Source organism: Streptomyces sp. NPDC006174 (assembly GCF_040614075.1).
Taxonomy (GTDB): Bacteria; Actinomycetota; Actinomycetes; order Streptomycetales; family Streptomycetaceae; genus Streptomyces.
The window spans coordinates 389680-440084 of record NZ_JBEXTJ010000004.1 but is presented as its reverse complement, the minus strand read 5'-3'; the positions used below and the strand labels follow the sequence as shown (position 1 = coordinate 440084).

Sequence of the window (50405 nt, the reverse complement as noted above, 5' to 3'; positions counted from 1 at the left end):
TTTTGTGTTTTTCTTGTCTGGTTTCCTGTGTTTTGCTGTTCCGTGCTGCGTGGTCGGCGGAGCTCCGCCGACCAGGCCCGCGACCAGCCCTTCGGGCCCCGTCATCGCCGCGCACGGGGCTCGTAGACTCGCCCGCATGACCCAGCAGCGGATAGCTCCGGCCCTTGTTCCCGCGTTCGCGCCCGACGGCACACTGCGCGCCTCCATCAACCTCGGCAATCCGATCCTGGCCAAGCGGGGGTCGGCAGGCGGCGACCCCACCGGTGTCTCGGTCGATCTCGCGTACGAGTTCGGGCGTCGGCTCGGCGTGGACGCCGAACTTGTGGTCTTCGAGAAGGCGGCGGCTTCCGTGGACGCGGTGAAGGCGGAGAAGGCGGACCTCGGGTTCTTCGCCGTGGATCCGGCGCGGAGTGAAGGGCTGCTGTTCACCGCGCCGTACGTACTGATCGAGGGCAGCTACCTCGTGCCCGAGGCGTCCGCGCTGACCGAGAACGGCCAGGTGGACCGGGAAGGGACCCGTATCTCGGTGGGTTCGGGCAGCGCCTACGACCTCTTTCTGACCCGTGCGATCGAGCGCGCGGAGATCGTACGGCTGCGGGGTGCGCCTGCCGCGCTCGCCGCACTGCGGGAGGGAGAGGCCGAAGTGGCGGCCGGGATCCGCCAGTTGCTGGAGGGCGAGGCCCGGCGTGCGCCGGGTGTACGGCTGCTGCCGGGGCGCTTCATGGTGATCCAGCAGGCGATGGGCATCCCGGCCGCGCGAGGTACGGCGGCGCAGGACGTGCTGGCGTCGTTCGTGGAGGAGATGAAGGCGAGCGGGTTCGTCGCCGACGCGCTGGAGCGGCACGGGATCGAGGGAGCGCTCGTGGCATCGGCGGCTCAGCTGCCGTCCTGAGCTGTGCCGCTCCCGGCTCCCCAGCTCTGCCGCTCGCCGCTCAGTTGCCTTCCGGGCCCTCCAGCTCCTCGCCGAGCAGGCGCCGGGCCTTCTCGCGCAGGCGCTGCCGGTGCTCGGGATCGGTCGCGCGGTCGGCGGCGCGGCCCAGTTCCTCAGCGCGTTCGCGGGTGCGGCGGGCTCTTTCCAGCGGGGTGTCGGGCAGGTTCATCGGGGTGTCCTCCGTCGTGGTTCCTCCGTCGGCAACCTGGTGTTGCGTGCGCGGTCGGAGCCCCAGCGTCACCGGAGTCGGTCCGGACCGCATCTCGTGCGGTCACGTACGGTGACACCGGCCGTGCGACGGACGCCGTCAGTCCAGCGGGACCCGCAGCGCCGAGGAGTCGCTCCGCCAGGCGGCGAGGAGGCGTGCGGCGAGGCGGTCCTCCAGCAGGCCGGTGGCCTCGATGCCGAAGGCGATGTCGGCCGCCAGCTGCGGCTCGTCGGCGAGCAGTCCGCCGATGACGTCGCGGCGTACCACCTGTTCGTGCATCGCGTCGGCCTCAACGTGTTCGTCGTAGAAGCGCTGCGCCGCCGGCCCCGCGCCGACCCGCTTCAACGCGGCGGCCAGCCGGCGCGAACCGGGTGAGGAGGTGATCTCGACGGCGGCGAAGTGGCCGACCAGGGCGCCTCGGAGAGAGCGGTGGAGGCCGAAGAGGGACATCAGGTTGACGGTGGCGAGTACGTCGGCGGGTACGGCGTCGAGGTAGTGGCCGTACGCCGTCTCCAGGGACAGGTCGCTCATCAGCTCGGCGTACAGGCGGGCATGGACGTCCGCCTCCCGTCCGCCGCCGAACTCGTCGAACTCGACCGCCACCATCGCCGCCTTGGCCCGTCCGTACAGCCTCGGGATCACCCAGGCGTGCGGATCGGCCTCCTTGAGGTGGTAGAGCGAGCGCAGAGCGGCGTACTCGCGCAGCTGCCACAGCTCGCCGTCGTTCTGGAGGAAGTGGCTGACGCTGTGGCCGTCGTCGCCGATCGGCTCGACCAGCAGTCCGGCCAGTGCCGTGTCCACGTCGCCGTCCGTGTGCGCTCCCGCGCGGAGCGCGGCGAGGAAGGGCCGCTCCAGCGAGCGGCGCAGCCCGAGCAGGGCCGGGTCCCATTCGCGGTCCTCGTCCACGCTTTCGAAGCCCTGGTAGTGCAGCTCGTACAGGACGTAGAGGGCGAGTTGGAGATCGTCGCCGAAGGGGTCCGCGTCGGCGGCCCGGCGGTCCTGCGGTGCCTCGCCGGTGCGCAGGGCGGTGATGACCTCGCCCGACAGCGGTCCGCGCGGGGCGGGCAGCGGAGGATTCCGTCGCCTCGGTTCACGGAAGGCGGTCATCAGGCGGCTCCATCGGTACGTTCGGTCGCGTCGCTCTTCTCGCGGTCCTCGGGCTTCACCCGGCGGCGGTGGCTGGTGTCGCACCACGGGTACGTACGGGTCTTGCGGCAGGTGCAGATCGCGGCGGTGAAGCGGCGGGAGGTGTACACGGTGCCGTCGTCGCCGACCACCTCGACCGGCCCCTCCACCAGCAGCGGCCCCTCCGCTCCCAAGGTGACACGGGCGGGGCGGTCAGGACGGTCAGGGCTGCTCGGCACGGATGACCACCAGCTTCTCCTCGTCGGTGTGCTCGTCCAGCAGGCCCCGGCGGCGCAGCCAGGAGAGCCGCGAGAGCAGGACAGGCCCGAAGGGCACGCTCGCCGTGTCGCTCACCACGGCCTTCAGCCCGCCGCTCGACAGGCGCCGCAGGGTCTCCTCCGTACCGGTCAGGTCGGAGTGGACCATGAGCAGGACCCCTCCCCTGCGCAGCAGGTACGGGGCCGCGTCACAGATGCGGTCCACCACCGCGCGCCCGTCGTGCCCGGCGTCCCAGGCGCGTGCGCTGCCGCGCCGGGGCGGCGGGCCCAGCGGCGAGGGGACGTAGGGCGGGTTGCTGAGCACCAGGTCGTACGTCCGGCCGGGGACCGGGTCCGCCAGGTCGCCCCGGTGGACGGTGACCCGCTGCCGGGCGAGCCGGGCGTTGAGACGGGCGGTGAGGACGGCCCGGCGGCCGACGTCGACGGCGGTGACGTGCGCGCCCCGGCGTGCGGCGGCCACGGCGAGGAGGCCGCTGCCGGTGCCGAGGTCGATCACGTCGGTGCCGGGGCGAACGGTCTCGCGGGCCAGGGCCCTCAGCAGCAGATGCGTGTCGTGCTGGGGCGCGTAGACGCCGGGCAGGGTGCGGACACCCCGCCTCCGGGAAGCGGTCAGCGTGGGCACGGCAGCGGTCACGGATACCTCCTGCACGCGTCGGACGCGTGAATCGTGGGTCATGCCACCTGTCAAGGCTCCGCTCCTTCCGTCCGGGGCGCCAATCGTGCGATCGCGCAGCGTGACCGGTTCTCTCCGGTCTCGGCCGACGAACCGAGTTCCCCTCCCTTACCTGTTCACACCTGCGAAACCCGATCGGCGGCAGGACGGCCGCAGAGGTCCCGGACAGCGTGGAACGCCTGGCAGGGCGGGTCCCGTACGTCGATGTACGGGACCCGCCCTGCCAGGCGTTCCGTGGGCTCAGCGGCGGCGCGACGAGCCGGTGCGCAGGCCGGAACCGATGCCTGCCACCTGCAGGGCCAGCAGCGTCAGACCGATGAGCATGATGTTCGTCGATGCGAACACCTCGTTCGTCGAGATGTCCGCCGCGTTGATCAGGAAGGCGATGAAGAACAGAACTGCCGCGGCTATACCGAGCATGATGGATTTCCTTCCGAAGTGTGGTGAGAGCCATGTGCCCATGAATCGCGGGTTCAGACAGCCGAGGGCGCACCAAGGGGGCGTGAGCACGTCACGGCAGTGACCCGTTCGCCATCCCGCGCGCCCTGCCGGAGATCACGGGCCGCGGCCAGGATGAGCCGACCGCACACGATCCCGGCGAATCCGCGCACCCGTCCCGGCGGCGGGTGGTCACGCGGTGGAAGGAATCCACGTTGCTGCTTCTCATCTCCCCCGACGGTGTCGAAGAGGCTCTCGAGTGCGCGAAGGCGGCGGAACACCTCGACATCGTCGACGTCAAGAAGCCCGACGAGGGCTCGCTCGGCGCGAACTTCCCGTGGGTCATCAAGGAGATCCGTACGGCGGTCCCGGCGGACAAGCCGGTCTCGGCCACCGTGGGCGACGTGCCGTACAAGCCCGGCACGGTGGCACAGGCGGCGCTCGGCGCGGCCGTCTCCGGAGCGACGTACATCAAGGTCGGCCTCTACGGATGCACCACGCCCGACCAGGCCATCGAGGTGATGCGCGGGGTCGTGCGGGCCGTGAAGGACTACCGGCCGGACGCATTGGTCGTCGCCTCGGGCTACGCCGACGCGCATCGGATCGGCTGCGTCAACCCGCTCGCGCTACCCGACATCGCCCGCCGCTCCGGTGCCGACGCGGCGATGCTCGACACCGCGATCAAGGACGGGACGCGGCTGTTCGACCACGTGCCGCCGGCCGCGTGCGAGGAGTTCGTCCGGCTGGCGCACGAGGCCGGTCTGCTGGCGGCCCTGGCGGGCAGCGTGAAGGCGGAGGATCTCGCGACGCTGACCCGGATCGGGACGGACATCGTGGGTGTGCGCGGTGCGGTGTGCGAGGGAGGTGACCGCAACGCCGGCAGGATCCAGCCGCGGCTGGTGGCCGCCTTCCGGGCGGAGATGGACCGGCACGCCCAGGAGCACGCGGCCACCGTGGCCGCGCGCTGACCGCCGGCATGGACCCCCGTGAACCCGGCGGTGAGCGCTTCGCCGTCCTCGACCCGGCGACCGGCGAAGCCTTCGGCGAGGCGCCCGACCAGCGGCCGGAGGAGCTGGACGAGAGCGTCGCCCGGGCCCACGAGGCCTGGCCGAGCTGGCGGTCCGACCCCACCGTCCGCGCCACGGCTCTGCTCGCGTCGGCCGACGCCGTGGAGGCGGCCGGGCCGGACCTCGCTGCCCTGCTCACCCGTGAACAGGGCAAGCCGCTGGCCGAGTCGTACGCGGAGGTCGCCCGTACGGCGGCCCGCCTGCGCCACTTCGCCGGGATGGCTCCCGAGGTGCGGACGATCGACGACGGGCGGCCGGTGCACAGCGAGATCCGGTGGCGGTCGCTCGGGCCGGTCGCCGCCATCGTCCCGTGGAACTTTCCGCTCCAGCTCGCCTCGGCGAAGTTCGCGCCCGCGCTCGCCGCCGGCAACACGGTGGTGCTCAAGCCCTCTCCCTTCACTCCGCTCGCGACCCGGCTGCTGGGATCCGTCCTCTCCGAAGCCCTTCCCGACGGTGTGCTGACGGTCGTCACCGGCCGCGAGCCGCTCGGCTCGCTCCTGGCGTCCCATCCGGGCATCCGCCATGTGACGTTCACCGGTTCGGTGGAGACCGGCCGGGCCGTCGCGGCGGCCGCGGCGCCGGGCCTCGCCCGGGTCACGTTGGAGCTGGGCGGCAACGACGCCGCCGTCCTGCTGGACGACGTCGATGTGGAGCGGATCGCGGACCGGCTGTTCTGGGCGGCGTTCCGCAACTGCGGGCAGGTGTGCATGGCCGTCAAGCGCGTGTACGTCCCGGCCCGGCTCCACTCCCAGGTGGTGGAGGCGCTGGCGGAACGGGCGAAGACCGTCGTGGTCGGCGCCGGTCTCGACCCTCGTACGGAGCTGGGTCCGCTCAACAACGCGGCGCAGCTGGCCCGGGTGGAGCGGTGCACGGCCCGGGCGCTGGCGGAAGGGGCACGGGCCGTGGCCGGTGGGCACCGGCTGGACCGGCCGGGTTACTTCTACGCTCCGACCGTCCTGGCCGATGTACCGCCGGAGAGCCCGGTGGTGACGGAGGAGCAGTTCGGTCCGGTGCTGCCGGTGCTGCCGTACGGGGATCTCGACGAGGCCGTCGAGGCGGCCAACGCCACGCGCTACGGGCTGGGCGGCTCGGTGTGGGGGACCGATCTGGACCGGGCGGAGGAGGTGGCCGGCCGGCTGGAGTGCGGGACGGCGTGGATCAACCACCACGCCGAACTGTCGCTCGCCCAGCCCTTCGCGGGCATCAAGGAGAGCGGTGTCGGCGTGGCGGGCGGGCCGTGGGGCCTGTACGGGAACCTCCGGCCGTTCGTCGTGCACCGGCCACGGGAGGAGGGCCGATGAGGTTCGGTGCGGCGGTACTGCGCTCGTACGAGGACCCGTTCGCCGTCGAGGAGGTGACGCTGAACGCGGGACCGGCCGAAGGTGAGGTCCTGGTGCGGATCGCGGGGTGCGGGATGTGCCGGACCGATCTGGCCGTCCGGCGTTCGGCGGGCCGCTCGCCGCTGCCTGCGGTGCTCGGCCATGAGGGGTCCGGCGTGGTGGTGGAGACGGGAGGGCCGGACACCGGTCTCGTCACCGGCGACCATGTCGTGCTGAGCTTCGACTCCTGCGGGCGCTGCCGGAGCTGCCTGGGCGGAGCGCCTGCCTACTGCGACCGGTTCGCCGCGCTCAACCTCTTCGGCGGGCGCCCGGAGAACGCGGCGCGGTTCACCGACGCCGCCGGGCGCCCGCTGGCCCCGCGCTGGTTCGGCCAGTCCTCGTTCGCGGCGTACGCGATGGTCCCGGCCCGTAACGCCGTACGCGTCGATCCCTCGCTCCCGCTGGCACTGCTCGGTCCGCTCGGCTGCGGCTTCCTCACCGGCGCCGGGGCCGTTCTCAACACCTTCGGCGCCGGTCCCGGCGACACGGTCGTGGTGCTCGGGGCGGGAGCGGTGGGCCTGGCCGCGGTGATGGCGGCGGCCGCCGCCGGAGCGGTGGCCGTGGCGGTCGACCGGCATCCCGAACGGCTGGCCCTGGCCGAGAAGTTGTCCGCCGTCCCGGTGCGCTCCGACTCCGCCGATCTGCCGGGCCACATCCGGCGGCTGACGGACGGCGGCGCGCGGTACGCGCTGGACACCACCGGTTCCGCGCGGTTGATCAACGACGCGTTACGGGCCCTGCGTCCGACCGGTCACCTCGGCCTGGTGGCCAGGCTGCACACCGCGCTCCCGCTCGAACCGGGGACGCTGGACCGGGGCCGGAAGCTCTCGCACATCTGCGAGGGCGACGCGGTGCCGGGGCTGCTGATCCCTCGGCTGACCGGACTGTGGCAGGCCGGCCGGTTCCCGTTCGACCAGTTGATCCGTACGTATCCGCTCGCCGACATCAACGAGGCCGAACGCGACTGCGAGGCGGGCCGGGTGGTCAAGCCGGTGCTGATTCCGTGAGGCCCGCGAATTCCACGTACCAAGGGAGTGCACACATGGTCGACACAGCGCGCCGGAACACCGGTGTGGAAGGCGTGGCCGGAGGGGTCGGCGTGACGGCTCTGCTGGTCGCCGCGGCGCGGGCGATCGAGACCCACCGCCCCGACAGCCTGGCCCAGGACGTCTACGCGGAGCACTTCGTGCTGGCCGCTACGGCGTCCAAGGGCTGGCCGGTCCATCCGAAGGAGGTCGCGGACGGGGACCGGGACCCGTTGTGGGGCCGGTTCGCCCGGTACTTCGGGCTGCGGACGCGCGTCCTCGACGACTTCCTGCTCCGGTCGGTGCACGCGGAAGGCGTACGCCAGGTGGTCCTGCTCGGAGCGGGTCTGGACGCGCGGGCCTACCGGCTCGACTGGCCTGCCGACTGTGTGATCTTCGAGATCGACCGCCAGGAGGTGCTGGCGTTCAAGCACCAGGTGCTCGACGGTCTTTCGGCCGTCCCGAAGGCGGCTCGCGTGCCGGTCCCGATGGATCTGCGCGACGACTGGGCGGGCGCCCTGCCCGGCGCGGGCTTCGACCCGTCCGCGCCGAGCGTGTGGCTGGTCGAGGGGCTGCTGTTCTATCTGCCTCCGGCCGCCGAGACGTATCTCATCGACACGGTCGACCGACTCAGCGCCGGGGGCAGTGCGCTGGCCTTCGAGGTCAAGTTGGAGAAGGACCTGCTGGCGTACCGCGACAGCCCGCTCTACACGTCCACGAGGGAACAGATCGGCATCGACCTGCTCAACCTCTTCGACCTGGCACCCCGCCCCGACTCCGCGGGCCGTCTGGCGGACAAGCGCTGGTCCACCGCCGTCCACACTCCGTTCGACTTCACGCACCGGCACGGACGCGGCCCGCTGCCGGAGGAGAACGACGCGCTGGCGGGCAACCGGTGGGTGTTCGCGGACAAACCGCGGCCCTAGGCGGTATCCCTGGGCCATCCGTCAGCGTGCGTGGCGCAGTTGAAGGAGGTACGTGGCGGTCACCGCCACGGCCCGGTCCGCGTCGTGGGACAGCTCCGCGAGGGCACGTGACGCCCGTGTGCCCGGGATGCCTGCCAGCGCCTGGGTCAGGCGTCCGCGTGCGGGCGCTCGGGTGGTGCTGTGGGCAAGGCGCTCGACGAGCAGGTGCGCGATCCGGTCCGCCGTGGCGGTGTCGCTCGCCAGCACGCTCAGCGTGTCGGCCGCGTCGGTGTCGTTCCGGCCCTCGACCACCATGTCGACGAGGGTCGGGACGGCGTCGGCCTCGCCCCTGGCCCCGATCGCCACAGCAGCCTGGCCCCGGACCACCGGATCGTCGTGCCTCAAGGCGTCGCGGAGATGGCCGACGGCCTCACCGCCGTCCATCTCGGCGAGGGACCGGACGGCGCGTTCCCGGACGGCGGCCACCGGTGAGCCGAGCCCCTGAGCCAGCAGGGCCGGTGCGCCGTCGCCCGAGCGTGCCAGCGCCCAGCGAAGCGCGCCCGCGACGTGCGGATCGCTCTCGTCGAGCGCCGCCTCGACCAGGGCCTCCACCGGAACCGCGTCGGCGGAGGAGAGGGCCGCGCGCTGGCGCGCGTCGGCGCTCTTGGATCCCAGCGCCTGGAGCAGCGTGACGACCTGGAGGGCGTCCTCCCAGTCGGCCGGGTCCGCCGCGTGGAGCCGGTCCAGCCGTCCGAGCAGCTCGGTCTCCGCCGCGATACGGGCCCGTGTGCGCCGGATGAGGTCCTCGACGAGCGACGAGGGCGTGAAGTCCGCGTCGTCGAGCGCGCGTTTGACCTCGCGCAGCGACAGCCCGAGCGCCCGCAGGCTCTCGATGTGGAAGATCCGCCGGATGTCCTCCGCGCCGTACTCCCGGTAGCCGGAGCCGGTACGGCCCGAAGGCGACACCAGGCCGACCGACTCGTAGTGCCGGAGCATGCGGGCACTGACCCCGGACCGTCTCGCCACCTCACCGATCAACACGTCTCATCGTCCCTCCTGGCCGGTCCCGCCGAGGGCCACGACGCGCTTCGCCTCCTCGATGGCGAAGGTGAAACCGATGTCCGGGTCGCGCAGCAGCTGTTGCGTGGCGAGGGCGTGGGCGCGGACGTGCGGGTCGGGTGCGGTCGTCGCGGCGAGCAGGGCCGGCTCGATCACCTCGCCCAGTGCGACCAGGGCCCGGCTGAGGCTCAGCTGGGTCTCGCGTCCACCGCGCCCGAACTGCGTGGCCAGCACCTCGGCCAGAGCGGGCTCCTCGCCTTCCGGGACGAGTACGGCCGCCGCCCGCCAGGCGCTCCGCGCCACCTCGTCGTCGGCGTCGGTCAGGAACGCCCGGGCGATGGCGGGCCAGGCCCGCCGGTCGCCGATCTTGGACAGCGTGTGCAGCGCCTGACTCCGTGCCTGCGTACGCTCCGAGCGGAGTTCGACGAGCAGCACGGGAAGCGTCAGGGTGACCGGGTGCCGGGTCAGCGCCCAGGTGAGCATGTCGCGGACGAAGAACTCGGGCTCGACCGCGCACCGCTCGACGAGCGGGTCGACGTAGTGCGCATCGGGTGCCGTGCCGGTCGCCAGAGCCGCCCGCAGCCGTACGGACGCGTCGTCGTCCGCCAGCCCTCGGAGCGCTCGTCCTTCATTCGTGTCCTGTCCCGTGACCGTCATCGAGACCACCTCCTCGGACTGCAGTGAAGACCCTGTCACGGTGTCAAGGTCAAGCGGGAGCGGGCATCGACGACCCGACGATGACATTTAGGTAAGCCTCACCTAATATGACGACTGTCGTCTTCGGGCCCCCACGCGAGAAGCCGGTATCCCCCCTTCTTTCCTGTTCACCCCGGGCACAGCTCCGCCCCACAGCTGTCCGTGCCTCTCCCCGAAGGAGACATGCAGCGCATGTCCATGCCCCGCCGCGGCCGCCTGGCCGCTCTCGCCGCCCTGACCGTCGTCTCCCTGGGCACCGGTGTCCTCGCCGTCCCGGCCGCGGCGGCCCCGATCGCCGCCGCCGCGGACCAGGCCCCGGCCCAGCAGCCCGGCTCCACCTCGGCAGCCGCCCCGATCCTGGTCTCCGGCGGCTCCTCCTGGGGCTTCAAGAAGTCCTGGGTCGGCTATGTCGCGGGCAACGGCGGCACGGTGACGGTGGCCGGCGGCGCCACCAAGGACGCCGCCGGGCTGATCGGTTACCCGGTCAAGCACGGTTCGGTGGACCCCGCCAAGCGCGAGGCCGATGTCCGCTTCGGCGGCTCGGTCACCTACGCGGTGCCCGCCCACAACATCACCGCCATCACCCTCGCCAACCTCCGGGTCGTCCTCAAGAACGGCAGGGGCACACTCCACGCCGACGTGACGACCGACCTGACCGCCGGTCAGGCCCCCGTCTTCAAGGCCGGAGTGCCGGTCGCCACCCTGGAGGCCGCTGCCGGCTCGCTGAGCGGCTCCACCCTCGACTGGACCGGCATCGCCACCTCCCTCACCGAGGAGGGCGCGCGGATATTCGCCTACCAGGGCCATCCCATGTACCCGGCCGGCACGGCGCTGGACCCGGTCGCCATCGCCGGCACCACCAGCGTCCCCACCCTGACCGTCAGCCAGGTCACCGGACTCGGCGCGGAGACCGAGGTCACGGTCGTCGGCACCGGCTACCGGCCCGGCCGCGGTGTGTACCTGGCGCAGTCGGTCGCGCTGTCCGGCACCACGTACCCCAGCGTCTACGGCAACGCGGCCTGGATCCGCCAGGTCGGCACCGACGGCTCCTTCACCCTGACGGCGAAGCTCACGGAGACGTTCACCTCCGGCACCACCACCGTCGACTGCCGTACCACCGCCTGCTTCCTGACCACCTTCAACTCGCACGACGGCGGCGACTCCACCTGGATGCCCTCGCGCGCCCAGGACGTCGCCCAGCCGCTCCTCTTCGGCACCGCCGTCCCGGCCGCCGTCGTGACTCAGCACCCCACCGCTCGTACCGCCCGCTCGGGCGCCGACGCCGTCTTCACCGCCGCCGCGACCGGCTACGACTCGGTCCGCTGGGAGCGCAGCACCGACGCCGGCAAGACCTGGAGCACCGTCTCCGGCGCCACCTCCACCACGCTGACGGTGAAGGCGAGCGCCGCGCTCAGCACGCACCGCTACCGCGCGGTGTTCGTCAACGCCTCCGGTGAGACGGCCACCTCGGCCGCCACGCTCACCGTCTCCGCGGTGCCGGCCCGGATCATCTCCTTCAACGCCTCGCCCGAGCCGATCGGCAAGGGAAGCAAGCTGAAGATCGCCGCGACCCTCCAGACCGCCGGTGCCACGAGCAACATCTGGGGCCCGCTGGCCAAGGCGTCCGTCGTCATCGAGTTCCAGACGAAGGGCGCCAAGACCTGGAGCAAGGCCGCGACCGTCACCACCAGCGCCAAGGGCGCCGTCGCGACCTCGGTCACCGCCAAGACGGACGGCACCTGGCGCGCCCGCTACGCCGGGACCGCCGACCGCGCCGCGGCCGTCAGCGGCGCCGACTTCGTGGACGTCAAGCTGCGGACCTCCATCGCCGGCTTCAACGCCTCCCCGGAGCCGGTCCGCAAGGGCCGCACCATCACGGCGAAGGGCACGCTGCGCAGCCTGGACGGCACCTGGAAGAACACCTCCGGCCAGTCCGTGAACATCCTGTTCCAGGCCAAGGGCTCCAAGACGTGGAGCAAGCTGGCCACCGTGCGGACGAACAGCAAGGGTGTCTTCACCAAGGGCTTCACCGCCAAGAAGGACGGCACCTGGAAGGCCGAGTTCAAGGCCACCACCGTCCGCCTGGGCTCCACGAGCGTCGGCGACCACGTCGACGTCCGCTGATCCGCGCCGGCCCGTACACCCTCACCGGACGGCCGGTCACCGCAGGCAACGCGCCCGCAGGTGACCGGCCGTCCGGCCGTTCACCGCGCCGCGCCCGCGCCGCCGGGCCACGTGCCGTAGGCCGAACGGGCGGGCCGATGCTGCCCGGCACGCCTCTGTGGGTGTTTCTCCGCCGGGAGCGTGCCGCTGTCGTGATCGTCTCTGACCACCGCCTCCTTCCTCGCGCGGCCCGCGCGCCCGATCAGTCCTGCCTCACCGCATCCGAACGGGGTACGTGTGCGGAAGGAGTGGCGAATGGTTCGCCGCCCGTCTGACCGGAAGGACGTGAGATGGCTCGCATCCCGGCCGTGGAACACTCCTTCGCCGCCTATCCGCTCACGGCGGGCCCCGGGCCGTCGGCCACGGAGGCCGGGGCCGTCGACGCGGACGTGGTCGGTGCCGTTCTGCGTACCGCGCGGGCCGTCCTCGCGGAACGGGTCGCCGAGGCGTCCGAGACCGACGCCTCGTTCTGCGGTGACCTGGCCGAACGGGTCGCCGACTTCACGCTGGACGGCGGCAAGCGGATGCGCCCGCGGCTCCTGTGGTGGGCGATGCGGGCCTGCGGCGCGGCGGACGCCGGGTCCACCGCGGCCGCGCTGCGGCTGGGGGTCGCGCTGGAGCTCATCCAGAGCTGCGCGCTGATCCACGACGACGTGATGGACCGGTCGCGGCTGCGCCGAGGCAGACCCGCCGTGCACATCGACCTCGCCGACCGGGCGGGCCTGGCCCCGGACTCGGAGCGGGGCTCCGCGTTCGGCACCTCCGCCGCCGTGCTGGCCGGCGACCTCGCGCTGGTCTGGGCCGACGACACCGTCGCGGAAACACCGCTGCCGACGCCCGTACGACGGCGGATCCGGGCCATCTGGCGCTCCATGCGGACCGAGATGGTGGCGGGCCAGTACCTGGACCTGCACGGCCAGGCCATCGGAGGCTCCTCGGCGGCGCGGGCGATACGGACCGCCTGCCTCAAGAGCGCGCTGTACTCCGTCGAGCGGCCCCTGGCGATCGGGGCCGCGCTGGCCGATGCCGATGAGCGCACCACGGCCGCGCTGCGTTCGGCGGGCCGTGGCGCGGGGATCGCCTTCCAGCTCCGGGACGACCTGCTCGGCGTCTTCGGGGACCCGGCGCGGACCGGGAAGCCGTCCGGCGACGACATCCGCGAGGGCAAGCCGACCTACCTCCTCGCCGTCGCCCGGGAACGGGCCGAGGCGGCGGACGACCAAGAGGCGCTGGCCGTCCTCGGCCGTGCCGTGGGCAACGCCGACGTCACCGAGGCCGAGCTCGCGGACGTCACCGAGGTCTTCGAGGCGACCGGAGCGCGCGCCCATGTGGAGCGGAAGGCGGAGCGCCTCGGCGACCATGCCGTACGCCGTCTGGGCGAGGCCGTCGACGTGGACGCGCACGGCGGCAGGCAGCTGCTCGACCTGCTGCACACGGTCTCCGGAGGCCGCTCCGAAAGCGCCGCACCCGGCGAACCGCGCGGGCACGACGACAGCCCGGCGGCGGCCCGGGTCCTGACCACGGCCGAAGGAGGACATGCCCGGTGATCACGGTCAAGGGGCCCACCGACCATGTGGTGGTGGTCGGTGCCGGTCTGGCGGGGCTGGCCGCGACGCTCCATCTGCTCGGCGCGGGCCGCCGGGTCACGGTGGTCGAGCGGGATGACGGGCCAGGCGGCCGGGCCGGACTGCTGGAGTCGGGCGGATACCGCATCGACACCGGTCCGACCGTGCTGACCATGCCGGACCTCGTGGAGGAGGCCTTCGGCGCGGTCGGTGACCGGCTGGCCGACCGGCTGGAGCTGATCCGGCTGGACCCCGCCTACCGGGCCCGGTTCGCCGACGGGTCGCAGCTCGACGTGCACACCGACGGGGCCGCGATGGAGGCGGCGGTCGAGCGGTTCGCCGGGGCGCGGCAGGCGGTCGGCTACCGGCGGCTGCGGAAATGGCTGGAGCGGCTCTACCAGGTGCAGATGCGCCGGTTCATCGACGCCAACTTCGACTCACCGTTCCAGCTCGCCCACCCCGACCTGGCCCGCCTCGCCGCTCTCGGCGGGTTCGGCCGGCTCGACGCGCGGATCGGCAGCTTCGTCTCGGACGAGCGGCTGCGCAGGGTCTTCTCCTTCCAGGCGCTGTACGCGGGCGTCCCGCCGGCCCGCGCGCTCGCCGCGTACGCCGTGATCGCCTACATGGACACGATCGCCGGCGTGTACTTCCCGAAGGGCGGCATGCACGCGCTGCCGCGGGCGATGGCGGACTCGGCCGCCGAGGCGGGCGCCGACCTCCGCTACGGGCGGACCGTGACCCGGCTGGAGCGTTCCGGCGACCGGATCACCGCCGTCGTCACCGACCAGGAGCGCATCCCGTGCGACGCCGTGGTCCTCACTCCCGACCTCCCGATCGCCTACCGGCTCCTCGGCCGCAGCCCACGTCGGCCGCTGCGCCTGCGCCACTCGCCGTCCGCCGTGATCCTGCACGCGGGCACGGACCGGACCTGGCCGGATCTCGCGCACCACACCATCTCGTTCGGCGCCGCCTGGAAGAGCACGTTCCACGAACTCACCCGCACCGGCCGCCTGATGTCGGACCCTTCGCTCCTGATCACCCGCCCCACCGCGACCGACCCCACGCTCGCGCCGCCCGGCAAGCACCTCCACTACGTGCTGGCGCCCTGCCCGAACACCGAGGTCGGGCCGGACGTACGGGAGTGGAAGGAGCTGGGGCCGCGCTACCGGGACGCGTTGCTCACCGAGCTGGAGCGGCGCGAGATGCCCGGCCTCGGCGCGGCGATCGAGGAGGAGGGGCTGGTCACGCCGGTCGACTGGACCGCTCAAGGCCATGCGGCGGGCACGCCGTTCGCCGTGGCCCACACCTTTCCGCAGACCGGCCCGTTCCGCCCGCGCAACCTGGTCCGTGGCACGGCCAACGCCGTCCTGGCGGGATGCGGCACCACGCCCGGCGTCGGTGTGCCGACCGTCCTGATCTCCGGAAAGCTGGCCGCTCAGAGGATCACCGGCCCCCGTACCGACTGGAGAGGCACCTCCGCATGACCGTCCGTGAACTCGACGCCGCCGCCATCCACGACCCCGCACTCCGCGCCGCGTACGTCCGCTGCCGGGCGCTCAACGCGCGCCACGGCAAGACGTACTTCCTCGCCACGCGGCTGCTCCCCGTCGACCGCCGCCCGGCCGTGCACGCTCTGTACGGCTTCGCCCGCTGGGCCGACGACATCGTGGACGACCTCAACTCACCGGCCACACCAGCCGAGCGGGGCCGGGCCCTGCTGGCCCTGGAGGCGCAGCTGGAGACGGGCCTGCGGCAGGGCCGGGCCACCGAGCCGGTGATCCGCGCGCTCGCCGACACGGCACGGCGGTACGGCATCGACCACCTGCACTTCACCGACTTCCTGGTCTCCATGCGCAGCGACCTGACGGTCGGCGGCTACGCCTCGTACGACGAGCTCGGCCGGTACATGCACGGCTCGGCGGCGGTGATCGGCCTCCAGATGCTGCCGGTGCTCGGGACGGTGGTGCCGCGCGAGGAGGCCGCTCCGCACGCGGCCGCGCTCGGCGTCGCCTTCCAGCTGACCAACTTCCTGCGGGACGTGGGCGAGGACCTGGACCGGGGCAGGCTCTATCTGCCGGCCGAGTTGCTGGCCGCGCACGGCGTGGACCGGGAGCGCTTCGAGTGGAGTCGGCGGACGGGGACGCGGGACGCGCGGATCACCGACGTCCTGCGGGCCGCCGCCGCGCACAACCGGGCCGTCTACCGGGACGCGCTGCCCGGGATCGCGATGCTCGACCCGGTGTCGCGGCCCTGCATCCGTACGGCGTTCGTGCTGTACAGCGGCATCCTCGACGCCATCGAGGCCGACGGCTACGCGGTGCTGCACCGCCGGGCGGTCGTCCCGCGCCGGCGGCGGGCCGTGGTGGCGCTGGACGGGCTGGTACGGGCGGTCGCGGCACGCGCGGTGAACCGGCGGAGCGTGGAACCGGTCGCCGGCGCCTGCGCCTCCCGGCCCCGGGTGGCCGCTCCCGTACGGAAGGAGACGGTATGAGCCCCGCGGCAGGACGCCCCGGCCGTATCCCGTTGCGGCTGCGGCGGACGCCGGTGCCGTGGGAGCGGCAGGAACCGACGTGGCGGGCGGCGAAACCGGCGCTGATCGCGGAGGCCCTCAAGCGGGCGCAGAGCCGGCCGTCCGGTAACTGGTACGTCATCGGCGCCTCGCGCGAACTGCCTCCCGGCCGCACTCTCGGCGTCACGGTCGCCTCCACCGAGGTGGCCGCGTGGCGGGACGGCGACGGGAGGCTCCGCGCCGGTCCGGGAGCGTGCCCTCACCTCGGAGCGCCGCTGCGCGACAGCCCGGTCCGCTGCGGCACGCTGGTCTGCCATTGGCACGGACTGGCTCTGGACGGTGGGCCGTTCGCCGGATGGGAGCCTTTCCCGGCCTTCGACGACGGGGTGCTGCTCTGGGTGCGGCTGGACCGGGTGGGCGGTGAGACGCCCTCGGAGCGGCCGTACGTTCCGCTCCGGCCGAGGGTCCGGGACGCGGTGGAAGCGGTCTACACGGGCGTCGGCCGCTGCGAGCCGGAGGACGTGGTGGCCAACCGGCTCGACCCGTGGCACGGCGCGTGGTTCCACCCGTACTCGTTCGTGGATCTGACGGTCACCGGAACGCCCGCCGGCAGCGAGGCGGACGACGACGGGTTCCTGGTCGACGTCTCCTTCAAGGTGGCCGGACGGCTGGTGGTGCCGGTCCGGGCGCGGTTCACGGCGCCCGAGCCCCGTACGGTCGTCATGCACATCATCGAGGGCGAGGGCGCGGGATCCGTGGTGGAGACCCATGCCACTCCCCTGGCCCCGGACGAGCGCGGCAGGGCCCGCACCGCCGTGACCGAGGCGCTGATCGCCGCGTCGGACCGCCGCGGCTTCGCGGTGGCCCGGGCGGCCGCGCCGCTGCTGCGGCCGCTGATGCGCGCCTCGGCCGGCCGGTTGTGGCGGGACGACCTGGCGTACGCGGAGCGGCGCTGGGAGCTGCGCGACAGCGGGCGGTTCCCGGGCTGACGGCTGCGCGCTCACTCCGACCCGAGCGCCGCGAACCGGCGCAGCACGGCCGAGCGGCCGGTGCGCGGGACGGTCCAGAGCGTCTGCCCGCGTACGCCCCACCGTTCCAACAAGGCGTTCGCGGCGAGGAATCCGCTGGTGGCGGCGCGTTCCATCAGCGCCACCGGCAGTTCGGTACGGACCATGTCGCCGGCCACCATGACGGCCGGGTCGGGGCTGCGTACGCCGGGCCGGTCCCGGTAGCCGCCGACCGGGAACATCGGGCAGTCCGCGCGCCATTCGTGCCGCTCGTCGACGATGCGGGCGCTGACCGTCTCCGGGTAGATCCGGTGCAGCTGGCGCAACGCCTCGGCCTGTACGGCTCCTCGGTCGGCGTCCGGTGCGACGGCGTACGCGTGCAGCTCGACGACCGACCCTTTGGTACGCCGCGCCCAGCGCGCGGCCTCGCCCTCCCAGCGGTCCAGGACGCTCACGTTGTCCAGCGGCCCGTAGCCGCTGGTACCGAGGAAGCCCGGCCGGTCGTACGCCACCGGCCGGTCGAGCCAGAGCCGGGAGACCAGGAACGGCGGGGCGGTGCGCAGCCGGTCGATCCTTGCCCGCCACTCGGCGTCGCCGAGTTCCGGGGAGTCGGCGACGACGCGGCGGAGGCCGCCGCTGTCCAGGGCGAGGACGAGGGCGTCGTACCGCGTGGTGGCGTCGTCGGTGGTGAGGTCCAGCCCGCCGTCGGGCAGCGGCCGCACCTGGCGGACCGGCATCCGCGTCCGTACGTCGACGCCGTGGCCCGTGAGGTAGTGGTGGAGCGGATCCCAGAGAGCGGTGGGGAACGGCTCGTCGGGGACGTCGAAGAGCAGGCCCTCGCTGGAGCCGAGGAAGTAGATGTGGAACATCAGGACCAGCTCCGCCGCGGACAGTTCGCGCGGGTCGGCGAAGAAGCTGCGGGAGAACACCTCGAAGGCCAGGTGATGGGCGGCTTCGGGGAAGCGGATGCGGGTGAGGAAGTCGTGGGCGCTGATGGAGTCGAGGCGCTCGTAGGCCTCGGGCACGCGGACGTCGAGCAGCGGCAGAGCGGCTCTCGGGTTCATCCGGGCCAGGTCGCGGACGCTGAAGGTGGGGCTGAGCGCGACGAAGCCGAGTGCGCTGAGCGGAGGTGTGCGCGGGACGCGGGCGAAGCTGTCGTGGAGGCCGGAGCTGTGGCGCAGCGGGTAGTCGGGCAGCCGGGTCAGCGAGTCGAGGCCCGGGTCGACCCGGCGCAGCAGCCCGCGCAGGTTGTAGTACTGCCGGAAGAAGGCGTGGAAGCCGCGGCTCATGGTGACGGTGGTGCCGTCGGCCAGTACGGTGGGCCAGCCCGACAGCCGTCCGCCGAGGCTCGCTTCGCGCTCATGGAGGGTGACGCGTACGCCGCGCTCCGCGAGCAGGGTGGCCGCCGCGAGGCCGGCGATCCCGCCGCCGACGACCGCGACGGCGGGAGCGTCCTGTCCGGTGAAGCGGGCGCGGCCGTCCGGGGCCGGGATGACGGCTGCCCGGCGGTCGCGGCCGCGCCGGTGACCCGTACCTCTGCCGCTGTCGCGCGGGAACATCACGCCTCCTCCCCCGCGCGGCCGACGAAGGTGTGCGTGATCCCGGTCTGCCAGCCGGGCAGCGGGAGGGCCCGTACGTCGGAGAAACCGGCCCGGCGCAGCCGCGCCGCGAAGGCGGGTGCCGTGTCGAACTCGACGACGGAGCGACGGAGATGGCGGTAGAGCTCGGCGTCTCCGGCGAGCCGTCCGGCGGGCTGGACGATCGCGGTGCAGACGGCGTTCCACACGGCCCGGTGGACGGGCGATCCGCCGAGCGTGTACTCGTGAACGGCGAGGCGGCCGCCCGGGGCGAGCAGACCGCGTACCAGGTCGAGGGCCTTGTCGGCGTCGGAGAGGTTGCGGAAGAGGTAGCCGGCGAACACCGCGTCGAAGGAGCCGGGTTGCCATCGGCCCGCCAGTTCCTCGACCGGCGCGTGCACGAAGTCGACGCCCGCCGGCCAGCTCTTCGCCGCCGCCCGGTCCAGCATGCCGGCGGAGGCGTCGACGCCGGTGATCCGGGCGTACGGGGCGGCGGCGAGGAGCGCGGCCGTCGAGGCGCCCGTACCGCATCCCAGGTCGAGCACGCGCAGCCCGCGCCCGCCGTCCGGCAGCCTCAACCGGCGGGCGGAGCGGCGCAGATGGGCGTGGTAGCCGGGGCTGGCCGCGACGAGGCGGTCGTAGGCGGCGGAGCCGTGGTCGAAGGCCGCGGACAGTGCGTCGCCGCACAACAGGGTCATGGGGTGCTCTTCTCGTGGGTGGTCGGTGGAGGTGGTTCGGTCCGTGCCCGGAAAGGGAGTTCGAGGACGGTCCGCAGCATCGGGACGACCGGTGTCCGCAGGCCGATCAGCAGGTCCTCGTGGAGGTGCGAGCTGCCGTCCAGGAAGCGGAGCAGGCGGTCGGCCGGGACACCGCGGAAGAGGCGGGTGAAGAAGTCGGTGCCGTCCACCCGGCCGCTGTCCAGAGCCCGCAGCATGACGGCGTCCATCGCGCGGGGCCATGGCCCGTACGGCGCCGGCATCCGCAGCTCACGCCCGACTCGGAGTTGGTCGGCGACGGCCCGGCTCTGCCGCTGCACGGCCGCGAAGGTGTATCCGGTGGAGGGCCGGGTCGCGCCGCCGGCGGTGCCGATGCGGTACACCGAGCGCCCGGCGCGGCGCGGGAAGCGGCCGTCGGTCATGGGGATGACACCGCGTTCCTGTGCCGTCACGTGGAACTCCCCGAGTTTCAGGACCTCTTGGGTGTAGTGGTCCAAGGCGCGTCGGTACTCCTCGGTGGCCAGGGGCGCGGGTGAGAACTCGGTGTACTCGACCAGCGCGGTCTGCGGGTCGAGCGGCAGGACGTAGCCGAAGGAGAGTCCGCGCGAGGGCTGCGGTGTGCGGAAGTCCATCAGGTCCGCGGTCGTCGGGTCGAAGGCGGGCCGCTCGGTGCGGACGAACCAGCCCATGAAGTGCTGGAGGAGCGTGGTGCGGGCGGGTGGCAGTCGGCGGGGCGGGCGCGAGTCGAAGACCCGGCGGCCGCGTACGAGAACCTGCCCGCGCGAGCCGATGACTTCGGCTCCGCCGCCCGGTGTGTCGCGTACGGCGGTCACCGCCGCCTCGGTCCGGCGGAAGTCCGGAGCACCGGAGAGCCGCCGGCCGGCCAGAGCCTCGAAGGCGTCCGAGCGCAGCATCTTGTAGCGGTAGGGCGACGGGTCGGTCACCGTCGCGGCCCCGTCGGCCGCCCGCACCCGCAGCCGTGGCCAGGAGGCGGCGAGCGCCGAGTCGTAGGCGCCGCCCGGCGGTTCCCAGTAGCACCAGGTGCGCGGCGGCGGCCGCAGAGGTCCCGGCGGCGCGTCGACGAGGACGACCGACAGCGGTACGGCGCCGCCCGGCGCGCACAGGTGGTACGCCAGGCTCAGCCCGGCCGCTCCGGCGCCCACGATGACGACGTCGGGGTCTGGCACGGCTTCCCTCTCGGTTGGACGGGTACGGATCCTTCCGGCCGGACAGGTACGGAACGCTTCCGCGCCGAGGAACGCTTCCGCACCGAGGAATCCTTCCGCACCGAAGGGCCGGACGGATGCGTGCGACGCGCCCGTGTGCCGTCGGAAACAGGATCAGTTCGCGGTGTGGTCCGGGTGGCCGCGCGTGCGGCGGGCTTCCTTCATCTCGGCCTCGTACAGGTGGTCGCGGCCCTCGGCGAGTTCGCCCCGGATCTCCTGCTCGACCGTGCGGAACACGTCGTAGTAGGTGGCGTTGTACTCCTCGACGATCTGGAAGGTCCAGTGGCCGGGGATGACGTTGCGGCCGAGGACCTCCCGCTCGACCCGGTCGGCCTGGGCGCCGTGGCCCGCCTCGCGGAGCAGCCGTACCGCGTCGTCGAGGCTGAGGTCGGCGCCGCCGGTGAGCTGGTGGAACGTGTAGAGCGCGCCGCGGGCCCGTTCGGTGGTCTCCAGCGCCTTCGAGAGGGCGCCGAGCGCCTCGACGGTCGTGTCGGTGACCCCTTCGGGGCGCTGGTGGGGTGGGTCGGGAGGCCGGGGTACGGCGTTCATGGATCTCCTCGTCGACGTCGACGTCCGAGCGGCGGTTCCCTCCCCACCTTCCTCGTCAGCGGCTCACCACACCTGCCGAGGACTCCACCCGGACCAACAGCCCTCGGCCGGCGGAGCCGCCGCGCCCGGTCGACGACTGCCCGCGGCCCCGCGCAAGGCCGGTTCGGCCGCACGGGGCCGCACGCCAAATCACTCCTCCTCGTCGCCCTCTCCGCCGTCGTCGCTTTCGAAGGCGTCGCCGATCTCGTCGATCACCTCGGCGGCGACCATCCCGCCGACCACGCCGACGGCCGCGCCTGCCGCGACTCCCGCCACCACCGCCCCGGTGCCGGGACCCGAGCGGTGGTGGTCGTCGTGGTGATGACCGCCCTGTGCGTACGCGTACGGCGCGGCGTGGGCCGTGTGGGCGCCGATCACCTGGTGCAGCCAGGCGTCGACCTCGGCGTTGCGGTCGGCCTGCGGCAGAGCGTGGTGCGAGGTGGTGAAGCGGTGCACGGTGTCGTGGCTCTCCGAGAAGAGTCCGGCCCGCTTGTCCGCCTCGATCACGACCTCCAGGCCGCCGGGTGAGGCCAGGAAGGTGACTTCGATCTCGTTGACCGCGTGCGCGTGTTCGGCGGGCGGCACGATCTCGATCTCCTGGTAGCAGGGCAGCTGCTGACCGGTCCCCCGGATGTGGCCGAGCTCCAGATCAGCCGACTTGAAGCCGTATCCGAGCTGCCCGAACGCCTCCAGGATCGCCTCCTGGGCCGGCAGCGGGGCCACCGCGAGCACGTCCAGGTCGCCCTTGTCCCGTGCTCCGGCGACCTCCAGCTCGGTACGGATCCCGAGGACGGGTCCGAGCGGCTGCCCGTGGAGCTCCGTGACCGGGGTCTCCCACGGCAGGGTGACGGTGAACGGCACCGTGTGCTCGGCCTCCTCGGCGAGGCGGAACCCGCCGCCGACGGTGAACCGCTCGAGGACGACCGTGGACTCGTGCTCCTGGTCCTGGCCCTCCGCCTCGACCCGGGCGACCAGGAGGATGGTGATCTGTTCGACCGTCACCTCGCTGCCGCCGCCGCGCAGGCGCACCTCGCCGGAGAGTGATCCGCCGGGAAGGGCGGGAGCGGGCTGCAGAACGGTGTCGACCGAGGGGCCGCCGACACCGAGAGCTCCGAGCAACTTCTTGAACACCATGTCCGGCGTCCACTCCTTCTTCGTGGGGCACTTCGTGGGGTAGGTCGTGTGCTGAGAACACTCTCTACCCATTCGGACCCTCCTGTGATGCGCACCACTCCCGATTGCTTTGCGGTCCCTTTACTATCTACAAGGCGGGTTTCCACCCGCTGTCACCGTCGAACCGACGACCCGGACAGAGAAGGAGCTGCGGTACCGCAATGGGTGAGCCTCCCAGTACGAACCGTGTCATCCCCACCCCTGCTCACCAGGGGACGGAGGTGACACGGTGAGCGAAGTACTCCTGCTCCTTCTCGCCCTCGGTCTGACTCTGGCGTGCGCGGTCTTCGTCGCGGCCGAGTTCTCGTTGACCACCATCGAGCGCGGCGAGCTCGAACGGGCCGCGCAGGCCGGTGAGCGCGGCGCCGAAAGCGCGCTCAAGGCCGCCAAGCGGCTGACATTCCAGCTGTCCGGCGCCCAGCTCGGCATCACCGTGACCTCCCTGGTCATCGGCATGCTGGCCGAGCCGTCCCTGGCCGTCCTCCTGCGCCCCACGCTGGAGTCCACCGGTCTCCCGGCGGGTGCCGTCTCCACCGTCGCGACCCTGCTCGGTGTGGCGCTGTCCACCGTCGTCCTGATGGTCATCGGTGAGCTCGTCCCGAAGAACTGGGCGATCTCCAGCCCGCTGGCCGTCGCCAAGGTCGTCTCCGGCCCGCAGCGCGCGTTCACGGCCTGTTTCGCTCCGCTGATCCGCCACCTCAACAACACCGCGAACCGTGCCGTACGCCGGTTCGGCCTGGAGCCGGCCGAGGAGCTGGCCTCGGCCCGTACGCCGCAGGAGCTCATCGCCCTTGCCCAGCACTCGGCCCGTGCAGGCGCCATCGAGCAGGACTCGGCCGAGCTCTTCGTCCGCACCCTGCACCTGGCGGAGCTGTCCGCCGAGAACGTGATGACGCCCCGGGTGGACGTCCGGGCCCTGGAGGCCCACGCCACCGCGGCCGACGCCGCCAACCTCACGCTCGCCACCGGCCTGTCCCGCTTCCCGGTCTACCGCGACAGCCTGGACCACGTCATCGGGACGATCCACATCCGCGACGTGCTGGCCCTGGACGAGTCCGAGCGCGCCCGGACCCCGGTCACCGCTCTGGCCACCGAGCCCCTCCTTGTACCGGACTCACTGCCCGTGGACCGGCTGCTGGCGCAGATGCGGCGGCACCGGACGATGGCGGTCGTCATCGACGAGTACGGCGGTACGGCGGGCGTCGCCACGGTGGAGGACATCGTGGAGGAGGTCGTCGGCGAGGTCCGCGACGAGCACGACCCGCACGAGCGTCCCGGCCTGGCACCGGCCGAGCCGCTCGGCGACGGCCGCCAGGTCTGGGAGGCCGAAGGCAGCATCCGGCTGGACCAGCTCGACCGGATCGGCTTCTCCGCGCCGGAAGGCCCGTACGAGACGCTCGCCGGTCTCCTCGCCAACCAGCTGGCCCGCATCCCCGTCCGCACGGACCGGGTGGAGGCCGGCGGCTGGCAGTTCGACGTGCTCGACATCGAGCACCACCGGGCCGACCGGGTGCGGATCACCGCGCCGCTCCCGGCCCTGACCCTCGTGGAGGAGGACGCCCGATGACCACCGTTCAGCTTCTCATCGGCGCGCTCACGCTCCTCACGAACGCGTTCTTCGTCGGCGCCGAGTTCGCGCTGATCTCCGTGCGCCGCAGCCAGATCGAACCGGATGCGCTGCGCGGCAGCCGGCGGGCGAAGAGCACCTTGTGGGGCATCGAGCACCTGTCGGCCGCCATGGCCACGGCCCAGCTCGGCATCACGATCTCCTCGCTGGTGCTGGGCGCCGTCGCCGAACCGGCCATAGCCCATCTGCTGGAGCCGCCGTTCGACGCGATCGGCGTGCCGGACGCGCTGGTCCACCCGATCGCCTTCGTCATCGCGCTGACCCTGGCGACCTACCTCCACATGCTCATCGGCGAGATGATCCCGAAGAACATCGCGCTCGCCGCGCCCGTCGCCACGGCCCTGGCGCTCGGCCCGTCCCTGGTGGCGCTGACCCGGGCGCTGCGCCCGGTCATCTTCGGTATCAACGCGTTCGCCAACATGCTGCTGCGGCTGCTGAAGGTCGAGCCCAAGGACGAGATCGCCTCGGTCTTCACCGACGACGAGCTGGTCCGGCTGGTGAAGGACTCCAGCGACGCCGGGCTCCTCGCGCCGGCCGACGGCGAGCGGCTGCGGGACGCGCTGGAGCTGGGCACCCGGCCGGTCGGCGAGGTGATGGTCCCGCTGAACCGGACCGTCACCGTCGACCTCGGCATCACCCCGCAGCAACTGGAGCGGGCCGCGGTCGCCTCGGGCTTCTCCCGGCTACCGGTGACCGGGCCGGACGACGGGGTGCTGGGCTATCTCCACATCAAGGACGCCCTCGGCGTCGCGGAGCGCTCCAAGCCGCTGCCCACCAGCGCGATCCACCCGGTCATCCGGGTAGAGATCGACACCCCGCTCGACGACACCCTGACGGCGATGCGTGCCGCCGGTACGCACCTCGCCGCCGTCGCCGGCGACAAGGGGACGGTCATCGGCTTCGTGACGATGGAGGACGTCCTGGAGGAGCTGGTCGGCCCGGCCACGGTCTGACCGTACGGACGTGTGAGCACGGGAGGCGGTCCGCTGCGGCGGACCGCCTCCTTCGCTGTCCGAACGGGCCGCCCGGTGAACACGTAAGCTCGGCGGATGGCCAAGTACTTCGACGTGCACCCCGAAAACCCCCAGCCGCGCACCATCAGCACGGTGGTCGACAGCATCCGTTCCGGTGCGCTCGTCGCGTATCCGACCGATTCCTGCTACGCGCTGGGCTGTCAGCTGGGCAACCGCGACGGCATCGCCCGGATCCGCTCCATCCGCAACCTCGACGACCGCCACCACTTCACGCTGGTGTGCCGCGACTTCGCGCAGCTCGCGCAGTTCGTCCGCGTCGACAACGACGTGTTCCGCGCGGTCAAGGCGGCCACGCCCGGGAGCTACACCTTCATCCTCCCGGCGACGAAGGAGGTGCCGCGCCAGCTGCTGCACCCGAAGAAGAAGACGGTCGGCGTCCGCATCCCCGACCATGTGGTGACCCAGGCGCTGGTCGCCGAGCTGGGCGAGCCGTTGCTCTCCAGCACGCTCCTGCTGCCGGACGAGGAGGAGCCGCTGACGCAGGGCTGGGAGATCAAGGAGCGGCTCGACCACGGGGTGGACGCCGTCATCGACTCGGGTGACTGCGGCACCGAGCCGACCACGGTGATCGACTTCTCCGGTGACGAGCCGGAGATCGTGCGCAGGGGCGCCGGCGACGTCTCGCGGTTCGAGTAGGCGGCCGTGGCAGGCGAGCGGCTGCGGTTCGACGGCTGGATCGCGGGTGTGGGCACGGCTTCGGGGACCCGGCTGGTGGTCGGCCACTGGCCGCGTTCGCCGTTCGGGCCGTTCAGCGACGTGATGGTCGAGCATCCCGACGGTGAACGGGTCCTGCTGGCGCCGTCCCGGCAGGTCGCGGACTTCGTGGCCGCCACCTACCGCTTCGACCGGATCGAGGTGGTGCCGGTGGCCGTCACGGGCTCCCTCTCCGCCTCCGGGGCCGTGTGGCTGGTCGCGGCGGGCGCGCTGCGCCTGGAGCTGCGGGCCGGACGCCGGTCCGCTCTGGGCCGGCTGCTCTGCTCCGTACCGGCGCCGCTCGTCCGCAGTCCGCTCTGGGCCGCGCTGTGCGACGTTCCGGCCCGGCTGCTGATGCCCGGTGTACGGACCCTGGGCCGCGCGGGTCCGGGACGGCGGGAGTGGTACGGGGCGCGGGACCTGCGGCCGGTGCTGGCCGCCGAGGCCGTGCTGGCCGGGGTGGACCTGGGACCGCTCGGCCCGCTCGATCCGCCCGTCGCCTTCGGATTCGGTTCCGCGCCGCGCACCCCGTCGCTGGTGCGCGTCACCACAACGGTGGAAATCGGTGCCGCCGGGCCGTGAGGGCCTTCCCCCGCGCCCGTAAAGGCGTGGTCCGCCGGCGGACCGGCCCGTTCGGGGATGCGCGGGTGCGGAGCGCGTCGCAGGCTGGACCCATGGCTAATCCTCCGATCGTCATCCACCGGCCGACCCCTTCGGGCGGCCGCCGGGTGACCGTGCACTACGAAGGCCGGGACGAGATACTCGGGCTGGCCCACAGCGACCACGACGTGATCGTGTTCCTGAGCGAGGCCGGCCTCGAAGAAGCGGACCGGATCCTCGACAACCCGGTCTGGGTGGAGTGGCGGGGCGGACGGGCCCACCGCTACGAAGCGGCCTGAGCGAGGGCCGCCCCGCGCCTCATGACCGGTCCGCCGCAGTGGACTCCGTGGCGCCGAAGAGCTCACGCACCTCCTCGGCGTCGGTCTCCCGCAGCTCGTCGTCCATCAGGATCCAGCGGGTGATCCCCACGGATTCCAGGAACGCCAGGTCGTGGCAGGCGATGACGAGGGCGCCTTCGAAGGCATCCAGAGCGCTCGTGAGCTGCCGCACGCTGGCCACGTCCAGGTTGTTGGTCGGCTCGTCCAGCAGGAGCAGCTGCGGGGCTGGAGCGGCGAGCATCGTCGCCGCGAGCGCGGCCCGGAAGCGTTCGCCGCCCGAGAGTGTTCCCGCCGGCTGTTCGGCCCGGGCGCCCTTGAAGAGGAACCGGGCGAGCTGGGAGCGGATCTGGTTGTCGGTCGTGCCCGGAGCCGTACGGGCGACGTTGTCGGCCACGCTCAGCGCGTCGTCGAGGACGTCCAGCCGCTGCGGAAGGAACTTCAGCGGCACCGAGGCGGTGGCCTCGCCCTCGCTCGGCGCGAGTTCACCGGTGATGGTGCGCAGGAACGTCGTCTTGCCCGCCCCGTTCCGGCCGACCAGAGCGATGCGTTCGGGGCCCTTCACCTGGAGACAGGCCGCGCGCAGCCGTCCGTAGGGCAGGGTCAGGTCCCGTACGGTCAGGACGGTGCGGCCGGCCGGTACGGCGGTGTGCGGCAGGCTCACCTTGATCTCGGCGTCGCGGCGGACGGCTTCGGCGGCCTCCTCCCGGCGCTCGCGGGCCTCGTCGAGCCGGTCCTCGTGCAGCCCGCGCAGCCGGTCGCCGGACTCCTGGGCCGAGCGCTTGCGCTCTCCCGCGACGATGCGCGGGGCCTTCCGCTGACCGTCCAGCTTCTTGTCGTGGCGCCGGCGGCGGGCCACCTTGGTCCGGGTCTCCTCCAGCTCGCGCTGCTGGCGCCGTACGTCGGCCTCGGCGGAGCGCAGCATCCGGCCCGCGGCCTCCTGCTGGGTGGCCAGGGCCTCCTGGTAGGCGGACCAGCCTCCTCCGTACCAGCTCACGGAGCCCGACCGCAGTTCCGCGATGCGGTCGACGCGCTCCAGCAGCTCCCGGTCGTGGCTGACGACGATCAGGATGCCGGTGCGCCAGGAGTCGACGGCGTCGTAGAGCCTGCGGCGGGCGAACAGGTCCAGGTTGTTGGTCGGCTCGTCGAGGAGCAGGACGTCGGCGCGCTCCAGGAGGAGCGCGGCAAGGCGCAGCAGGACGGTCTCGCCGCCGGAGAGCTGTCCGACGGTGCGGTCCAGTTCGACGGCGCCGAGTCCGAGGGAGCCGAGGGTGGCCAGGGCGCGTTCCTCGACGTCCCAGTCGTCGCCGACCGTCTCGAAGTGCTCCTCCCGTACGTCTCCGGACTCGATGGCGCGCAGGGCGGCCCGCCGCTCGGCGATGCCGAGGGCCGCGTCGACGCGCAGGTCGGTGTCCAAGGTGATGTTCTGCGGCAGGTAGGCGAGGTTTCCGCCCACGGTGACGGACCCTTCCGTGGGACGCAGATGTCCGGCGAGCAGACGCAGCAGGGTCGATTTGCCGGTGCCGTTGGTGCCGACGAGGCCGGTGCGGCCGCGCGGGACGGTGAGGGAGAGGCCGTCGAAGGGGCCGGTGCCGTCGGGCCACCGGAAGGTGACGTCGGAGAGGGCGACGGAGGCGCTGGGCGCGGTGGGATGGCTCATGGTGTGTTCTCGCAGTCGGAAGCGTGAGGGTCATGGGGGCTTCGTATGCGAACAGCACGCGGCGACCCGGCTCGTGGGCCGGAGAGTGGTGGGAGAACGGTCCTGCGCAGGTGAGGGACGGCTCAGCACCGAGGTCGCATCCACGCGGAGGTCACGGGCGGCAGACAAGCCGACAGCGTCGTGACCGGTGTACGGGCCAGGCCGTACCGCGTGATGATCGCGGACCTCAGATGCGCAACGTCCACCTCTATCGGCGACAACAGGACGTGATGAGCGTACCGGAGGCTCGCGCGAGGCGTCGAGGGACTATCTACACGGTGCCCTGCGGGGCCTCGGTGGTCAGCGGGGCCTCCACCGGGCCGCTGCGGGGTGCGGGCACGGGTGCGGTCTCCGGGAGGAACGGGGCCCGGCGTACGGCGACGGTGGCGAGGAGGGCGGCGATCGCGGCGAGAGCGAACCCGAAGGGCGGAGTGGCGCCCGTGGGATGGGTCTCGTAGACGAGCGCCGCCGACAGCACGATCAGGACCGTGGGAATCCGGCCGTACTGCTGGGTGGCGGCCACGACCACCAGCCCCCACAGGAGGTACCAGGGCTGCACCATCGGCGAGAGCGCGACCAGCACGAGCAGTCCCAGGCCCAGGGCGTGCACCGGTGGCAGGCGGCCGTTCATCGACCTCCATGCCAGGACGAAGATCAGGATGACCGCGGCGGCCAGGCCGAGGTTCTGCACGAGGGACTTCACCGGTTCCGGGTCGGTGCCCAGCAGCAGGCGGCCCAGCTCGCCCAGACCGAGGCCGACATCGCTGACGATGGAGAGCGCCGTGTGGATGTTGCCCGCGACGCCCTGGGTCCTGAGCCAGCCGAAGCCGGTGCCGCTGAACACCGTCGCCGATCCGGCGACGGCACTCGCGACGAGGCCGGGCGCGAGGAGCCCCTTCGCCCATCGCCGTAGCTGCGGTCCGGTCGCCGACGCGTGCACCATCACACCGATGAACAGCAGCGACACGGCGGCCGGGGACTTGACCATCATCGCGAGGCCGACCAGCGCGCTGCCGGCCACCCAGCGGCCGCGCAGCGCGAGCGCGAGACCGGCCAGCATGAGGCCGATCATCAGTCCGTCGTTGTGCATGCCCGCGACGACGTGCATCAGCAGCAGCGGGTTGAGCGCACCCAGCCACAGGGCGCGGCTCTCGCTCCTGCCGTGGTCCCGGGCCAGTCGGCGCAGCGCCCAGACGATGAGGACGAGTGAGGCGAGCGCGATGAGCCGCATCGCCAGGACGGCGGGGACGATCGTGCCGCCGGTCGTCTTGGCGACGGCGGCGGAGAGCAGGAGGAAGAGCGGTCCGTACGGTGCCGGAGTGTCGCGCCAGTGGTTGCCGACGCTCGCCGCCGCGTCGCCGCCGATTCCGGCCGGATCGAGGCTGGAGGGGCCGAGTGTGTAGACGTCGAGGCCCTCGACGACCATGGCGCCCTGCGCGATGTAGCTGTAGACGTCGGCACTGTAGAGCGGAGGCGTGAGCAGGAACGGCGCGGTCCACCAGGCGAGGGTGGTGAGCGTCTCGCGGACGGAGGAGGCCGTTCTGCCGTACTGCCACCAGGCGACGACGAGCACGGTGAGTCCGGCGTAGGCGAGGACCGCCGCGGCCGTGGTCACGGCGGAAGCGTGGCCGACCCAGAGACCCCAGGGGTCGTGGGCCGGCAGCTTTCCGGAGATCCAGCCGCCGACAGCGGTCGCCGAAGCGGCCGCCGCACCCAGCCGACGGTATCCGACAGCACTCAAAGCCCACATGACCGCAGAACCTATCGGACGATGGGCAGCTCCCTCTCCCCTGGTCCGCCGCAGTTCTCAGCGCACGTCGCCGCGCCAGTCCCACTGGTGGCCGTCGAGTGAACGGGGCGCGTACTCCGCGCGGCCGCCCGGTCCGTAGGCGCCTATCTCGGTGACCAGTCCGACGCCTTCGCGCAGGGCCGTGTCGCTCCAGCCGGTGACGTCCAGGAGCAGCCCGTCGAGCGGGCCGCCGACCAGCTCCCGGTAGTCGTGGCCCGGCCTCGGGCCGGGGTGCGGATCGTCGTGGTCGGTGCCGTACACCCGTCGCTGCCTCATCAGCTCGTCCATGCAGGCAGCATCCCACCGGCCACTGACAACGGCCCGGCGTGCGGGGCCATCCGGCCACCGTCGTACGCCGGTCGTCGGCGAAGTCGCCGCCGCGAGGAGGGCACCATATGATTCAGGGACTCACGCACCGCGGAGCAGCCAATGAACCGGCGTCGGACTCCCCGCTCGGTAAGCGCCGAGGATCTGCTCACCTCGTTGCAGAGCCTCACCGCCCGCGCTCGGCGGGAGGTGGAATTCCACCAGGCCAGAGTGGAACTCGCGCAGGCCCTTCAGCGCGACATGCTTCCGGCGACCCTTCCCGAGCTCCCCGGCCTCCAGTCCGCCGCGCGGTACGCGCCCGCACGTGACGGGCTGGACATCGGCGGTGACTGGTACGACGGGTTCGCGCTGGCGGACGGTGCTCTGGGGTTCGCGATCGGCGACGTCCAGGGGCACGACGTGGAGGCGGCCGCCTTCATGGGCCAGGTGCGGATCGCGATGCGGGCGATCGCGGGGACGGTCTCCGACCCGGGTGAGGTCATGGGCCGGACCAACGACCTGCTGCTGTCGGTGGACTCCGGTCTCTTCGCGACCTGTACGTTCCTGCGGCTGGACCCGCACACCTGGGAGCTGCACAGCGCGCGGGCCGGGCATGTGGCGAGCGTGTGGGCGACGGCGGACGGGCGGTCGGGCGTCACGGAGGATCCGGGAGGCCTGCCGCTGGGCATCCAGACGGGCGAGAGGTATCCCGTCACCCGGCGGACCCTGGACGCGGACGGCACGATCGTGCTGCTCACCGACGGGGTCGTCGAGGGCCCGTCGCTGGTGATCGAGGAGGGTCTCGACCGGGTACGGCGGCTGGTCGCCGCGCATGCCGGGGCGAGTGCGGACGCGCTGGCCGACGGGGTCCTCGGGGCGGCGGAGCTGACGGGTCACGAGGACGACGCGGCGGTGCTCGTCCTGCGGCACGCTCCGGCCCGGGCGCGCTGACGCCGAGGCTGCGGGGCGCGTGTCACCGGCTGCCTCCTCCGCGCGGTCGGTGTCTGATGAGTGCTGTGATCCGCAGCAAGGAAGCCAGACGTCGGGCCGTGTACGTGGCGCAGATCCTGGGCGTGACCGGTGCCTACTACCTGTCGGGCCGGCTCGGGCTGACGCGGCAGGTCGTGGTGGACGGGGCCGTGGTCACGCCGCTGTGGCCGCCCACCGGGATCTCGCTGGCCGCGCTGCTGTACCTCGGCGCCCGGATCTGGCCGGGCATCGCTCTGGGCGCGCTCTTCACGGTCACCGCCATCGGTGACGCGTTCACCGTGTCCCGTCTCGGCATCGTCCTCGGCAACACGCTCGCGCCGCTGGCCGCCTACGCGCTGCTGCGCAGGGTGGGCTTCCGCAGCGAACTGGCCCGGCTGCGGGACGGGGTCTGCCTGGTCTTCCTCGGCGCGTTCGCCGGAATGCTGATCAGCGCCACCGTCGGCAGTGTGACGCTGATGCTCGACGACAAGGTGCCGCCGGGGCGGTTCTGGCTGGTCTGGTCGTCCTGGTGGGCCGGGGACGCGATGGGGGTCCTCGTGGTCACTCCCGTGCTGCTGGTGCTGAGCCGGGCGCGGTGGCCCCGGCTCTCCGACCGGTGGCCGGAGGCGTGTCTGCTCGCGGTCGTGGTGGTCGTGGCGGGGCTCGTCTCCACGCGGAGCTCGCTCTCCATGATCTACCTGGTCTTTCCGGTGATCATCTGGGCGGCGCTCCGCTTCCAGCTGCCCGGCAGCGCGCCGTGCGCCCTGGTGGTGTCGGTGCTGGCGATCACCGCAGGTACGGATGGTCTGGGCCCGTTCGCGGGCCATTCGCTCATGGAGATCATGGCCAACCTCACCGTGCTCAACGGATGCGTGGCGCTCACGGCGCTGCTGCTCGGGGCGATCGTGGCCGAGCACCAGAACATCCGCCGTGAGACGGAGCACGCGGTCGTGGAGCTGGAGGCGCTGGTGGAACAGCTCGCGCCACTACCGGGACCGCCTGCGGCACGGTACGGCGACGAGCCGCCGCACTCCGGCCGGTGACGGGCCGAGGCGACACGCGCCGCTGACGGGCCGACGCGACGGCGGGCGGTGGCTTCGCGAACCCGCCACGCGGACCCGTCAGTAGGGCAGCGGGCGCCCTGAAGGAGTTCGCAGGTCGAGCGGGGGCGGCCCGGACGGGGGCGGGGGTCGACGGACAACGATGCGGATGCGGCCCATGGCCACCACCTCCTCCAGGTGACCGGTATCTGCCCAGTCGGCTCGGGTTCACACTTCGCGTCCACCGTGCGGACGCCTCGCCGACCGCGCTGGGATGCGAGCCGGGCCGGGTGCGGTGACCCTTGACGGGTGGGGGGCGCCGAGCTAGGAGGATCAGGCATGTCCGCACTGGACAAGATCAAGAAGATGCTCAAGGGCCATGAGGACCAGGCCGGCAAGGGCATCGACAAGGCCGGAGACACGGTCGACGACCGGACCAAGGGCAAGTACAGCGGCCAGGTCGACGGCGCGCAGGACAGGCTCAGGCAGCGGTTCGGTACGGAGCGCGACCAGGACGGACCGCCGCGCACCTGAACCGTCACCGGTGACCGGCCGGCCCTGTCCGCGCACACCCGGTCCGTGCCACGGGACGCGACCCGTGGCACGGACCGGGTGTGCGCCTGTCGGGCGTTCCGGGGTGCGGGAGGGGCCGCAGGGGCCGCCGCAAGAATTCCGGGATGCTTATCCGATTCTTGTTATCGTCCGGCCCGCACCGCATCTCCCGAGTGTGGGAAGTGACAGCACCGGACCCCGGAAGAGTGAGCACAGCATGGGCAAGGATCACGGGACGGCCTTGATCGCGGCGGCGCGGAACGGCGACCAGGAGGCCAAGGACCGGCTCGTCGCGTCGTACCTGCCGTTGCTGTACAACGTCGTCGGCCGGGCGTTGAACGGGCACGCGGACGTGGACGACGTGGTCCAGGAGACGGTGCTGCGCATGCTGCGCAGCCTGCCCGAGCTACGCGATCCGGAGAGATTCCGTTCCTGGCTGGTGGCGATCGCCATGAACGAGATACGCCGGCACTGGCGCGAAGGCCAGTCGGGTGCGATCTCCGCCGGCCGGCTGGACGACACGTTCGACCTGGCCGATCCGCGCGCCGACTTCGTCGAGCTGACCATTCTCCGGCTCGGGCTGACCGGCCAGCGGCGCCAGGTGGCCGAGGCGACGCGGTGGCTGGACGAGGACGACCGCGCGCTGCTGTCGCTCTGGTGGCTGGAGACGGCGGGCCAGCTGTCCCGGGCCGAGGTCGCCGCCGCCATGGAGCTCACCCCGCAGCACACCGCCGTACGGGTGCAGCGGATGAAGGCGCAGCTGGAGGCGGCCCGGGTCGTGGTGGGCGCGCTGGCCGCCGACCCGCCGTGCGTGCTGCTGGAGGACATCCTCGCCGGCTGGGACGGCATCCCGTCGGCCCTGTGGCGCAAGCGGCTGGCCCGCCACGCCCGCGACTGCACCGTCTGCTCGGGCCACGGCTCGGGGCTCGTACCGGCGGAGGGGCTGCTGGTCGGTCTCGCGCTGGTCCCGGTGGCCGGGGCGGCGGGAGGGGCGGTGGCGCCGGAGCTGCTGACGACGGCCGCACACCTCTCGGTGCCTTCCACGGTCGGCGCCGGACGCGCCGAGCGCAGGCGCGGTCAGGTACGGCGGCGGCGCCGCAACTCGGCCATCGCCGCCGTCATCGCCGTCGCCGCGCTCGGGACCGGTGGCGCGGCCGTGCACCTGTACACCGACGAGGAGGACCGGGACGCGACGACGCTGAGCACCGGGGTCCCGTCCGAGAGCGCGACCTTCCCCACCTCCACCGCCGTCCCGTTCTCCACCTCGACGACGGCGTCGCCGTCCGCCAGGGCCTCGTCCGCCACTCCCTCGGCCAGCGCCTCGCCGTCGGCGAGCCGGTCGGCCAAGCCGAAGCCCAAGCCCTCACCGACGAGGAGCACCCGGCCGCCCGCGCCGAGCACGGCCGCCCCGGCCCCCAAGCCCCCGCCGCCGCCCGCGCCCGCTCCTCCGGCCTCGGAGGACGGCGAGGTCCTCCAGATCGTCAACGCCGAGCGAGCGAAGGAGGGTTGCGGGCCGGTGACCTCCAACGATCTGCTGGCGACGGCGGCGCATCGGCACTCCGCCGACATGGCGGCCCAGGACTACTTCTCCCACACCTCGCTGGACGGCCGCGACCCGGGCGACCGGATCACCGCGGCCGGATACCGGTGGAGCACCTACGGCGAGAACATCGCCAAGGGCCAGCGGACTCCGGCCGATGTGATGGAGTCGTGGATGAACAGCCCGGGCCACCGCGCGAACATTCTGAACTGCTCGTTCAAGGAGATGGGCGTCGGAAAGGTGGACTCCGGCGGAGGTCCTGTGTGGACACAGAAGTTCGGGACGCAGTGAGGACCACCGAGTGGTGCGGATCACGGTGAGGATGACGCGGTGCCCTTTTACGAGCCAACGGTGGCCTTTACGGTCACGCGGTGGCCTCAGGGTCACGCGGTGATCTTTCACTTGGTGGAAACGCGGATGAAGTACCGCCTCCACCTCGGTGATCCACACTGGTAGCAGCGCCCAGGCCGATGGTGTCCCCCGGCGGATCCCCCTCCCCCTGTGGACTGGAGCCCGGTGGTGTCACCCGTTATCCCTTTCGCGCAGCGGCCGCTGCCGCTCTGGCTCGGCCATGTGCTGCGGACCCAGCGCGGACCTGTCCACGGTGGTGCGGTGGTGCGCGGGGCGCTCGCCATGCTGCCGCTGCTCGTCGCGGTGCTCGCCGACCGGCCGACTGCGGGTGTTCCGGCGGCGCTGGGGGCGATGTTCGCCGGGATCAACGACCGTCCTGGCGGTCGCCGCTCGTCCGTCTCGCGAGTGGGGGTCCCGGCGCTCGCGGGTGCCGCCGGGCTGCTGATCGGCTCGCTGCTGCCGGCGGTGGGGCCGGCGGTGGGGCCGGCGGAGGCCGCGATGTTCGTGCTGCCGGTGCTGCTCGGTGTGCTGGGAGTGGTCGCGGGGGCGCTCAGCTCGACGGGGCCCGTCGCCTCGGCGTGCGGTACGCAGCTGCTGGTCGCGGCGGTGGTCGGGGCGGGCATGCCGCTGCCGGAGTCCGGTGGGGAGCGGGCGCTGCTGTTCCTGGCGGGTGCGGGGTGGGCGCTGTTCCTGCGGCTGGTGCTGCCGTCGCGGCGGCGGACCGCCGGAGGCCCTTACCGGTACGACGGTGAGCGCGAGGCGGTGGCGTCGGTGTACGCGGCGGTGGCCGAGCTGCTGCGCGCGGCGGGCGGTACGCGGGCTCCGGCCCGGCGGGCAGCGCTGACAGCCGCACTCGACCAGGCGCAGGACGCGCTCTCCGGGCCCCGGCTGCGGCGGTACGCGAGCTCGGCGGCCGAGCGCCGGTTGCACGCGCAGTACACGGCGGCGCTGCCGCTGGCCGAGGCGGCAACGGCGCTGGCCTGGTCCGGTGAGCCGCTGCCCGGCCGGGTCGCGGAGGGGCCGCCGCGGCTGGCGCGCGCGGTGCGTACGGGGAGTTCCTGCGGGCCGCTGCCCGCGCCGGTACGGTCCGGTGCGGGGCTCCGCGCGCTGGACGACGCCTTGCTCGCGGCCGCGGAGGCGTTCGACCGCCGCGCCGGCCAGTCGCTGCGGACCGCGCGCCGGCGGCCGGGACTCGTTCCGCTGCTGCGCCGGGCCTTCGGGCCGGCGGGGCGGGAGTACGGGTTCCGGGTGGCGTTGTGCTGCGGGGTCAGTGCGGCGGTGGCGCTCGACCTGGACCACGAGCACTGGTACTGGATGCCCGCCACGGCGGTGTTCCTGGTGAAGCCGGATCTCGGGCCGCTCGTCTCCCGCGTGCTGAGCCGGGCCGCCGGGACGGTGGTGGGAGCCGCCGTCTTCGCCGGGTTCTTCGCGCTGGTGGCGGGGGTGTCGGCGGCGGGAGTGTCGGTGGCCGGTCCGCTGGTGGCCGTCGCGGCCGTCGCCGTGTGCGGGACGCTGATCCCCGTCGCCACCCGGCACTTCGCCGCCCAGACGGCGGTCGTCACGGTGCTGGTCCTCTCTCTCGTCCTGCTGGCGGGTGAGCCGCAGGCCGCGTGGGGCCGGGTCGTGGAGTCGCTGACGGCCTGCGCGATCGTGCTGCTGGCGGGACATCTGCCGCTGCCCGGGCAGCGCGGCCACCGGGTGCGGGACGCGGTGGACACGGCGGTGGCGGCGGCGCACCGGTATCTCCGCCACGTACTGGTCCATCCTCAGGACGGCCCGGAGCGCGGGGCGCTGCGCCGCGACGCCTACCGCTCGCTCGCTGTCGCGCGGGCCGCGCTGGACCTCTCGGCGGCCGAACTCCCGCCGGTCGCGGGGCGCACGGCCGCGTTCGAGGAGGTGGCCGGCGCCCTGGAGCGTCTCGTGGACACGACGACGGCCTGCGCGGTCCACCTCCACGACCCGGACGCCGCGCTGCCCCCGTCGCACGCCGAACGGATCGCGGCGCAGCTGGCCGATCTGGACGCGGCGCACCGCGCGTCCGCGCGTTCCGGCGTGCTGGTCTGACGGGCCGTCCGGTGGTGCGCTGCGGAGGACGCCTGGACCACCGGGCAGCGGGCGGCAACCGGCGCGTCCGGGATCCGGGCGGCCGCTGCCGGGCCGCACCGGATCCCGGACGACTCAGCGCAGCAGCAGGGTCAACGACGTCCCGACGCAGGTGACCGCGCCCACCGCCACGACCGAGAAGGCGACGCAGCGGGCCCGGAGCCGCTCGTAGCGTGCGGTGTACTCGCCGCGCAGTTCGGTCGCGCGGTCGCGGACGCGGGTGAGCGATTCACGGGAAACGGCGACCCGGTCGGTGAGGTAGACGCGTTCCACGTCTTCACGCTGGGCGGTGGTGAGCCAGGGCAGTTCGTCGGTGAAGCGGCGTGCCTGCGCTCGCGCCCTGTCGAGTTCGGCGTTCCACAGCAGGTAGCCCTCCAGCTGGGCCAGGCCGCGGGCACTGTCCTTGTCGGGGTTCACACGTCCTCCTCTCGTCGGGCTCTCCGGTTCGGGGCGGGCCACGGTCACTCCTGCTTGTCCCCCGGTGCGACGGTGGCGGAGGTGTCGGGCCGGTTGGCGGTCTCTTCGATCGCCCGCAACGACGGGTGGTGCAGGTCGAACGCCGGGGATTCGGAGCGGATCCGCGGCAGGGTGACGAAGTTGTGGCGCGGCGGCGGGCAGGAGGTCGCCCACTCCAGCGAACGGCCGTAGCCCCACGGGTCGTCCTCGTAAATCTTCCTGCCGTACTTGGCGGTCTTCCAGATGTTGTAGAAGAACGGCAGGATGGAGAGGCCGAGCACGAAGGAGGAAATGGTGGACACGGTGTTGAGCGCGGTGAATCCGTCCGCCGCGAGATAGTCCGCGTAACGGCGTGGCATTCCTTCGGCACCGAGCCAGTGCTGCACGAGGAACGTTCCGTGGAAACCGATGAAGAGCGTCCAGAACGTGACCTTGCCGAGCCGCTCGTCCAGCATTTTGCCGGTGAACTTCGGCCACCAGAAGTGGAATCCGGCGAACATCGCGAAGACCACGGTGCCGAAGACCACGTAATGGAAGTGCGCGACGACGAAGTACGAGTCCGAGACGTGGAAGTCCATCGGCGGCGAGGCGAGAACGATTCCGGTCAGACCGCCGAACAGGAAGGTGACCAGGAATCCGACCGCCCAGAGCATCGGGGTCTCCATGGAGATCGACCCCTTCCACATCGTGCCGATCCAGTTGAAGAACTTCACACCGGTCGGCACCGCGATGAGGAAGGTCATGAAGGAGAAGAACGGCAACAGCACGCCGCCCGTCACATACATATGGTGCGCCCAGACCGTCGCGGAGAGTCCGGCGATGGCGATGGTGGCGGCGACCAGACCGATGTAGCCGAAGACCGGTTTGCGGCTGAAGACCGGGAAGATCTCGGTGACGATTCCGAAGAACGGCAGGGCGATGATGTACACCTCCGGGTGGCCGAAGAACCAGAAGAGGTGTTGCCACAGGAGCGCACCGCCGTTGGCCGGATCGAAGATGTGGGCACCGAACTTGCGGTCCGCCTCCAGGGCCAGCAGGGCGGCGGCCAGGACCGGGAAGGCGAGCAGGACCAGGACACCGGTCAGCAGGACGTTCCAGGTGAAGATCGGCATGCGGAACATGGTCATGCCGGGAGCGCGCATGCAGATGATCGTGGTGATGAAGTTGACCGAGCCGAGGATCGTGCCGAAGCCGGAGAAGGCCAGACCCATGATCCACATGTCGGCGCCGGCACCCGGCGAGCGGACGGCGTCGTTCAGCGGCGCGTAGGCGAACCAGCCGAAGTCGGCGGCTCCTTGCGGCGTGAGGAAGCCGGCCACCGCGATGAGCGAGCCGAAGAGGTACAGCCAGTACGAGAACATGTTCAGCCGCGGGAACGCCACATCGGGTGCGCCGATCTGCAGCGGCATGATCCAGTTGGCGAATCCGACGAAGAGCGGCGTCGCGAACATCAGCAGCATGATCGTGCCGTGCATCGTGAACGCTTGATTAAATTGCTCGTTCGAGATCAGCTGGGTTCCGGGCCGCGCCAGTTCGGCGCGCATCACCAGGGCCAGCAGTCCTCCGACGCAGAAGAAGGCGAAGGAGGTGGTGAGATAGAGCGTGCCGATCGTCTTGTGGTCCGTGGTGGTCATCCACTTGATGACGACGTTGCCCGGCTCCTTGCGCCGTACCGGTAGTTCGTCCTCTTCCGCGGCACCGGTCTCCACCGGTTGCGAGATGCCCCTCGTCGTCACTGCGACGCTCCTTCGGTCAACGGCCCGTATGGACTCGGCGACCAGGATGGACCCGCGGTGATCGGTCCGGTGGGACATCCTTCCCCGTCCCGTGCGAGCGCCCGGCAAGGACACTCAAATGGCCCACAACGAACTGCACCGGCCCGGAATAGCTCACCGGACAGCGGAGTTGGTGAAGCGGCAGAACCACTTCTGTCCACTCAGCAGGTACCGGAAGGTCGGATCCATGAAGATCGGCATCATCGGCGCGGGCAACATCGGCGGAAATCTCACCAGGCGGCTGACCGCGCTCGGACATGACGTGTCGGTCGCCAACTCCCGCGGCCCCGAGACCCTGGCCGCCTTGGCCGAGGAGACCGGAGCCACGCCCGTGGCCGCGTCCGACGCGGCGCGGGACGCCCGTATCGTCGTCGTGACCGTCCCGCTCAAGGCCGTACCCGATCTGCCCGCCGGGTTCCTGGACGGAGCGGCGGAGGGCGTCACGGTGATCGACACCGGCAACTACTACCCGCAGCAGCGCGACGGGCGGATCGCCGCCATCGAGGACGGGCTGCCGGAGAGCCGGTGGACCGAGCAGCAGATCGGCCACCCCGTGATCAAGGCGTTCAACGGGACGTACGCGCAGGACATCCTGGACCGCGGCCGTCCGCAGGGCAGCCCCGGCCGACAGGCGCTGCCGGTGGCCGGCGACGACCCGGCGGCCAAGCAGGCCGTACGCGACCTCATCGACGAGCTCGGCTTCGACACGGTCGACGCCGGCGGCCTGGACGAGTCGTGGCGTCAGCAGCCGGGGACGCCGGTGTACGGCAACCAGGGCGACGCGGACGCCATCGTGAAGGCGCTGGCGGAGGCGTCGCCGGAGCGCACGGCGGAGTGGCGCGCCTGACTTGTGAGGGGGCGTGGCTGCCCGGGAAACGCAATCGGGCAGCCACGCCAGGGCCCGCCGCTCAGACCACCCCCGTCACCGTCACCGTCACGGTCACCGGGGCGGCCGCAGGCTCGGCGCGGACCGCCGCCAGCGTCGCGGCGTGCACGGCCCGGGTGACGTCGAGGGCGCGGTGGCCGCGGTGCAGGACGAGGCGGATGTCGATGTGCCAGGAACCGGCGGCCTCGTCCCGGCTCACCCGCACTCCTTGCGTCCGCGCACCGGTCGGCGTGGCGAGGCGCGGGGCCCGGTCGGCCACCCGCGTCCGCAGCAGATCGACGACGCCGGGGCGCAGGAAGGCGACGCCGGTGACCTCCTGAGCGGCCCCGGCCGCCGCTTCGGCGAGCCGGTCCCGGAGTGTGTCGGCGGTCATCACGCTGCTCCTCCGCTGCCGTAGCCCTGATCGTCGTCACCGATGCTGTCGTCATCCTCGTCGTCCAGGATGTCCACGACCAGGACGTCCGCCGCACCGAGGCGGATGCCGATGTCCTGGTCGGCGACCGTGCCGATCCGTGCGCGTACGACGTCGGCCACGTCCGGCAGTGACCGGTCCAGGCTCGCCGCTACCTCGACACGTACACGGACCGGGCCCGTCGGGTCGGCCGGGTCGAGCGGAACGATCCGGCAGCTCCCGGCACGTACGCCCGGCAGCGCGTCGACCGCCGCCCGCAGCAGACGTGCGGCCGCCGCCTCGACGATCCAGTGGTCCTCCTCCGGTTCTCCGAGCGGAAGCGGACGGCCGGGACGCAGTTCGAGCCGTACGAGGTCCATCACACGGGCGGTGATCGCTGCGCCGGCCGCCTCGGACACGCCTGGCTCCTCGGCGCAGGTACGGCGTACGGCATCGCCCAGGCCGGTGAGTTCGGCCAGGGCCGTCGAGCAGTGCGGGCACGTGAGGAGGTGCGGGTCGTCGGCTGTCCGGCCGGCGTCCCAGGCGTCCCAGACACCGCTCAGCAGGCGCCCGCAGGCGAGCCGCTCCTGCTCGTCGTACCGAGTCTCTTCCGGCCGGGTCTCTTCCGGCCGGTCGGGGTTGGCGCTCATCGCCATGCGCTCATCGCCTCCGTCAGGTAGCGGCGGGCCCGGAAGACCCGGCCGCGGACCGCCTGCAGACTGATTCCGACCGTGTCCGCGATGCTCTCGTACGGCAGCCCCTGCATCTCGCGGAGCACCCAGCAGACACGTTGTTCGGGCGACAGGCCCGCCATCGCCGCGGCCAGCGCGTCGGCCGCGGCCCGTGACTCGACGGCGCGGGCCGGAGACGCCTGGTGCTCCGGTGCGGCCTGTTCGGGGACCGAGTCGAGGTCCGCCGCCGGTCTGCGGGACCGGAGCCGGTTGAGGCAGCGGTTGGTGACGATGCGGTGCATCCAGGTGGGGAAGGAGGCGTCCCGGCGGAACTCGGGAAGTTTGCGCCAGGCGCTGACGAAGGCGTCCTGGACGGCGTCCTCCGCATCCGCCCGGTCTCCCAGGAGCCGCAGTGCGAGTCGCAACATGGCGGGACTATGCCGCCGCACCAGCGCCTCGAACGCCTCCTCGTCGCCTTCTCCGGCCCGGACGACCAGCAGCGCCTCGTCGGCCCGGACGCCTTCCGGCGCCCGTTCCGTCATCTGATTCCCGTTGCCGGGCACGGACCAGCCCCTCCCTCAGTCGGTTCCACGACACCCTCTCGGTCTGCTCGCTTCTTCCCGTTGGACACCTGGAACGGCAGAACGACACGCACCGGTGTGCTTCGGACCGCGCCGCCCGGTCGGGATCGGCGGAAAGATTCCGGGAACTCGCGTGACGAATCGGCGGACCGCGTGTCCAACGAGATGTCAGGCGTTACGAGTCGAGCGATACGCGAGGAGTTTCCATGACCACCACCGAGACAGCCGCAGCCGTTCCCGCCGCAGGTACCGGACCGGGCTCGGGCGGACCGAAGCAGAGCGCCGGAGTCGGCGGTACGACGACCGTGGGACGCGGAGCCACCGGCGCTTCCGAGCCCGCGGCGACGCGAGGCCGTACCTCGATCGCGGACACCGTCGTCGTGAAGATCGCGGGGATGGCGGCCCGGGAGATCCCGGGCGTGTACGACATGGGCGGCGGGCTCTCGCGCACGCTCGGCGCGGTGCGCGACCGGGTGCCGGGCGGCCGGCCGAACGTCGGACGGGGCGTCAAGGTCGAGGTGGGCGAGCGTCAGACGGCCATCGATCTGGACCTCGTCGTCGAGTACGGCGTCCCGATCACCGATGTGGCCCGTGACGTGCGCGAGAACGTCATCGCGGCGGTCGAGCGGACGACGGGCCTGGAGGTCGTCGAGGTCAACGTGACCGTCAACGACGTGCACCTGCCCGAGGACGACGACGAGGCCGCCGTCACCGAGACCCGCGTGGCGTGATCGCGTGACACGGAGGGTGGACGGATCCGGTCCGGTGGACGGTGTGCCGGGCCGGGGCACGGTCGGAGCGGCGGCGGGCATGGCGTTGGGGTTCGCGGGCTGGTTCGGCGGGTTCGGTGCGTTCCTCGTGGTCGCCGCGCTCGGCGCGCTGGGCTGGCTGGCCGGTCACCTCGTGGACCGGGGTACCGGGCTGCGGGAGTTCCTCGACTCGCTGGTCGGGAGGCGGCCGTGACGGTTCCCGCCGCTGGGCGCGGTACGACGACGGTGGCCCCGCGGGCGGTCCGGCGGATCGCCGAACGGGCCGCCGCCGAGGCGCTGCCCGACGGCGGGTCGGTGGTCCGGGGCTCGGCCGACGTGCGCGGGACCTCGGCGCGGATCGCGGTCGGTGTGCGGCTGCCGTATCCGGTGCGGGCCGACGAGGCCGCGCGGCGGGTCCGGGAGCGGGCGGAGTCCCGGACGGCGGCCTTGACGGGTCTGGCGGTGCCGCGCGCCGAGGTCCGCGTCGACGCGCTGTCGGTCGGTGCCGCTCCGGCGGCTGCGGAGGCCGGTGGCGCGGAGCCTGGATCGGATATCGCTGCTGGCCGCCGCGGTGGCCGGATCCGGGCGCAACGGCGTGTTCCGGCGGCGGTTCTGGCGACCGTGGGAGCGGTGGCGTGCGGACTGCTGCTGGTCGACGTGGTCGCGGTCCGCTTCGGCGAAGCTCCTGCCGCTTGGCGTACGGCGCTGCTGGGCTGGGCGGCGACCCATGGCCCGGCGGACTCCGCGGTACGGATCGGCGGAACGGTCGCGGCGGCCACGGGCGCCTGGCTCCTGGCGTGCGCGCTCCTGCCGGGGCTGCGGCGACGGCTGCGGATGGCGACGCCCGCCCCGGAGGTACGGGCCGCGCTCGATCGTACGGCGGCGGCCCGGACTCTCCGGGAGCGGGCTCTCGGTGTCCCTGGGGTCGTCAGCGCGCGGGTGCGCGTGGGTCGTCGGCGGGCGAGGGTGCGGGCGACGGTGGGGTACGGCGACCTGAAGGAGGTACGCGCGGAGGCCGTACGGGTGCTGGGCGCGGGCCTGCTGGAGTTGGGCCTGGCCCGTCCGCCGGCCTTGCGGGTAGGTGTGCGGCGCGAGGCGGGCTGGCAGGCGCCGGAGCCGGAGGGGCCGGAGGCGGGTGCGTCCGGGGATCGGGACGGTGCGCCGGACGGCGTTGGGGACGAGCCTCGGAACAAGCACCGGGACAGGCCTCGGGGCGAGCTTCCGGCCGGCGGAGAGGCGTGAGCGGCATGGACGGCGTGACGGATGACGGTCTGAGGATGTGGCGAGCGTGTCGGTGATCGGGCGTGGCGCGGTGAACCGGGTGCTGCTCGGGACGGTCGGCCTCGTCCTGCTGGGCGGCGGGGCTCTGCTGGCCGTCGGGGACGGTTCGGGGCTGGGCCAGGTGGGGCGTGAGGTACCGGGCTGGTGGTCCGAACGTGCGGCCGAAGGCGTGCTGCTGGACCGCGACGGCCTGGCCCGGATGCGGGAGAACGGCTGGTGGACTCCTGCCGTGATCGTGGCGCTCGTCCTCGTACTGGCGCTGTCCGTCCGATGGTTGGCGGCGCAGGTGTCGGCGTCCGGGCCCCGGTGGGTGAGCCTGCGGAGCACCGGGCTGACGCTGCGGCGGCGGGCGTGGGAGCGGGCGATGACCTCGCAGGCGGCTGCGGTCGACGGTGTGGCGCGAGCCCGCGTACGCCTGGCGGGCCGACCGCTGCGGGCTGCGGTGACGCTGGTGGTCGAGCCGGAGGCACGGCCGGCGGAGGTGGTGCGCCGGGTCGCCGCCGGCGTGGTGGCGGACGCGCGTCGCTGCGCGGGCGTACGCGCTCTGCCGACCGACGTACGGGTGAGAGTCGCGAACCGTCGGGAGCGACGCACACGCTGACCAGCGGTACGGGCGACCGTACCGCCCGGTACTTAATGCCACCAGCGGCCGTACCGCCCGTTCTGCGGGGCCACAGGTCGGCATCACGCCCAGCACACAGGACCACACGCCGCCGTGGCCCCCGATACGCCGGACCGCTCGCCCACTCCCCCACCCAACCCACCACCTACTCGCGAGTAAGGTATGGCCCCGGGACGCGGCGCCACGGTCCGTCCGCATCCCGCGTACGGCCCGACGACGACCGTGGACAAGGAGCCGCTCCATGCCCCGCACCATGTCCGTGGCGGACAGCATCGTCATCGACGCCCCTCCGGCACACGTGTACGAGCAGCTCAGCGACCCCACCGCGATGGGCCGTTGGAGCCCCGAGAACCGCGGGGCGACCGTACGCGGAGAGCGGCGGAGCGCGTACGTCGGGATGGTCTTCGAGGGCCGGAACAAGCGCGGCGGCGTGAGCTGGACGACCCGGTGCACCGTGACGGCGGCCGATCCGGGCGAGCGCTTCGCCTTCCGGGTCCACGCCATCGGCGTCCGGCGGCCGCGCCTGCCCGGGCCCATCGCGACCTGGGAGTACCGCTTCGAAGCGGTGGACGGCGGGACCCGGGTGACCGAGACCTGGACCGACGACCGGCGCTCCTGGCCGGACTTCCTGGCCAACGGCTTCGATCGGATCGCGACGAGGGGTAGGACCTTCGCGCAGTTCCAGCGCGGCAACATCCGCACCACCCTCGAACGCCTCAAGGCCGCCGTGGAGGAGGACCTCCGAGGAGCCGCCTGAGCCTGCCGTGCCGCCCGGCACCGCCCGGTCCGCGCGACGGGCGGTGTCAGTGCCCCGGTGCACACTGGATCACATACGCGGGGTCCGGACTCGGGGCACGTAGGGGGAGACGTATGGGCAGCGCGGAGGACGCCGGGTTCGAGCCCGCGACCGGGGACGGGCCGCCGCTCACCGTCAGCGCGGAGGCGCGCGCCGCTTCGGTGCGGACCGCCTTCGACGGTCTGCTGCAGATCCGCCGTCTGACCGGTGGCGGGCATGCCGATCATCCGGAGGCCGTGCCGGCGCCGTGGGAGCTTCACCGGCCGGTGCGAGCCGTCGCGTTGGCCCTGGAGAGTTCCGGAGCCACTCCGTCCGCCGTCGACGCGGCGGGGCAGCGGGTGTCGGCCGGATACCGGGTGCGTACGGGCGAGTCGGCCGGGTCGGTACGGGTCGACTGGGCCGGACCGCCGGGCAGCGGTGCCGCGCACCACGAGGAGGAGGCGCTGGCCGAGTGCGCCGAAGTGCTGCGCAGGCTCGGCTGGACCGTGCTGCTCTACCGGGGCCCTCGCAGGCGGCGGTATCTGGAGGTTGAGCCACCGGCAGGAGTTCCCGGAGTGCGGTAGCGGGCGCGGAGAGGCGTTGTCAGACCCATGGGAGATGCTTGACGGTCCGACACCTTCGACCAGGAGAAGCTGAGATGGACAAAGACGAGCTCGCCGCGGCGCAGGCGTATGTCCGCCTGCTGGAGGCCACCCGGGCCGCGCTCTCGGACCCGGAAGAGGCACCCCTGTACCTGCCGTTGCTCACCTCGCCGATGCGCGAGGCCGACCGCGCCCTGCGCGGGGCCGGGCTGGCGGGGAACGAGGACCGGCTGTTCGCGCTGGTACGGGAGTTGCAGCCGAGCCTCTCCGGCAGCGACAGGTAAGCGAGAGGGAGCCAGGAGGCAGGCCGGAGGAGAGCGCCGACCGGGAGTTCGGTCTCAGGGCGTCCCGTCAGGGGTGGCGCCCGGGGGCGAGACCGAGCTCCCGCTCGTCCGGTCCGAAGGCGGCGAAGAAGCGGGCCACCGCGGCGTCATCCACCTCGGCGAGGGTGGCCGGTTTCCACTGCGGGCTGCCGTCCTTGTCGATGATCCGGGCGCGGACGCCCTCCACGAAGTCGGGCTCTTCTCGGATCCGGGCGGAGACACGGAACTCCTGGTCGAGGACGGCTTCCAGGCTGTCGAGCCGGGCGGCCCGGCGGACGGCGGCGAGGGTGACCTTGAGCGCCAAGGGCGACCTACCGGCGAGTTCTTCCGCCGCCGCCAGCTCCTCGTCCGCCGTCGCGCCGGTTGTAGCCGGAGCAGAGCCGGCCCGGAGCCGTCGGACGATCTCCTCGACGGTGTCCGCCGCGTAGCAGGCGTCGATCCAGTCGCGCTGCGCGGCGAGCTCACCGGCGGGCGGCTCCTCGGCGAACGCCTGCACCGTCCGTGCCACCTCGTCGGCGCTCGCCGCCGTGGCCAGGGCCTCGGTGAGCTCCGGCAGGCGCCGCGACGGTACGTAGTGGTCGGCGAGCCCGCCCAGCAGGGCGTCGGCCGGTCCGACGGGGCGGCCGGTGAGCGCCAGGTGGGTGCCCAGCTCGCCGGGGGCGGCGGCCAGCAGGTGGGTACCGCCGACATCGGGGACGAAGCCGATGCCGGTCTCGGGCATGGCCACACGCGAGCGCTCCGTGACGAGCCGGAGTGAGCCATGGGCCGAGACACCGACTCCGCCGCCCATCACGATGCCGTCCATCAGAGCCACGTACGGCTTGGACAACCGCGCGATGCGGGCGTTCAGGCGGTACTCGTCGCGCCAGAAGTCCAGCGACTCACGGCCTCCGGCGCGGGTGTCGTCGTGGAGGGCCCGGATGTCGCCGCCCGCGCACAGGCCGCGGTCGCCCGCTCCGGCGAGGACGACCGAGGTGACCGTCTCGTCCCGTTCGGCGTCGGCGAGCGCCTCGTCCAGGAGCCGCACCATGGTGTGGGTGAGGGCGTTGATGGCGCGGGGCCGGTTCAGGGTGATGTGCAGGGAGCGCCCTCGGGTCTCCAGCAGGACGGGCCGGTCGTCGATCATGTGTGCACTCCGCTCACTGGGCACGGTGGAGACCTGGGGCCGTCCATCACCGCCGGACGGTCCGTTCCTGCCATTCTGCGACCCTTGGGCAGCTCTCCGGACAGCGGGTCGGCCGGGAGATCCGGCACGTGGTCCGGGCGGGAACTCCGGTGGTGCTCCGCTGTGGCACTCCGGTGGAAGCGGCTCGACAATTGAGGCCTACGGGGCGCGTCGCCGCGCGCCCCGCCGGACGACCTCCGGAGCATGCATTGACCGACCACGAACGGCGGCAGGACACCGAAGCCGCTCCGCTCCGCCGGATCGACCGGAGAGCCAACGGTGAGATCGGGCCGACGGAGCGCCTCGCCATGAACCGGACCGGCAGCTTCGACTGGGACCTCGATGCCCGGACCCTGGACATCGACGACGCGGGGCTCGCGGTCTTCGGCGTGGATCCGGCGACCTTCGACTCCCGTCCCGGTGCGCTGGTGGAGCGGCTGGAGCCGGCGGAACGGGCCCGCCTGGACGTCACGATCGACGAGGCCATCACCGGCGGCAGCAACTCCTACAACGTCCACTTCCGGGTTCCGCTGGACGACGGGACGACCCAGTGGACCCATGTGCAGGCCCGCATCCTCCGGTCGAAGGACGGGAAGGCCCACCGGATCGTAGGGGTCGTCCGCGATGCGACGGCGGAGGTCACCCATTCGGCCTTCGTCCTCGATCTGGAAAAGCGCCGGCAGCGGCAGACCGACATCGTCGAGCGCACCACCAGCGCGATGTCACGCGCGGTGACCGTGGACGATGTGACGGCCGCGCTCACCGGTCCGGGCGGTCTTGCGCGACTCGGGGCGGACGGGCTGGCCCTGGGGCTGGTGGAGAACTCCGCGCTGAACATCGTGGCACTGAGCGGCGAGTCGCTGGAGGCGCTCGACGGGTTCGGCTCCGGGGACCTGGAACGCAACCTTCCGCTGGCCGACGCGATCCGCAGCGGGCGGCCGCGGTTCATCACGTCGCTTGCGGCGCTGGCGCGGCGGTACCCGGTGCTGGAGCCCCACCTGGGCAAGCTCAGGTTCCGGGCCGCGGCCTATCTGCCACTCGTCGCCCAGGCCAGGTCGCTCGGCGGGCTCGCCCTGTTCTACCGGGAGCGCACGGTCTTCAACGCCGACGAGCGGATCCTGTGCCTCGGTCTCGCGGCCATCGTGGCACAGTCGCTCCAGCGGGCGATGCTCTTCGACGAGGAACGGGAGTTCGCCACTCAGCTCCAGTCCGCGATGCTCCCGCCTCGCATACAGGACATCGAGGGCGGCGAGATCGCGGTGCGCTACCACGCCGCCTGGAGCGGACGGCAGGTCGGTGGCGACTGGTACGACGTGATCGCCCTGCCCAAGAACCGTTACGGGCTCGTCGTCGGAGACGTCCAGGGCCACGACACCCACGCCGCCGCGATCATGGGCCAGCTGCGCATCGCCTTGCGCGCGTACGCCGCCGAGGGGCATCCGCCGGCGACCGTGCTGGCGCGGGCCTCGCGCTTCCTCTCCGAACTGGACACCGACCGCTTCGCGACCTGCACCTACGCCCAGGTCGACCTGGCGACGGGAGCGGCGCGGGTGGTCCGGGCCGGGCACCTCGGGCCGCTGATCCGCCATACCGACGGCCGGGTCGGCACACCGCAGGTGCGCGGCGGTCTGCCGCTGGGCATCTCCACGGAGTTCCAGGACGAGGAGTACCCGGAGACCCGGCTCGACCTGGTGCCCGGAGAGACGTTCGTGCTGTACACGGACGGTCTGGTGGAGGAGCCGGGCGCCGACCTGGACACAGGCGTGGACGCACTGCGCAACGAGGTGAGCGCGGGGCCCGCAGGGGCCGAGGCACTGGCCGACCATCTCTCGGACCGGCTCTGGGAGCGCTGGGGGTCGGGGGACGACGTTGCGCTCCTGGTCCTGCGGCGCAGCCCCGATGTCGGGTCCTCGCACGCGCCGCGGCTGCACCAGTACATCCATCAGGCGGACCCGGAAGGGCTGTCGGACGCCCGGGCCATCGTGCGCCAGGCGCTCGCCGACTGGGACATGGCCGAGTTCGCCGATGACGCCGAACTGGTCACCGGTGAGCTGCTGGTGAACGTCCTGTTGCACACGGAGGGCGGGGCCGTCCTGACCCTGGAGGTCCTGCCCGATCCGGTGCGGCGGATCCGGCTCTCGGTGCAGGACCGGTCGAGTGCCTGGCCCCGGCGGCGTACGCCTGGAGAGACCTCGACGTCGGGCCGGGGGCTGCTCCTTCTCGACGCGGTCGCCACCCGCTGGGGCATCGAACCCCGTGGCGAGGGCAAGGCCGTCTGGTGCGAGATCGGTCCCGCTCCCCCGCCCGCCACCGCGCCGCTACCGGCCGCCACCGTCGAGCAGGTTCCACCCGCCGGACAGCGATGAGGGGCGTGCCGCATCGCTGAAGATGATGCGGCACGCCCCTCGACCGGCGGCTCCGGCACCTCGGGCGGACCGTCGCCGCTCACCGCCTCGGAGGGCAGGAGCGACGCCGAACGCTCAGGCGTCAGCTCTAGGCGGTACGCCGCTTACGGACGGCCCACAGGATCCCGCCACCGGCGAGCAGCACCGCGAGAGCGGCGCCACCGATGACCGGCGTGGTGGAGGACGAACCGGTCTCGGCCAGCGGCGGCGAGCTCTCGCTCGGGGCGGGCACGGCCGGCTCGGTCGGCGTCGGCTCCTCAGGAGTCGGCTCCGCCGGCGTGGGCTCGGTCGGCGGCGTGGGGTTCTCCTCCCCCTCGCACACCTCAGCCGTCTTCTCGTCTTCGAACGAGTGCTGGCCGCCCTTGCTGCCGTCCTTGACGACCAGTCGCACGGTCAGCTGCTCGGAGTGCTCGGGAAGCGTGAACTTCTTGCTGAACTCCTTGCCGAACGTCTCGGTGGGCAGCAGCTCCTTGCCGTCCACCGTGACGGTCACCGTGTTGGGAACGTTCGGCGTGTAGTACTTGAGGCCGATGGTCACCTCATCGCAGGTCACGGCCCAGGTGGAGGTGTGAGCCGCAGCCGGACCGGCGGAGATGACGCCTCCGGTCAGACCGACGACCGCAGCGGCCACGAGTGCTCCCGCGCCACGCCACGATCTCCTGGGTATGGTCATGGATACGTCCTCCAGCTGAATCTCATCGCCCGGATGGCGGTGGGGCGCACAGTACTGCCATCACCCCGGGAGGACGCACCTGCCCCGTGCGTCACCCGCCGGAC

Annotated in this window: 51 protein-coding genes; 29 read left to right on the top strand and 22 right to left on the bottom strand. The window is 72.6% G+C overall.

Translation table 11 applies throughout. From position 1 onward, the window contains the following. The first annotated feature begins 136 nt into the window (after positions 1–136). On the top strand, positions 137–892 hold the full coding sequence (locus ABZ267_RS12095; RefSeq protein WP_356756661.1) for a transporter substrate-binding domain-containing protein: 756 nt from the start codon (positions 137–139) through the stop codon (positions 890–892). Between the two features lie 40 nt (positions 893–932). Here the strand turns inward: ABZ267_RS12095 and ABZ267_RS12090 are convergent, their stop codons facing one another. The 5 genes from ABZ267_RS12090 to ABZ267_RS12070 form a co-directional block, all read right to left on the bottom strand. Then, positions 933–1100 carry a DUF6381 family protein gene (locus ABZ267_RS12090; protein ID WP_356363310.1) on the bottom strand — a complete coding sequence of 56 codons (168 nt, stop codon included), beginning with the start codon at positions 1098–1100 and terminating at the stop codon, positions 933–935. 138 nt (positions 1101–1238) lie between these two features. Next, complete coding sequence (locus ABZ267_RS12085; RefSeq protein ID WP_356756663.1) at positions 1239–2246, bottom strand: iron-containing redox enzyme family protein; 1008 nt, start codon at positions 2244–2246, stop codon at positions 1239–1241. Continuing rightward, complete coding sequence (locus tag ABZ267_RS12080; protein WP_356756665.1) at positions 2246–2503, bottom strand: CDGSH iron-sulfur domain-containing protein; 258 nt, start codon at positions 2501–2503, stop codon at positions 2246–2248. Before ABZ267_RS12080 ends, ABZ267_RS12085 begins: the two co-directional genes overlap by 1 nt. Further along, positions 2487–3218, bottom strand: coding sequence for a HemK2/MTQ2 family protein methyltransferase (locus ABZ267_RS12075; protein ID WP_356756667.1), 732 nt, complete (start codon positions 3216–3218; stop codon positions 2487–2489). Before ABZ267_RS12075 ends, ABZ267_RS12080 begins: the two co-directional genes overlap by 17 nt. A gap of 237 nt (positions 3219–3455) precedes the next feature. Beyond that, positions 3456–3635: a hypothetical protein gene (locus ABZ267_RS12070; protein WP_356756669.1), complete on the bottom strand. Its 180-nt coding sequence runs from the start codon at positions 3633–3635 to the stop codon at positions 3456–3458. 233 nt (positions 3636–3868) lie between these two features. Here ABZ267_RS12070 and ABZ267_RS12065 point away from each other — a divergent pair, with 233 nt between their 5' ends. From ABZ267_RS12065 to ABZ267_RS12050, 4 genes are read left to right on the top strand one after another with little or no spacing between them, the layout of a single operon-like run. Beyond that, entirely contained in the window at positions 3869–4621 is a 753-nt protein-coding gene (locus ABZ267_RS12065; RefSeq protein WP_356756671.1) for a (5-formylfuran-3-yl)methyl phosphate synthase, read from the top strand. An 8-nt stretch (positions 4622–4629) separates the two neighbouring features. Beyond that, positions 4630–6021 carry an aldehyde dehydrogenase family protein gene (locus ABZ267_RS12060; protein WP_356756673.1) on the top strand — a complete coding sequence of 464 codons (1392 nt, stop codon included), beginning with the start codon at positions 4630–4632 and terminating at the stop codon, positions 6019–6021. Then, positions 6018–7106, top strand: a complete 1089-nt coding sequence (locus ABZ267_RS12055; RefSeq protein ID WP_356756675.1) for an NAD(P)-dependent alcohol dehydrogenase — start codon at positions 6018–6020, stop codon at positions 7104–7106. Before ABZ267_RS12060 ends, ABZ267_RS12055 begins: the two co-directional genes overlap by 4 nt. A gap of 35 nt (positions 7107–7141) precedes the next feature. After that, positions 7142–8050: a class I SAM-dependent methyltransferase gene (locus ABZ267_RS12050; protein WP_356756677.1), complete on the top strand. Its 909-nt coding sequence runs from the start codon at positions 7142–7144 to the stop codon at positions 8048–8050. Positions 8051–8071: 21 nt separating this feature from the next. Here ABZ267_RS12050 and ABZ267_RS12045 read toward each other — a convergent pair whose 3' ends face one another. Together ABZ267_RS12045 and ABZ267_RS12040 are read right to left on the bottom strand one after the other, a co-directional pair. Continuing rightward, on the bottom strand, positions 8072–9070 hold the full coding sequence (locus tag ABZ267_RS12045; RefSeq protein ID WP_356756679.1) for a MerR family transcriptional regulator: 999 nt from the start codon (positions 9068–9070) through the stop codon (positions 8072–8074). Positions 9071–9073: 3 nt separating this feature from the next. After that, a complete protein-coding gene (locus tag ABZ267_RS12040; protein ID WP_356756681.1) occupies positions 9074–9745 on the bottom strand; it encodes a HEAT repeat domain-containing protein in 672 nt (223 codons plus the stop codon). A gap of 231 nt (positions 9746–9976) precedes the next feature. Between ABZ267_RS12040 and ABZ267_RS12035 the strand changes: the two genes are divergently transcribed. From ABZ267_RS12035 to ABZ267_RS12015, 5 genes are all read left to right on the top strand, one after another. Further along, on the top strand, positions 9977–11908 hold the full coding sequence (locus ABZ267_RS12035) for an HtaA domain-containing protein (RefSeq protein ID WP_356756683.1): 1932 nt from the start codon (positions 9977–9979) through the stop codon (positions 11906–11908). Between the two features lie 329 nt (positions 11909–12237). Continuing rightward, positions 12238–13494 (top strand): polyprenyl synthetase family protein, encoded by a 1257-nt coding sequence (locus tag ABZ267_RS12030; protein WP_356756685.1) that lies wholly within the window; start codon positions 12238–12240, stop codon positions 13492–13494. Then, positions 13491–14996, top strand: a complete 1506-nt coding sequence (locus tag ABZ267_RS12025) for a phytoene desaturase (protein WP_356756687.1) — start codon at positions 13491–13493, stop codon at positions 14994–14996. Before ABZ267_RS12030 ends, ABZ267_RS12025 begins: the two co-directional genes overlap by 4 nt. Beyond that, on the top strand, positions 14993–16003 hold the full coding sequence (locus ABZ267_RS12020; protein ID WP_356756689.1) for a phytoene/squalene synthase family protein: 1011 nt from the start codon (positions 14993–14995) through the stop codon (positions 16001–16003). The genes ABZ267_RS12025 and ABZ267_RS12020 overlap by 4 nt, the downstream gene beginning before the upstream one ends. Further along, on the top strand, positions 16000–17010 hold the full coding sequence (locus ABZ267_RS12015; protein ID WP_356756691.1) for a DUF5914 domain-containing protein: 1011 nt from the start codon (positions 16000–16002) through the stop codon (positions 17008–17010). Before ABZ267_RS12020 ends, ABZ267_RS12015 begins: the two co-directional genes overlap by 4 nt. Positions 17011–17021: 11 nt before the next feature. Here the strand turns inward: ABZ267_RS12015 and ABZ267_RS12010 are convergent, their stop codons facing one another. The 5 genes from ABZ267_RS12010 to ABZ267_RS11990 form a co-directional block, all read right to left on the bottom strand. Further along, the gene (locus ABZ267_RS12010; protein ID WP_356756693.1) at positions 17022–18587 is read right to left on the bottom strand and encodes an NAD(P)/FAD-dependent oxidoreductase; all 1566 of its coding nucleotides are present in this window, start codon (positions 18585–18587) and stop codon (positions 17022–17024) included. Beyond that, on the bottom strand, positions 18587–19303 hold the full coding sequence (locus ABZ267_RS12005) for a class I SAM-dependent methyltransferase (protein ID WP_356756695.1): 717 nt from the start codon (positions 19301–19303) through the stop codon (positions 18587–18589). The genes ABZ267_RS12010 and ABZ267_RS12005 overlap by 1 nt, the downstream gene beginning before the upstream one ends. After that, positions 19300–20508, bottom strand: coding sequence for a lycopene cyclase family protein (locus ABZ267_RS12000; protein WP_356756697.1), 1209 nt, complete (start codon positions 20506–20508; stop codon positions 19300–19302). Before ABZ267_RS12000 ends, ABZ267_RS12005 begins: the two co-directional genes overlap by 4 nt. 153 nt (positions 20509–20661) lie before the next feature. Further along, positions 20662–21096, bottom strand: a complete 435-nt coding sequence (locus ABZ267_RS11995; protein WP_356756699.1) for a hypothetical protein — start codon at positions 21094–21096, stop codon at positions 20662–20664. A gap of 189 nt (positions 21097–21285) precedes the next feature. Then, positions 21286–22269 (bottom strand): sporulation protein, encoded by a 984-nt coding sequence (locus tag ABZ267_RS11990; RefSeq protein ID WP_356756701.1) that lies wholly within the window; start codon positions 22267–22269, stop codon positions 21286–21288. Between the two features lie 268 nt (positions 22270–22537). On the opposite strand from ABZ267_RS11990, the gene ABZ267_RS11985 reads away from it, so the two are divergent. From ABZ267_RS11985 to ABZ267_RS11965, 5 genes are all read left to right on the top strand, one after another. Continuing rightward, positions 22538–23875, top strand: coding sequence for a hemolysin family protein (locus ABZ267_RS11985; RefSeq protein ID WP_356756703.1), 1338 nt, complete (start codon positions 22538–22540; stop codon positions 23873–23875). Then, entirely contained in the window at positions 23872–24888 is a 1017-nt protein-coding gene (locus tag ABZ267_RS11980) for a hemolysin family protein (protein ID WP_356756705.1), read from the top strand. Before ABZ267_RS11985 ends, ABZ267_RS11980 begins: the two co-directional genes overlap by 4 nt. Before the next feature lie 96 nt (positions 24889–24984). Next, positions 24985–25605, top strand: coding sequence for an L-threonylcarbamoyladenylate synthase (locus tag ABZ267_RS11975; RefSeq protein WP_356756707.1), 621 nt, complete (start codon positions 24985–24987; stop codon positions 25603–25605). A gap of 6 nt (positions 25606–25611) precedes the next feature. Continuing rightward, complete coding sequence (locus tag ABZ267_RS11970; RefSeq protein ID WP_356756709.1) at positions 25612–26244, top strand: hypothetical protein; 633 nt, start codon at positions 25612–25614, stop codon at positions 26242–26244. A 92-nt stretch (positions 26245–26336) separates the two neighbouring features. Next, entirely contained in the window at positions 26337–26561 is a 225-nt protein-coding gene (locus ABZ267_RS11965) for a hypothetical protein (protein WP_018512798.1), read from the top strand. A gap of 19 nt (positions 26562–26580) precedes the next feature. Here ABZ267_RS11965 and ABZ267_RS11960 read toward each other — a convergent pair whose 3' ends face one another. The 3 genes from ABZ267_RS11960 to ABZ267_RS11950 all read right to left on the bottom strand — a co-directional run bounded on the left by ABZ267_RS11960 (position 26581) and on the right by ABZ267_RS11950 (position 30373). Beyond that, complete coding sequence (locus tag ABZ267_RS11960) at positions 26581–28257, bottom strand: ATP-binding cassette domain-containing protein (protein WP_356756711.1); 1677 nt, start codon at positions 28255–28257, stop codon at positions 26581–26583. 310 nt (positions 28258–28567) lie between these two features. After that, positions 28568–30046, bottom strand: coding sequence for a polyprenol phosphomannose-dependent alpha 1,6 mannosyltransferase MptB (gene mptB / locus ABZ267_RS11955; RefSeq protein WP_356756713.1), 1479 nt, complete (start codon positions 30044–30046; stop codon positions 28568–28570). A 57-nt stretch (positions 30047–30103) separates the two neighbouring features. After that, entirely contained in the window at positions 30104–30373 is a 270-nt protein-coding gene (locus ABZ267_RS11950) for a hypothetical protein (RefSeq protein WP_356756714.1), read from the bottom strand. A 141-nt stretch (positions 30374–30514) separates the two neighbouring features. On the opposite strand from ABZ267_RS11950, the gene ABZ267_RS11945 reads away from it, so the two are divergent. The 5 genes from ABZ267_RS11945 (at position 30515) to ABZ267_RS11925 (ending at position 36907) form a co-directional block, all read left to right on the top strand. Then, positions 30515–31342 carry a PP2C family protein-serine/threonine phosphatase gene (locus ABZ267_RS11945; RefSeq protein WP_356756716.1) on the top strand — a complete coding sequence of 276 codons (828 nt, stop codon included), beginning with the start codon at positions 30515–30517 and terminating at the stop codon, positions 31340–31342. A 65-nt stretch (positions 31343–31407) separates the two neighbouring features. After that, positions 31408–32403, top strand: coding sequence for an MASE1 domain-containing protein (locus ABZ267_RS11940; RefSeq protein ID WP_356756720.1), 996 nt, complete (start codon positions 31408–31410; stop codon positions 32401–32403). A 336-nt stretch (positions 32404–32739) separates the two neighbouring features. Continuing rightward, positions 32740–32934, top strand: coding sequence for an antitoxin (locus tag ABZ267_RS11935; protein ID WP_356756718.1), 195 nt, complete (start codon positions 32740–32742; stop codon positions 32932–32934). Between the two features lie 235 nt (positions 32935–33169). Further along, positions 33170–34783, top strand: a complete 1614-nt coding sequence (locus ABZ267_RS11930) for a sigma-70 family RNA polymerase sigma factor (RefSeq protein WP_356756594.1) — start codon at positions 33170–33172, stop codon at positions 34781–34783. A 342-nt stretch (positions 34784–35125) separates the two neighbouring features. Then, entirely contained in the window at positions 35126–36907 is a 1782-nt protein-coding gene (locus ABZ267_RS11925) for an FUSC family protein (protein WP_356756596.1), read from the top strand. A gap of 114 nt (positions 36908–37021) precedes the next feature. On the opposite strand, the gene ABZ267_RS11920 is transcribed toward ABZ267_RS11925, so the two are convergent. Both ABZ267_RS11920 and ctaD read right to left on the bottom strand, forming a co-directional pair. Continuing rightward, a complete protein-coding gene (locus ABZ267_RS11920; RefSeq protein WP_356756592.1) occupies positions 37022–37363 on the bottom strand; it encodes a hypothetical protein in 342 nt (113 codons plus the stop codon). Between the two features lie 44 nt (positions 37364–37407). Next, complete coding sequence (gene ctaD / locus ABZ267_RS11915; RefSeq protein ID WP_356756590.1) at positions 37408–39138, bottom strand: cytochrome c oxidase subunit I; 1731 nt, start codon at positions 39136–39138, stop codon at positions 37408–37410. Between the two features lie 118 nt (positions 39139–39256). On the opposite strand from ctaD, the gene ABZ267_RS11910 reads away from it, so the two are divergent. After that, positions 39257–40024, top strand: a complete 768-nt coding sequence (locus tag ABZ267_RS11910) for an NAD(P)-binding domain-containing protein (protein WP_356756588.1) — start codon at positions 39257–39259, stop codon at positions 40022–40024. Between the two features lie 61 nt (positions 40025–40085). On the opposite strand, the gene ABZ267_RS11905 is transcribed toward ABZ267_RS11910, so the two are convergent. The 3 genes from ABZ267_RS11905 to ABZ267_RS11895 are packed head-to-tail and all read right to left on the bottom strand — an operon-like array spanning position 40086 to position 41667. After that, positions 40086–40436: an Asp23/Gls24 family envelope stress response protein gene (locus tag ABZ267_RS11905; protein ID WP_356756586.1), complete on the bottom strand. Its 351-nt coding sequence runs from the start codon at positions 40434–40436 to the stop codon at positions 40086–40088. After that, positions 40436–41110, bottom strand: coding sequence for a hypothetical protein (locus ABZ267_RS11900; protein ID WP_356756584.1), 675 nt, complete (start codon positions 41108–41110; stop codon positions 40436–40438). Before ABZ267_RS11900 ends, ABZ267_RS11905 begins: the two co-directional genes overlap by 1 nt. Beyond that, the gene (locus ABZ267_RS11895) at positions 41101–41667 is read right to left on the bottom strand and encodes a sigma-70 family RNA polymerase sigma factor (protein ID WP_356756582.1); all 567 of its coding nucleotides are present in this window, start codon (positions 41665–41667) and stop codon (positions 41101–41103) included. Before ABZ267_RS11895 ends, ABZ267_RS11900 begins: the two co-directional genes overlap by 10 nt. Before the next feature lie 245 nt (positions 41668–41912). Here ABZ267_RS11895 and ABZ267_RS11890 point away from each other — a divergent pair, with 245 nt between their 5' ends. The 7 genes from ABZ267_RS11890 to ABZ267_RS11860 all read left to right on the top strand — a co-directional run bounded on the left by ABZ267_RS11890 (position 41913) and on the right by ABZ267_RS11860 (position 46019). Further along, the gene (locus ABZ267_RS11890; protein ID WP_356756581.1) at positions 41913–42437 is read left to right on the top strand and encodes an Asp23/Gls24 family envelope stress response protein; all 525 of its coding nucleotides are present in this window, start codon (positions 41913–41915) and stop codon (positions 42435–42437) included. A gap of 4 nt (positions 42438–42441) precedes the next feature. After that, positions 42442–42669, top strand: coding sequence for a hypothetical protein (locus ABZ267_RS11885; protein WP_356756579.1), 228 nt, complete (start codon positions 42442–42444; stop codon positions 42667–42669). Continuing rightward, the gene (locus ABZ267_RS11880) at positions 42666–43697 is read left to right on the top strand and encodes a DUF6286 domain-containing protein (RefSeq protein ID WP_356756577.1); all 1032 of its coding nucleotides are present in this window, start codon (positions 42666–42668) and stop codon (positions 43695–43697) included. Before ABZ267_RS11885 ends, ABZ267_RS11880 begins: the two co-directional genes overlap by 4 nt. 46 nt (positions 43698–43743) lie before the next feature. Next, positions 43744–44337, top strand: coding sequence for a hypothetical protein (locus ABZ267_RS11875; protein WP_356756575.1), 594 nt, complete (start codon positions 43744–43746; stop codon positions 44335–44337). Positions 44338–44599: 262 nt separating this feature from the next. Next, positions 44600–45115 carry an SRPBCC family protein gene (locus tag ABZ267_RS11870; RefSeq protein ID WP_356756573.1) on the top strand — a complete coding sequence of 172 codons (516 nt, stop codon included), beginning with the start codon at positions 44600–44602 and terminating at the stop codon, positions 45113–45115. Between the two features lie 113 nt (positions 45116–45228). Continuing rightward, entirely contained in the window at positions 45229–45717 is a 489-nt protein-coding gene (locus tag ABZ267_RS11865) for a hypothetical protein (protein WP_356756571.1), read from the top strand. A 74-nt stretch (positions 45718–45791) separates the two neighbouring features. Then, the gene (locus tag ABZ267_RS11860; RefSeq protein WP_356756569.1) at positions 45792–46019 is read left to right on the top strand and encodes a hypothetical protein; all 228 of its coding nucleotides are present in this window, start codon (positions 45792–45794) and stop codon (positions 46017–46019) included. A gap of 67 nt (positions 46020–46086) precedes the next feature. Here the strand turns inward: ABZ267_RS11860 and ABZ267_RS11855 are convergent, their stop codons facing one another. Next, a complete protein-coding gene (locus ABZ267_RS11855; RefSeq protein WP_356756568.1) occupies positions 46087–47184 on the bottom strand; it encodes an enoyl-CoA hydratase/isomerase family protein in 1098 nt (365 codons plus the stop codon). A 248-nt stretch (positions 47185–47432) separates the two neighbouring features. Here ABZ267_RS11855 and ABZ267_RS11850 point away from each other — a divergent pair, with 248 nt between their 5' ends. After that, positions 47433–49589, top strand: a complete 2157-nt coding sequence (locus ABZ267_RS11850; RefSeq protein ID WP_356756566.1) for a SpoIIE family protein phosphatase — start codon at positions 47433–47435, stop codon at positions 49587–49589. Positions 49590–49716: 127 nt separating this feature from the next. On the opposite strand, the gene ABZ267_RS11845 is transcribed toward ABZ267_RS11850, so the two are convergent. Beyond that, a complete protein-coding gene (locus ABZ267_RS11845; RefSeq protein WP_356756564.1) occupies positions 49717–50301 on the bottom strand; it encodes an LAETG motif-containing sortase-dependent surface protein in 585 nt (194 codons plus the stop codon). Positions 50302–50405 lie beyond the last annotated feature (104 nt).

Excerpts from the sequence above, each read along its gene's own strand:
- ABZ267_RS12095 (WP_356756661.1), top strand. The coding sequence starts at position 137 with ATGACCCAGCAGCGGATAGCTCCGGCCCTTGTTCCCGCGTTCGCGCCC.
- ABZ267_RS12060 (WP_356756673.1), top strand. The coding sequence starts at position 4,630 with ATGGACCCCCGTGAACCCGGCGGTGAGCGCTTCGCCGTCCTCGACCCG.
- ABZ267_RS11925 (WP_356756596.1), top strand. The coding sequence starts at position 35,126 with ATGCTGCCGCTGCTCGTCGCGGTGCTCGCCGACCGGCCGACTGCGGGT.
- ABZ267_RS11965 (WP_018512798.1), top strand. The coding sequence starts at position 26,337 with ATGGCTAATCCTCCGATCGTCATCCACCGGCCGACCCCTTCGGGCGGC.
- ABZ267_RS12035 (WP_356756683.1), top strand. The coding sequence starts at position 9,977 with ATGTCCATGCCCCGCCGCGGCCGCCTGGCCGCTCTCGCCGCCCTGACC.
- ABZ267_RS11930 (WP_356756594.1), top strand. The coding sequence starts at position 33,170 with ATGGGCAAGGATCACGGGACGGCCTTGATCGCGGCGGCGCGGAACGGC.
- ABZ267_RS12070 (WP_356756669.1), bottom strand. The coding sequence starts at position 3,635 with ATGCTCGGTATAGCCGCGGCAGTTCTGTTCTTCATCGCCTTCCTGATC.
- ABZ267_RS11855 (WP_356756568.1), bottom strand. The coding sequence starts at position 47,184 with ATGATCGACGACCGGCCCGTCCTGCTGGAGACCCGAGGGCGCTCCCTG.
- ABZ267_RS11870 (WP_356756573.1), top strand. The coding sequence starts at position 44,600 with ATGCCCCGCACCATGTCCGTGGCGGACAGCATCGTCATCGACGCCCCT.
- ABZ267_RS12005 (WP_356756695.1), bottom strand. The coding sequence starts at position 19,303 with ATGACCCTGTTGTGCGGCGACGCACTGTCCGCGGCCTTCGACCACGGC.
- ABZ267_RS12075 (WP_356756667.1), bottom strand. The coding sequence starts at position 3,218 with ATGACCCACGATTCACGCGTCCGACGCGTGCAGGAGGTATCCGTGACC.
- ABZ267_RS12020 (WP_356756689.1), top strand. The coding sequence starts at position 14,993 with ATGACCGTCCGTGAACTCGACGCCGCCGCCATCCACGACCCCGCACTC.
- ABZ267_RS11895 (WP_356756582.1), bottom strand. The coding sequence starts at position 41,667 with ATGACGGAACGGGCGCCGGAAGGCGTCCGGGCCGACGAGGCGCTGCTG.
- ABZ267_RS11890 (WP_356756581.1), top strand. The coding sequence starts at position 41,913 with ATGACCACCACCGAGACAGCCGCAGCCGTTCCCGCCGCAGGTACCGGA.
- ABZ267_RS12055 (WP_356756675.1), top strand. The coding sequence starts at position 6,018 with ATGAGGTTCGGTGCGGCGGTACTGCGCTCGTACGAGGACCCGTTCGCC.
- ABZ267_RS11975 (WP_356756707.1), top strand. The coding sequence starts at position 24,985 with ATGGCCAAGTACTTCGACGTGCACCCCGAAAACCCCCAGCCGCGCACC.
- ABZ267_RS12015 (WP_356756691.1), top strand. The coding sequence starts at position 16,000 with ATGAGCCCCGCGGCAGGACGCCCCGGCCGTATCCCGTTGCGGCTGCGG.
- ABZ267_RS12085 (WP_356756663.1), bottom strand. The coding sequence starts at position 2,246 with ATGACCGCCTTCCGTGAACCGAGGCGACGGAATCCTCCGCTGCCCGCC.
- ABZ267_RS12040 (WP_356756681.1), bottom strand. The coding sequence starts at position 9,745 with ATGACGGTCACGGGACAGGACACGAATGAAGGACGAGCGCTCCGAGGG.
- ABZ267_RS11910 (WP_356756588.1), top strand. The coding sequence starts at position 39,257 with ATGGCCCACAACGAACTGCACCGGCCCGGAATAGCTCACCGGACAGCG.
- ABZ267_RS11905 (WP_356756586.1), bottom strand. The coding sequence starts at position 40,436 with ATGACCGCCGACACACTCCGGGACCGGCTCGCCGAAGCGGCGGCCGGG.
- ABZ267_RS11950 (WP_356756714.1), bottom strand. The coding sequence starts at position 30,373 with ATGGACGAGCTGATGAGGCAGCGACGGGTGTACGGCACCGACCACGAC.
- ABZ267_RS11980 (WP_356756705.1), top strand. The coding sequence starts at position 23,872 with ATGACCACCGTTCAGCTTCTCATCGGCGCGCTCACGCTCCTCACGAAC.
- ABZ267_RS11945 (WP_356756716.1), top strand. The coding sequence starts at position 30,515 with ATGAACCGGCGTCGGACTCCCCGCTCGGTAAGCGCCGAGGATCTGCTC.
- ABZ267_RS11865 (WP_356756571.1), top strand. The coding sequence starts at position 45,229 with ATGGGCAGCGCGGAGGACGCCGGGTTCGAGCCCGCGACCGGGGACGGG.
- ABZ267_RS11900 (WP_356756584.1), bottom strand. The coding sequence starts at position 41,110 with ATGGCGATGAGCGCCAACCCCGACCGGCCGGAAGAGACCCGGCCGGAA.
- ABZ267_RS12030 (WP_356756685.1), top strand. The coding sequence starts at position 12,238 with ATGGCTCGCATCCCGGCCGTGGAACACTCCTTCGCCGCCTATCCGCTC.
- ABZ267_RS11845 (WP_356756564.1), bottom strand. The coding sequence starts at position 50,301 with ATGACCATACCCAGGAGATCGTGGCGTGGCGCGGGAGCACTCGTGGCC.
- ABZ267_RS11960 (WP_356756711.1), bottom strand. The coding sequence starts at position 28,257 with ATGAGCCATCCCACCGCGCCCAGCGCCTCCGTCGCCCTCTCCGACGTC.
- ABZ267_RS12090 (WP_356363310.1), bottom strand. The coding sequence starts at position 1,100 with ATGAACCTGCCCGACACCCCGCTGGAAAGAGCCCGCCGCACCCGCGAA.
- ABZ267_RS11995 (WP_356756699.1), bottom strand. The coding sequence starts at position 21,096 with ATGAACGCCGTACCCCGGCCTCCCGACCCACCCCACCAGCGCCCCGAA.
- ABZ267_RS11860 (WP_356756569.1), top strand. The coding sequence starts at position 45,792 with ATGGACAAAGACGAGCTCGCCGCGGCGCAGGCGTATGTCCGCCTGCTG.
- ABZ267_RS12010 (WP_356756693.1), bottom strand. The coding sequence starts at position 18,587 with ATGTTCCCGCGCGACAGCGGCAGAGGTACGGGTCACCGGCGCGGCCGC.
- ABZ267_RS11935 (WP_356756718.1), top strand. The coding sequence starts at position 32,740 with ATGTCCGCACTGGACAAGATCAAGAAGATGCTCAAGGGCCATGAGGAC.
- mptB (WP_356756713.1), bottom strand. The coding sequence starts at position 30,046 with ATGTGGGCTTTGAGTGCTGTCGGATACCGTCGGCTGGGTGCGGCGGCC.
- ABZ267_RS11990 (WP_356756701.1), bottom strand. The coding sequence starts at position 22,269 with ATGGTGTTCAAGAAGTTGCTCGGAGCTCTCGGTGTCGGCGGCCCCTCG.
- ABZ267_RS12050 (WP_356756677.1), top strand. The coding sequence starts at position 7,142 with ATGGTCGACACAGCGCGCCGGAACACCGGTGTGGAAGGCGTGGCCGGA.